We start from the raw sequence: 57671 nt of genomic DNA, 5'->3' as shown, positions 1-57671 counted from the left end.
TGTACCGTGACTCCCGTATCAACCGTATATTCGAAGGGACAAATGAAATCAATCGTTTATTAATTCCAACTATTGTGTTTAGAAAAGCGTTTAAGGGAGAAATTCCACTCCAAGAAATCATCCAAAAAGCTCTGTTAGAATTGGAGTCTACTTCTTCAAGTATGGAAGGAATTCTTGCAAGGGAGAAGGAAGCGGTAGCAACAGTGAGACGCATTTTTCTACTATGTGCAGGAATCACCTATGATCAGCTTGGTGAAAGGTTAGCAGAGGAACAAGAAATAGTCATGAGATTGTCAGATATGGCAATCGGTTTATATGCCTCAGAATCAGCATTATACAGAGCCATTAAAGCTGTAAGTAAAAACGGTGAAGCAAAAGAAGTGTTAAAGGTGAAGCTAGCCACTTCTTTTGTAGAGGATACAATCCTAGAAATAGAAGCCTTAGCTAGAAGGATTGTTTGCGGTTTAACTAGCGGTTCCAAACAACGCTCTATATTAGCAGTGATCCAAGAAGTGTGTGGGCGATTCCAGCCAGAAGGGTACATTAAGCGCAATCGCGAAATTGCTGACGTTTTATATGAAGAGAAGCACTATACCTGCTAAAGAAATGAATCCAATCCTTAAAAAGGAGGTTCTCGCTTTGAGATTTATCGATATGATTTCCGTTGTAACAGGTGCTGGCAGTGGAATTGGAGAAGCAACAGCGAAACAACTAGCAAGAGAAGGCTCCAAGGTGATTCTTGTTGGACGAACAAAGTCAAAGCTTGAGAGTGTAGCAAAAGAAATCAATTCCTCCCAAACGATTCCAACTGCTGAGGTCTTTGTAACAGATGTAACTGATGAAGAGGATGTTCAAGAACTGAGCACTTATGTTAGAGAAACATATGGTGACCTACATGTTTTAGTGAACAATGCTGGGGGTTCGACTTCTAATAAAATAGTAAATTTATCCACCGAAGATTGGGATTTTGCACAATCCGTCAATTTAAAAAGTGTGTTCCTCGTATCTAAACTATTGGGGAAGGTAATGGTGGAAGCAAGTCAATCGGGTGCTTCGGCTAAACAAAATCGTTCAATTGTCAATGTTGCTTCTCTTTCAGGTTATAAAGCAGGGGCTCATATTCCTCATTATAGTGCAGCAAAAGCAGGAGTGATCAATTTTACTCGTGCACTAGCCTTTGAATTATCCTCTTATGGGATTCGCGTGAATTCTGTATCACCTGGATTTATAGAAACACCTTTAACAGAGCAGGGATTACAAAACGAACAATTTGTTGAAGCCATTAAGAGAAGTACTGCACTTAAGCGTGTGGGCAAACCTGAAGAGATTAGTAGCATCATTTGCTTTGCAGCCTCAGCAGAAGCTTCCTATATGACTGGATCCGATCTATTAGCAGATGGTGGATGGTTAATTGTGTGAGATTGAAAAAAAAGGAAGTGAGACCATGTCAATAGAACACTTAGTAGTCTACCAAAATGGACCTATACTATCTTTAACATTAAATCGTCCAGAAAGTTTAAATGCGTTTAGTCCAGAAATGATCATTGGATTAACTAATGCCATACAGAATGCTCAGAAAAACGAGGAAGTTAAGGTGCTTGTTCTGTCCGGTGCAGGTCGTGCCTTTAGTGCAGGTGGAGATGTTAAAACTATGGGAGAGGCCACACCTAAACATGTTTATGATCACATCGGAAAACTCAATGAATGTATTTTGGCAATGAAGAATTTGGGTAAACCGATCATAGCGGCCGTTCATGGCTTTGCCGCTGGTGCAGGTTTTAACCTCGCATTAGCAGCAGACATAATCATTGCATCAGAGGACAGTAAATTCGTGTTGAGCTTTTCACAAGTTGGGTTAATTTCGGACGGTGGTGGACTTTATTTTCTACCTCGACTAATTGGACCAAATCGGTCTAAAGAATTATTTTTTAGTGGCGAACCATTACTAGCAAGTAAGGCATTAGAATATGGGATTGTTAACCACTTGTATCCACTTGAAAACCTACAAGAGCAAACAATGAATCTAGCACTCAGACTTTCAAAGGGACCGGGTGTAGCTTTTGGAATGATGAAGAAGCTTGTGAATCAATCTCAAAACTTAACACTGGAGGAAATGCTTGAACAAGAACGTTTGACTCAAGCCATGATGGTCACCACACAAGATCATCAAGAAGGTGTGCAAGCTTTTGTGGAAAAAAGGAAACCAGTATTTTTAGGGAGGTAATAGGATGAAAGCTATTCAATTTACTCAATATGGAGGCCCAGAGGTTCTACAGTTAGTTGAACTAGAAAGACCGACACCAGAGGCTCATGAAGTTGTTATTGAAATTAAAGCTATCGGTGTAAATTATGCCGACACAGCTAGAAGAGAGGGCCAATATGTGGTTCCAACTCCTTTACCCTTTGTTCCTGGTGCAGAAGTGGCAGGTATCGTGACAGAGGTAGGAGAATCGGTTACTACGGTAGAAGTTGGTTCACGTGTTGTTACTCTACTAGGATCAAAACGAGCAACAGGATATGCAGAATACACGATTGCAGATGAAATAGGACTCATACCAATACCGGAAAACGTTGATTTCCAGGAAGCTGTTGCTCTGCCACTTCAAGGACTAAGTGCCTATCACATTTTAAAAACGATGGGGCAGCTGAATAAAGGTGAAACCGTATTAATCCATGCTGCAGCAGGTGGAGTCGGTACCATTGCCATTCAGTTAGCTAAGCTTTTTGGAGCAGGAAAAGTGATTGCAACTGCCAGTTCAGCGGAAAAGCTAGAACTAGCAGCCGAGCTCGGTTCTGATGTACTCATTAACTACACAGAAGAAAACTGGGTAGAACAAGTGATGGAGGCTACAGGTGGTAAAGGGGTAGATGTGGCCTTAGAAATGGTTGGAGGAAAGATCTTTAACCAAACTCTTCAATGCTTAGCAACATATGGACGTTTAGTCGTTTACGGTGTGGCTAGTGGCGAGCAAAGTAAGCTAACGCCCTCACTCCTAATGGCAAGAAATCAATCGGTCATTGGCTTTTTCTTACCGCAAATCATGAGAAAGCCAAAGCTGTTGCAAGAAAGCTTAGTAGAATTACTGAGTTATCTACAAAGTGGTGAGCTTAAACTGATTGTTGGCGGAGTGTTCCCTCTTGAGGAAGCGGCTAATGTTCATCAAATCTTGCAATCTCGTAAAAGTCATGGAAAATTAGTGCTAATACCTTAAAAAATCAAATATTAAAGATTACAATGCAATTCTATGGAAAAAAATCAATAGTAAGTCATTATACCAATTAACGCATTAAAGGAGCTCATGAAACCTTAGTTCCTTTTTCGTGTTTAATTCCACTAAATGGAGTGGTACTTGGGAAATTCACTTTTTCTGTTAACGGTTTGATGTTGTGTTGTATAATCATACAAAATAGGACATGCCTCCTCTAGTTAGTCAAGAAATTTTTATTACCATGATCGTGGAAGGGAGTAAAAATTGCTTATATGAAAAGTAGTTCAGTGAATGATAAAGAACAGTATGTCACAAGTGTTTTTGTATCATGTAAGGTGAATGGGTTAATCTTATACAGTTCTTCTAATTGCTTTGATTTACTAAACTATGAGCAGCTAGATTGGATGGGAACAAAAATTCAAGATTATTTACATCCTGATGACTGTTATTTAGTAGAAAGCTATTTTCATGTACCACAAAACGAGCAGTGTAATTGCCGAATACATATGAAAAATGGGACCTATATTTGGGTGAAACTGCAAATCTCAAAAATATTAAATGAACATATGGAAGTTAAAGAAGTTATTTTAAATATAAATGAGTATCCTTCTCAGGAAAAACCATTAACAATTTTATCTCCTCAAGACAAAGGTTCTCCTTTTGATTTAAGTAAAGATGAAATTTCACTTTTTAATTTACTCGAAGAGGCACCATTTGGTGTAATGGTCAACAGTATGAGCAATATTTTATATATGAATAAAGAATGTGCGAGTATTCTCCGTATTCCAAGCAGACAAGAGTGGTTAGGGAGTTCAGCACTTGAGTTTGTACATGAAGATTACAAAGATATTGCAAGAAATCGGATTATTTCCATGCGAAATGGAGACCAAGTTGGGATTATTGAGCAAAAATGGAGAGCTGTAGATGGTGCGGATCTTTGTGTTGAAGTAAAATCATCCAAAGCATTGCTTCAAGATAAAACAGTTGAATACATCGTCATCAATGATATTTCTTCAAGAAAACAATTTCAACAAATCTTGCAAACGAGTCGTGAACGTTATCGAAGACTTGTGCAAAATTCGATTGATACCATCGCTGTCATACTAGATGAAGAATGGGTGTTTATTAATGATTCTGGTGTAAAATTATTTGGTGCCAAGGATTATTCCGAGATAATAGGGGGATCCATTTATGACCTTCTTCATCCGAATTATCACGAAGTTGTGAAGAAGAAATTACAATTTGTCTTGTCAGAAAAGGTTGAAGATGGTATCACGGATGGACAATGGTTTACATTAGACGGAAGGCTTATTCATTCTGAAATTGTTGCTATACCAGTTACATACCAGCAAAGAAAAGCCGTTCAAGTTATCATTCGAGATATTAGTGATCGAAAAGATGCAGAGAAGTTAATGCTAGAATCAGAGAAACTCTCCATTGCTGGTCAGCTTGCCGCTGGAATTGCCCATGAAATCCGAAATCCTCTTACTTCGATTAAAGGGTTCGTTCAGTTAATGAGATCTGGTATGGGTGAGAAAGCTCAATACTATGAAATTATCACATCTGAATTAGACCGCATTGAAATCATTTTAAGTGAATTGTTAATGCTAGCTAAACCACAAGATAGTTCATTTAAAGAAACAAATATCATTCATCTTTTAACAGATATTATATGCTTACTTGAAACACAAGCCATTTTACATAATATAAGAATTACTCTAACAAACCGACTTACCATACAAAACATCGTGTGTGATGAAAATCAATTAAAACAAGTTTTTATTAATCTAGTTAAAAATTCAATTGAAGCTATGCCAAAGGGTGGAATGATTACCATTTCGGTTGAAGACCTAAATAAAAGTACAATCAAACTATCATTTATTGATCAAGGCTGTGGTGTTCCAGTAGACTTAGTAGATAAGATTGGTCATCCATTTGTAACAACAAAGGAAAATGGAACCGGATTAGGTTTAATGGTCAGCTACCGAATTATTGAAAATCATAAAGGTACTGTTAATATTGATAGCATAGAAGGCGAAGGTACAACGTTTACGTTGACATTACCTAGATGTTAAAACTTGAAAATAGGGATAGATCAAGGAATATTCCTTGATCTATCTTTTTTTGTACTATAAAAATTAATAGGTTGACCCTATTTTGTGTTGACTATGTAGGGGTAGTAGGAGCTAGATTTTGGTAAAAATTGTATAATAATCGATAAAAGTGGTGTTTCGACTGATATATTTGAATTTCGGACGATATAATTGAAAAACGGCTGAAATATCTTGAATTCAGCCGATATATTCAGATTTTCGCCGATATATGAAATCTGGGTATCTTTAAACCGATCCTAGACCCTAACCATTTTAAGCTAGTGCTCTAAAGACGGATATAAAAGTCGTTTAACCTATTCTTATTCATAAAATAAAGGAATACGAACGAGATTGGAGAAAGTAGTACTAAATAACTCACGAATAGAGGTTAGAAAGCAGATGGATATTTTTAGAGATTTCCCAAAATTGAAAACAAAGAGATTGAATCTTAGCCGTGTAACGCTTGATCATGCTGAAGATGCCTATGAATTTTATAGTGACAATGAAGTCATGAAAGGACATGGAGAACAAGGATTAAAGACGATGCCAGAGGTTAAGGAGAGAATCCAAGATTGGTATGTGAATCCTTATGAAAATAAATCTGGCATTCGGTTTGGGATATTTCTTCAAGATACAGGGAAGCTAATTGGTTCGTGTGGCTTTTGGAGAATAGTGGATCAACATTTTAAAGGTGAAATTGGATACGAGCTTGCTTCAAACTACCATCGTACAGGGATCATGAAGGAAGCACTGCAACGATTAATTGTTTTTGGTTTCGAGAATTTGAATTTGAATAGAATCGAAGCGAAAACAGATGAATATAATATTGGTTCTCAAAGTACTCTTACTTCTTTGGGCTTCGTAAAGGAAGGTGTACAACGAGAATCTGAATATGAAGAGGGTAAATTTGTAGATATATATCATTATGCTTTACTTCGAAAAGAATGGGATTGAAAATGAAACCGAGTAATTTTAAAAAAATCCATATTATCGGCTCGGTTGGAAGTGGGAAGACTACGTTAGCCAGGAGGCTATCCTTCGAGCTGAATATTCCTTATTATGAAATTGATAATTTAGTTTGGAAAAGGTCTGGAAACGGAGATATACGAAATAGTGAAGATGATAGAAATGAACAACTACGAACAATTATTCAATCGGATAATTGGATTATTGAGGGTGTACATAGTGAAGAATGGGTAGAGCAAAGTTTTCAACATGCCGACGTGATTGTTTTTTTGGATCCGAAATATTCAGTAAGAACCAAAAGAATTATAAAGAGATTTATTTTGCAAAAGTTCGGCAAGGAAAAGGCGAACTATAAGCCAACTATTAAAATTTTTTATACGATGTTTAAGTGGAATAGAATGTTTGAGGATAGAAAACCTAGTATTTTAACAAAACTAGAAGTGTATAGTGATAAGCTAATAGTTTTGAAAGAGGATAAATATAAAACCAATGAGGTAATAAAATGAGAGACATCATAATTCCTAACAAATTAAAACCAGGTGATACAATTGGAATTATTTCACCTTCATCTGGTATTGCTTCACTTTGTCCAAAGCGACTTGAACGAGGCATACAAACTCTTCGTGAAATGAATTTCGAAGTTGTCTTAGGAAAGAACACGACTGCTCGTCAACACTATATGGCTGGAACCATTGAGCAGAGGTTGGAAGACTTACATGAAATGTTTAGTAATCCAGATGTAAAGGCCATTATTACGACTATTGGTGGGACTTGCTCTCACCAGCTTCTAGATGAAATTGATTATGAATTAATCGCTAGGAATCCTAAAGTCTTTATGGGGTACAGTGATATTACAGCCCTACATACGGCGATTCATAAAAAGACAGGTCTAGTAACCTATCTAGGTCCAGCAATCCTTCCGCAATTTGGTGAATTCAACGGTTTGATTGATTACACTAGAGAGTATTTTCAAAAGACATTACTTGAAAAAAATCATGTCTCCATTAAAAGTTCTCCATACCGCATTGTAGAGTCATTAATGTGGGATACAGAAGATACAAGAGTGAGGCAGAAAGAACAGAATTCAGGTTTAAAGATTTTGAAAACGGGTTCAGCAGAAGGCCATATTGTAGCTGGAAATGTATGCACTCTTCTCCTTCTCGCTGGTACACAATACTTTCCGGATATGACTGGAGCCATCCTTTGTATTGAAGGTTCTGAAGGTGAAAACCCTAGCACGATCGATCGGTACTTTACTCAATTAAGACATATGGGGGTCTATGATAAAATATCGGGACTACTAATAGGAAGATTTCACCCTAAGGTTGGTTTTGGAGATGACCATGATAATGGTTTACTACAAAATATTCTTCAGACCACAACTAGAGGATATACTTTTCCAATCGTCTATAATGCAGACTTTGGTCATACTGATCCTATGTTTATCCTTCCAAACGGAATTGAAGCTTTATTGAAAGCTAGTGAAGGCAGTACTTCTTTTGAATTTTTACAACCAGCTGTATTGTAAATTCATTGGTAAAATACGTCCTTTAAAAAATATAAAACATGGAGTTGCTTATTTTGGAAATCAGAATATTAACAGAACAAGATGCAGAGGCATATTGGGACTTAAGATTAGAGGCTCTTAAGGGACATCCTGAAGCCTTTGGCTCTAGTTATGAAGAAGCAATAGAACGCGTTGAACCAATTAAACAGGTGGCTGAAAGATTCGAGGACTCTTTCAATTATACATATGGAGCATTCATTGATGGAGAATTAGTTGGGATGATTACACTCCTTCTTGAAAGTAGCCTCAAAACCAAACATAAGGCAAATATCTATGCTTTTTATGTCACCCCACCTAAACGCGGATTAAAGGTAGGAAGGACATTAATGGTGTCAGCCATTGAAAAAGCTAGAGAGATAGAGGATATAGAACAAATTCAGCTAGCAGTAGTAACTGAAAATACTGGAGCTTTTGAATTATATCGTTCCCTTGGTTTTCAAGTGTTTGGTACAGAAGTACATGCTTTGAAATACAAGGGTACTTATTATGATGAGCATTTTATGGTGCTAAAGTTAAAATGGTAATTATAGAGTCTGCCCTAAGAAAGAGACCCCACAGGCGTTTACGCCGAGGAGGCTCACCGCCCACCCCGGGGAATGGTGCATCCTCTCGTTACAATCAACAGGTATTTTAGCACATTTTTTTTAAAAAAAAGGACTTTTTCAGCAGTCTCCTGAAATGCTAAATGGTTTTTTTGTTGATTGGCCAAATCCTCCTTCTCACGAAACTCAACTAAAGCTGTTGGAAAAAAGTAATAAAGCAATCCTTGAAATTGATGAGCAAACAAACAAGGTAGTAGGTTTCATAACGGCTATTAGTGATGGTGTGATGGTGTATTGTCAGCATATATTCCGTTTCTAGAAGTATTACCTGCTTATCAAAATAGAGGAATAGGCAATGAGTTATTCAAGCTGATGCTACAAGAATTAAATCAAATTTATATGGTTGATTTAATGTGTGATGAGGAGCTGCAGCCTTACTATCAGAAGTTCGGGTTGATGAAATCAAGAGGAATGATTGTTAGGAATTATGACTTTCAGTCGGGAAGAAAGGGAAGGTTTGCATAATGGAATTAAAAGAGAGATTAGAGAATTTAATAAAAATGGATCTATTGGAAATCGATTCCTCGGATATAGAGGTTCTTGTGAAAGAAATGGTAGATCATATTGGTTCTACAGATGCACATTTACGTGATAAGCTTATTTATTCTTTTTTTGCAAAACTCATTAATGGAAATCACCTCACTACTACACAAATGCATGATACTCTGTTGACATGTTTGGATGACGAGCATTTATTTTTCGGCATAGGGGAGAAAGATACGGATACTGTGTTTACTAGATCTTTTTCCACATTGGTATGGCATTAATCATTGAAAACGATGTTAAAAACAGATTCCTATCTCAAAATGTAGTTCTGGATGCTTACGAGAAGACTTTGAACTATTTGAGTAGAGAAGTAGATTACCGTGGTTTTGTTGAAGAAAAAGGCTGGGCTCATAGTGTAGCACATGGTGCAGATTTGTTAGATGCTTTCGTTAAGCATCCTTTTATAGTGGAGTTTGGAGTGGCGCTAGAGGCTATTGAACCGTTCATAATGAGGAAAGATGGAGTATATATTGATAATGAAGATGAGAGGCTGGCTTTCCCGTTGGTAGAAATGGTGAATAGGGGACTGAAAACAACTGAACTAAATAGATTAATAGAAAAATTAGTACAAATGGTTAGAGAAGAAAAGATCAACGTAAGTTATACACCTAGCTTTTTTCACCTAAGAACCAATGTATCCGACTTCTTAAAAACACTTTATTTCCGATTTAAGTTTAAGGGTATTTCTGCTCCGTTTGAAGAAGAAATTGAGGCTGCTTTAAAAACCATACATGAGGATATTTATGGTACATAATAAATAGTTTAAATTCATCGGACTATAGGAGGGTTTCACATGTTATTACATACAGAAATTTTTGGAGATGGAGAGCCAATTATATTTCTACATACTGGCTTACAAACGGGACTGACTGATTTTGAACATCAGAGAGAAATATTTCTTGAAAAGGAATTATAAAGTAATTGCTCCTGATTTAAGAGGCCATGGAAAAACGAATGAAAACGACTTTTCAAATTATTTTTGAGGACTGTGCGGTCGATTTAGTAGAAACACTTAATTATTATAAATTTCATACTGTGCATCTTGTTGGGTTGTTCATTAGGAGCATTAGTTGGTTTAAAATTCGCGAAAATATTTTCAGACCGAATCAAAACATTGACTATCTCAGGAGTTATGCCTGAAAAGCCGGGAAATTGGGGAGAAATCCACAAGGAACAAGTGGAACAACAAACTCAATTTTTACAAAATGAACAAGCTGTAGCCTTTTTTGATAATTTACATCTTGCTGATTATAAACAGTTTATTTATATGGGACGAAACGAAAATTGGTATCCATTTGGAGAAACAAAAGATATTGAGAGTTTGAACTTTCCTATTCTTTTTATGGTTGGTGAAGAAAATAAACATGAAACTAAGGGTGCGGTTATTTACCCTGAGTTAAAAACCGAATTCACGTTTCAATAATCCCGTTTGCATCTCGCTTAGTTCATTCACAACAACCTGAGATATATAATCAGATATTAGAAGAGTTTATAAAAAGAATAGTTAACCTATGGGGTAATTAAAGTAAATAGGAAAACTGTTTGGGATCTATTTTATCTCTATTGACGGTAAGGATTCGAATGATTAAACAGAAAGTCCTCTGAGTTAAAAGTCAGGGGACTTTCTGTTTAATTAAGTTTAGAAACAAACTCTTCCATTCGATCCAATGCCTCTTTTAAAATTTCCATGGAATAGGCATACGAAATTCGCACATATCCCTCGCCATATTCAGAGAATGCATCCCCTGGAACAACAGCAACACGAGCCTCTTTTAACAACCCAACTGAAAAATCATAAGATGACAGCCCGAATTTCTCAATCGATGGGAAGAAGTAAAAGGCCCCATTTGGCTTTACCGTTTTAATGCCCATTTGAAGCAAACGGTTATATATATATTCCATTCGTTCTTGGTAAATTTCTTTCATCATAATGGCATCATTTACTCCAGCAGTTAACGCTTCATAAGCAGCCTTTTGCGAAATCGTTGTCGCACATGAGACATTGTATTGATGTACCTTCAAGAGGTGCTGTGCAATATTTCCTGGGGCAAATAAGAACCCTACACGCCACCCTGTCATGGAGTGCGATTTTGATAAACCGTTAATGACAATTGTTTTTTCTCTCATACCAGGGAAAGTAGCGATTGATCTATGCTTACCTTCAAACACTAGTTCACTATAAATCTCATCAGAAAGAATGAATAGCTCCCGATCCTTAACTAACTCGGCAATCTCTCCTAATTCCTGTTCGGATAATGTGACTCCCGTTGGATTAGATGGGTAGGGTAATACAATACATCTTGTCTTATCAGTAAGATAAGGTTCAATTAGTTCTGCTGTCAGCTTAAATTCATTATGGCGAGTATCTACATGTATAGGTTTAGCTCCACATAAGCGAATTATTGGCTCATAGCCAGGATAAACGGGACCTGGTAGAATAACCTCACAATCCTGATCAAGAATGGTGCGGAAGGTACAATCGATGGCCTGACTGGCTCCGATTGTAACAATTACTTCATTTGCAGGATTATAGGTAAGGTCATACTTAGTTTTAACAAACTGGGTCGCTGCTTCACGAAGCTCAGTATACCCAGCATTGTGAGTATAGCTTGTAAAGTTATCCTTAATAGCTTCTATACCTGCTTGTTTCACATGTTCTGGTGTAGGGAAATCGGGTTGGCCTATTGAAAGGGAAATGACATTTTCATATTCTGACACCATATTAAAGAACCTACGGATTCCTGATATTCGTATATTTTTTACAATTGGATTAATTAGATGTTCCATTGTGGTCATCGCTCCTCATAAATACATGATTTCATTTTACCATTTTGGAGTAATTGTCACTAGGAACTTATTCCTTTCCAAGTGAGAATCCAGAGAATAAACGTCCACCATATGGAGCAAGAATGGATTCTGTAAGTACAACTAACGTGGTCTTATTATTTTCCAAATAAATATCCTCAAGAGCTAGGATAAACTGATCAGCGATATCATCATCCCATTTGCGGAGGGATCTATCAATCCATTTAGAAGAACCAATCCATTGCCTGTTAACTCTTAACACAAATTCATGCAGTTGTTCTACTAAGGCATTTGCAACATAAATCGTTTCAGACCTGACTACACTACCGATTAAATCGTCTAATAGATCCGTGATAAAATACCTTTTCATTCTAATTATTTCTTCTGTCAAAGCTGCAGGCCCGTTTTTTAACACTTCCACTGCTTCTGCCTTGATTTTAGCAAGTGTTTCATGGTCTTTTAAAATCAAACCTTCAGCTATCATTCTTGGCATACTTGGTCGTCCACGATCCACATTTTCATTCCAATGAAACTTATAGGACTCGAAATTATGAACAAACAGCTCAATCGGCCAGTCATAGTCGATTAATGATTCGCGGTAGGATTTCTGTATACTGTTATCGAATACAAGTATATCGAGATCTGATGTAGAAGTAGCTTCGCCTCGAACAACGCTACCTGCGAGTATAGCAGCATCACTGTTCGGGAAGTTATCCGTTATGTATTGCTTTGCAGCGTCAATTGGTTGTAGTTTCATCCTTTTCACTCCATATACGATGTACTATAAATAGTAATTCTACCATCAAAAATTGGCAACCCAATTAATTGATAGTAGAATGAAATAATTAACTTTACACAGGAGGTATTCATTATGAGAGAACACATTCTAACCGTCATTAAACAAATTGAAATAGATTATCATGTGAAAGTTTTATATGCCTGTGAGTCTGGAAGTCGCGCTTGGGGGTTTCCTTCTAAAGATAGTGACTATGATGTAAGATTTATTTATATTCATAATCCGGACTGGTATCTTTCAATTGATCAAAAGCGAGATGTAATCGAAATTCCAAAGCATGACTCACTTTCAATTCCCATACATGAGCTTTTAGATGTCAGTGGGTGGGAACTTACAAAGGCCTTAAAGCTATTCAGAAAATCAAACCCACCCCTTCTAGAGTGGATGTATTCCAGTATCGTATATTATCAATCATACTCAGGCGTTGATAAAATGAGAGAGTTAGATACAAATATCTTTGCTCCGAATTCTTGCATGTACCATTATCTTAATATGGCAAAAGGGAATTACCGGGACTATTTACAGGGCCAAAAGGTGAAAATTAAAAAATACTTCTACGTCCTTCGTCCAATCCTTGCTGCAAAATGGATTCAAAAATACAATACGATTCCACCGATTGAATTTCATAAGTTAGTCGAGGATATTGTGCCAATTGGCCAACTGAAGGAACAAATCACGATTTTATTGCAGCGTAAAATGTCAGGAGATGAACTGGATTTAGAACCAAGAATTGAAGTGTTAAACCAGTTCCTGAACGAAGAGATTGAAGAACTAGAAGCATTTGCAAAGAATCTAGAGGTTGAAATTCAGGACCCAACAGAGCAGTTAAATCAACTTTTTAGGGATACATTGGAAGAAGTTTGGAGAGGGTCTACTGAATTTCTTTAATCCATTAAGAATATATCTATTTGCACGTGGTTTTGTTTCATCCTTTTTATAGGCATTCGGTGGATAACGCAGAATCCTTTCATTGGAAAAGGGCTGCGGCATTGGCAGCCCATTTACTTTAAATCATAGTTGTAGTTTTACGAAAAAGACTATTGAACATTTTTACTATCTGGATGCTGAATAGATACATGTTTTGGTTGTTCTGGATATGTTAGCTTACCTTCGTCAGGACTAGTAAGATTATTTCTTTGATCGAGAACTTTTCCTGAATACTCAATAGGATTTCGATTTGTCACTTTTTCACCTTCAATTAATAAGATGGTTGAAAAATAAATTCAAATGACGCAATTAGAATATTTCTTTATTGAGCTTTAAATTAATTGGTTATTTATTTTTCTTTTCACTATTAAGTATCTTGTAGTTTTTATGACTAACAATTGTCCTAATGGGTTCACTTTTGTCTTTTAAATCGCCGTAATCAACAATAACGGAATTTTCCCTAATGCCAGAAACGACACCTTCATAGTTACTTCCTTCTCTTGAAAAGGAAATAACTTCACCAACTTTTGCAATGGTCATTCAATCACCTCCGATTTTATAATGTCCATAAAATCCGTAAAATACTTTAGATAATCGCTCCTTCATTTTTCTAACTTGATCCTTGTTACGAACGGGTTCTATATTCTAATAAGGATGGCTTATCCCTAACAATGTAAAGGAGAAAAAGCAGTGTGCTTCAAACTAGTATCACACTGCTTTTTTTGTTAGTAAAATTTTTATTAAAACTGAAGCTTTTCCTCAATATATGCTTTCAATTCATTAATGGAAATTCGTTGTTGTTCCATCGTATCACGGTCTCTTACTGTAACCGTTCCATCTTGTTCTGAATCAAAGTCGTACGTGATACAGAATGGTGTTCCAACTTCATCTTGGCGACGGTAGCGTTTACCAATCGATCCTGATTCGTCATAATCCACCATAAAGTGTTTCGCTAAATCTTCAAACACCTTTCTCGCACCATCAGATAGCTTCTTTGACAATGGTAAGATAGCTGCTTTGTAGGGTGCTAAGGCAGGGTGTAGTCTCATCACAGTTCTTGATGTACCATCTTCTAATGCTTCTTCCTCATACGCATCAATCATGAACGCAAGAGTTACACGATCAGCACCAAGAGAAGGTTCGATACAATAAGGTACATAACGCTCATTCGTCTCTTGATCGATATAATTAAAATCCTCACCTGAAAACTCAGCATGCTGTTTCAAATCAAAATCTGTACGTGAAGCAATACCCCAAAGCTCGCCCCAGCCAAATGGGAACTTGTATTCAAAGTCTGTTGTCGCATTACTATAATGTGATAGCTCATCCTCATCATGATCACGTAAACGGAAGTTTTCACCTGTCATTCCAAGAGACAATAGCCATTTTTCACAAGTTGTTTTCCAGTAAGAAAACCATTCTAATTCTTCACCGGGCTTACAGAAAAACTCCAATTCCATTTGTTCAAATTCTCTCGTACGGAACGTGAAGTTACCTGGAGTAATTTCATTGCGGAAGCTTTTACCGATTTGTGCAATACCAAACGGAAGCTTCTTTCTCATCGAGCGTTGTACATTTTTAAAATTAACGAAAATTCCTTGAGCTGTTTCAGGTCTTAGGAAAATCTCGTTTGTGCTAGACTCTGTTACACCTTGGAATGTTTTAAACATTAAGTTAAACTGACGGATTCCTGTGAAATCCTTGCTATTACATTCAGGACAAGCAATGTTGTGCTCCTTGATCAGTTCCTCCATTTTTTCAAACGGAAGTCCGTCGACAATCAGTTCAATCCCTTTAGCATCTAATGCATTTTCAATCAACTTGTCAGCACGATGTCTAGCTTTACAGCTTTTACAATCAATCATTGGATCGTTAAAGTTACCAATGTGTCCAGAAGCTTCCCAAGTTCGAGGATTCATTAGAATCGCAGCATCAAGTCCCACATTGTATGGAGATTCCTGAACAAACTTTCTCCACCAAGCTTTTTTAATATTGTTCTTCAGTTCTACTCCAAGAGGACCGTAATCCCAAGTGTTTGCAAGACCACCATAGATCTCAGATCCTGGAAACACGAACCCTCTATGTTTTGCATGGGAAACGACTTGTTCCATTGTTTTACTCATTTTAACTCTCTCCTTTTTCCCTAGTACGAAAACAAAAAAGCTCTCGTCTCTAGGCCTATTAAGCCTAGGGACGAGAGCGTATCTCCCGCGGTTCCACCCTAGTTGGTCTACACAAATGCAAACCCTCTTTTAAAATCGATTACTCTAGACCGCCTCTTCACTAACCATCATGTTCAGGCTTTCACTGTCCCTGACTCGCTTAACATGAGGTGATTAGCTACTATTTGTCTGTCATCGTAACTATCTAACTTGAACATAATAGTACCAAAAAACAAAAATATAAGTCAACACAAAGTCACTTATTTTAAATAAATCCGCACTTTTAACAGAGAATAATAAAAAAAGGAGTGACATTTATGAGTAGAGGAAGGAAAACACTTGTACCAGAGGCGAGAGATGGACTCAATAAATTAAAGGTTAAAGTTATGAATGAGAACGGCTTTTCGATACATGAGCATAACCAGGCAAAAATAGAAATGGCAAAGGAAGAAGGGATAACTCTGAAAGAGGGTTACAACGAGCAACTCACATCGAGAGAAGCTGGAAGAGTTGGAGGAGCTATTGGAGGTAAAATGGTATCAGAACTAGTTGAAATGGCAAAAAGTCAGTTAAAATAACAAAACACGAGGGACAAGGTACCTGTCCCCTTGTTCCTCTTAGTAATCCGAAAACATATACGTCTTGTAGTAATAACGAATACTAAAAATAAGTCCGATTGCGAACATATTCCCAATTAATGAGCTTCCGCCGTAACTAATAAAAGGTAAAGGAATTCCCGTTATGGGTAACAATCCAATTGTCATGCCAATGTTTTGGATTACATGGAAACCAATCATACAAATTACCCCGACACACAGGTAGGAACCAAAGTAGGAGTTAGATAAAAGTCCTACTTTAGTAATGTGATAGAGTAGAAGAAATAAAAGACAAATGACAATAGTTGCACCGATGAATCCATATTGTTCAGCGATGACGGTAAAAACAAAATCTGTATGATTTTCAGGAATATACACTTCATTTGAACCGAGCCCTTTACCTGCTAACATTCCAGAACCAATAGCTTTTAAAGAATTTATTAATTGGTAACCCGTGCTACTACTGTAGGTCATAGGGTCAAGCCAAGAATAAATCCTACCAAATTGATATTGCTTTACGTGCAAATATTTTTCAAGTAAGTGTGGTGCATTTAATACAAAATAAAAGATTGCTGATGTGACAACTGAAATCATCGTAAAAATAGGGAATAGTATTTTCCAAGATATCCCTGACATGAAAATCAGGCCAACTGTTATCGCCATCATGACTAGTGTTGTTCCTAAATCTGGCTGGAGTATGACCAATCCCATAGGGGCCGATGCGACCATTATTATTTTTACCAGTAACAGGAGATCGGATTGAAGTGTAGAATGGATTCTCACCTCATTATGTTTGGTTATCACATGACTTAATACGATTATTAAACATACCTTTGTGATTTCCGATGGCTGAAACGAACCAAAACCAGGTAGGATAAACCAACTCTTCGCTCCGTTGATTTTTGGGGCAAGTGAAGCGGGAGCAAGGTATAAGCCGATTAAAATCATGATGCTGAATCCGTATAAATACCAAGAAAGTTTCCTGATTTGGTCGGGCTCGAAGATCATGATGCCCCCTATGATGCACACCCCAACGACATACCAAACAATTTGCTTAAGTAAAAAATTCTCCTCATATTGGGTTGAGGTAGTTTGTGCACTATATATCGCGATACAGCTTGCGCAAAACAATAGAAATAATAAGAAGGCAAGCACATAGTCAAACTTCAACGGAGCATTTGTTGAACCCATAAGTAATCCCTTTCCTTTGAACCAAATTATCTTATCTTTATTTTCCCAAAGGACTCGAAAGAATGTAAAGGATTATTTGAATTTTTTAATAGAGATCTAAAAACAATGGATAGAACCACATACAACAAAACGACGACAGCTAATGTGATTACACGTTCTTGCATGGAACCATCTGCCATTAAGACAGGTCCAAGGCCAAAGAATGTAATAAGTAAGTAAAGAATGCTAAAGAAACCAATCATAAACCATTTCAAAAGGATCCCCCCCCCCAGGACAAATTGATAAAATGCCTCATTAAGTAAACGTAAATTTAGTAGCAAAGTTACAGCTTAAATAAGCTTTTTTTTGAAAAAAGGAAAGTTTCTAACTTTGTAGAATATAGTCTATGCTTAATGTATTTTTAAAAATCAGTCCATTTAAGTGAAACATTTAGATCGGTAAGTCGTAGGATTAGGAGAGAGGGGGAAAGTTTATGTTTTTAGAAGATTCTTTTGGTGGAGAACCACTTATTTTTCAAATCTTCTTCTTTGGTATTTTCTTTGTCATTTTTGGATTTATTATTTTCGCTATAGGAAGTGGAATTCTCATCTGGGTGAGAAACAATAATTCTCCAGTCTTAGTTGAGAGAGTTCGAGTTCTTTCTAAGAGAACTAAAGTGAGTGGCGGTAGAGAAACAAGTGCTAGAACTTCGTATTATGTTACATTTGGTTTAGAGGGAAGCGGGGAAAGAGTCGAGCTACAAGTGTCAGGTGAGGAATCCGGGATCATAATTGAAGGAGATAAAGGAGACCTAACCCACCAAGGAACACGCTACCAAGGGTTTCATCGGGTTAGTGAATAATGAATGATAAGGGAGCTGTAAATATGTCGAATCAAATTATTATTTATACACAAGAAACCTGTCCACCATGTCATGAACAAAAGCTGTGGTTTAAAGATAACAACATTACATTTGAAGAAAGAGATATTCGGAAAAATCCTAAATATGTAGATGAACTCATTGCGTTAGGTGCGGCTGCAACTCCAGTTACAGTTGTTAAAGGGAATTTAGGGGAAGAAGTGATATTTGGATTCGATCTTGAAAAGCTAACGAAATACAAGGGTGTTTAGTAACAAGGGAGGGATACTCTCTTGTTGTTTTTTTTACTAAAAGATGAAATCATGCTTTTCATTGTACATAAAACATGGTATGACTGAATTATCGAAAAATAACGGAGGGAATTATGAATACTACAATAGATTATGCGAGAGTGCTAGACCAAAAGGATCAGTTAGGCCATTTCCGTGATGAATTTTATTCGAAGGAGGATACCATCTATTTGGATGGGAATTCTCTTGGGTTGCTTTCAAAACGTTCGGAGGAGAGTGTTTATCATCTTCTAAACAGTTGGAAGGATTATGCCATAGAAGGCTGGATGAATGGTTTAACACCATGGTTTTATTTATCAGAAGAACTAGGATCAAAGATGGGGCAGTTAATTGGAGCAAATGAGAAGGAAGTAATCGTTACTGGATCCACAACTTCCAATCTTCATCAGTTACTTGCAACATTTTTCAACCCAACTCCTACTAGGAATAGAATACTAGCGGACGAGCTTACCTTTCCATCAGATATTTATGCGATGAAAAGCCAATTGAAATTAAAAGGGCTTTCACCATCAGAACACCTCATTCAAGTAGAGAGTAAAGATGGATACATTTTGGACGAGCAAGATATTATTGAAGCGATGGATAACAGCATTCAGATGGTCATTTTATCTTCTGTTTTATATCGAAGCGGTCAATTACTGGACATGAAAAGACTGATAACTGCTGCTCACGAGCGAGGTATTTTAATCGGGTTTGATTTAGCTCATTCAATTGGAGTGATTCCTCATGATTTCAATGAACTACAGCCTGATTTTGCATTCTGGTGCAATTATAAATATCTCAATAGTGGCCCTGGATCTGTCGGAGGACTTTATGTGAATGAGAGACACTTTGGAAAGGAGCCGGGTCTAGCTGGGTGGTTTAGCTCGAATAAGGAAAAGCAATTCGATATGGAACACGTTCTTCAATTCGAACACCATGCAGGAGCTTTTCAGGTTGGGACGCCACATATACTTAGCTTGGCACCTATAATTGGCTCACTTGAATTGTTTCAGGAGGCTGGTATGAAAAATGTGCACGAAAAGTCACTAGCTTTAACGAGCTATTTTATGGAGCTAATTGAACAAGAACTCACCCAATACTCTTTCAAGATTATTAATCCAAGAGAGGATAACAAAAGAGGAGGACATGTGTGCCTTCATCACCAAGAGGCTGCGAGTATTTGTAAGGCATTAAGATCTCATCAAGTAATTCCCGATTACCGTGAGCCAAACCTGTTACGTCTAGCTCCTATTGCCTTTTACAACAAGTACGAAGAGGTATGGAAGACGGTTGAAATTTTAAAAGAAATCATGGAAAAAGAAGAGTATAGACTTTATAAAAATGAACGTAATGTCATTGCTTGATAAGGGGTTTTCAGATGAACTGGATTGATATTTCTCAAACGTTGCATTCTAAAACGGCTGTCTGGCCGGGAGATACACCTTTTACCTTCTCACTAAATTGGTCAAAACAAGAAACCGGATCAGTAAATGTTGGGAAAATTGAAATGAGCACACACACTGGTACGCACATCGACGCTCCTTTTCATTTTGACAACGAAGGGAAAAAGGTTTTAGATTTAGACCTCACCCGTTACATCGGAAGAGCCATCTTGTTAGATGTTTCAAATCGTTCATGTATTAAGGTTGAGGATATTGAAAATGCTAGTTTAGAAGATTGTAAGATTGTTTTATTAAAGACCATGTCTTGGAAGGACCGAAGTTTATTTCCTGAAAACATCACTTATATTGAGATGGGAGTAGCAGAAAATTTATCCAAAAGAGGAGTAAAGCTTATTGGAGTAGACGTGCCATCCGTTGATCCACTTGACAGTAAGCAGTTAATCGCACACCATGAGCTTGCATTTCATGATATCCACATTCTTGAAGGACTTGTTTTAGATGAAGTTCAAGAGGGTCTTTACGAGCTTATTGCCTTACCTTTACCGATCAAAGACGCGGATGCAAGTCCAGTTCGTGCTGTGATTAGGGAAATTTGATTGAATAGGTCATTTAATAATATAATTCTTAAATATATAGTGCTTTGAACCGAAAAAATCCCGTCTTAAAATAGACGGGATTTTTCTATTACAATACAATTATATTTTAATCCAAGAATTAGTTCAAAAGGTTGCTATATTGTTTTGAAAGCTCCATAAAGGACTCTCTATCGCCTCGAATTAATGCTTCATCAATTTTGTTCATGAGTCTTCGTTGGTTATGCATGGTAAGGGATTCATCTAGAAACAGCTGTGCGGCAAGAGAATACTCTGTTAAATCTTCAGTTGAAGTTGTCAACAATACAAGTTCCTTTTTTGGCTTTTCATCATAGTGTTTCATCTTAATTCCTCCTCTGCCTTTTTACTATTATCGGTCGAATTCGTGATAATGTAAAGTTATTTTTAGAAAATTTAGAAAAATTTATATATAGTATATATTACCACGAACGAATGGACTTTAAACCTAAAGGTGAATAGTAAGGTTGAGGTGATTGGAAAATGTCAAAAAAGATTAATTACGTAGCAAGAAGTAAAGCAATTGGGATTTCAACAAAGATTGAGGCAAAGGGGCATAACTATTATTTAGATGAACCAACTTCTGTAGGTGGAGAAAATAAGGGGCCAACTCCGCTTCATGCTTTATTGGGAGCCCTAGCAAGCTGTGAAAGTATTACAGCTTTTGCGGCTGCTAAGGTCATGAATATTCAAGTGGATGAACTAACATTCGATATAAACGGAGAGCTTGATCCTAGAGGCATGAAAGGTGACAAAGAAGTAAAGACCTATTTTGAAAAGAGATTCTGCCTATATACAAATTAAAGAAAATGGAGGGTTAGCCTTTGGCCTATCAAAGGATCAAAATGGTATTTGGAGGATTAACTGGCTGCCGATGCAATAAGACTTGACCTTTTTACATCCATACCACCTTTGGAGCAAGCTCTATTTCATGAGTATCAACCGGCCTATTTTATAGCTGATTATCACGCTTTAACATAAATTCATCACGCAGAAGAATATAGACACCTTTCATATGGAGTTGCTGCGAGATGATTGGCTTTAGGGCTTAATCCTAATAAAGCAATCTTCTACGTTTAAAGGAGGTCTAGAGATGCCTGTCATTGTTCATCAAGTATATATAAAGGCTTCGATAAATAGATGCTTTAATTTTGCTAGGAACCTAGACATCCACACGAAAACAACAGCGAAGACGAAAGAGAAAGCAGTAGGTGGAGTGACTAGGGGATTGTTGGTTCTGAGTGATGTTGTTACTTGGGAAGCGGTTCATTTTGGTATCAAACAGAGACTAACAGCTGAAATTGCTGAGATGGACAATCCTAATAAATTCGTAGATGTTATGGTAAAAGGAGCATTTCATTCCTTTACCCATAAACATTCGTTTAGAGAAGAAAATCAAGGAACCCTTATGACAGAGGAATTCAATTTTCAGTCACCCTTCGGAATGATGAGAACTATTGCTTATACATTGTTTTTAGAAGAGTATATGAGGGGCTTTATTATTTCCCGTGCGAACGAATTGAAGAAAATAGCAGAGAATAGGAGTTAGTTGAAGTTTTTTCTTTTTCCTTCTCAATAGAATTACACGTATGAGTTGAGTTCACTGTTAACCCAGTGGGCTTTTTCTATTTTAGTAGCCTTTTGATAAAGAAAATCTCTAATTCTACAAACTGGTACAGAAAAATATGCAATAAAAAAGAGTCCTTGCACATAAGGTGTTAATGAAGATGAAAATAAACGGTCTTAATCCGAATAGGGGGTAATAAAATAGATGAATTATTCACCTCATACTTATACATCGACTCAAGGATATGAACAGCAGTCAACCTATTTTCCTGGTCAACAAGAATTTTTACATTTTTATCATCAAGCCTCGTCACGGGAACCAAATGATGAATTAAGACGAGTCTGGAATGCGAGTAAAGGTGAATTGAAAAGTTTGGCGGATACTCTATTGGAATTCAATGTAAACCGGGGCATCTCCAAATATCTATTTCAGTTAGTCATTGATTTTGTTCGTGCGAATGCTAACACTGTACAAGGATCAGTTAATCAAAAAACGAATCAATTATACCGGAAATTTAGTACTCAGTTCGTTTGGATAGTACCCTTTTTAGGGGCATATGGTGTGCCTGAAAATGTAGTGGAGCGAGTAATAAAGGGTGTTATTCGATTAACATTAGAAAATCTTGATTTTGAACCTGAACAGGAATGGAGTAATTGGGAGTCTCTGGGTGGGTATTTAACTAGTGGTCCAACGGCTGCATCATGGCAAAAAAATAGACTCGATTTATTTGCAAGAGGAAGAGGTCAAAGCCTTTATCATACGTATTGGGACGGATCGAATTGGAGTGACTGGGAAAGTTTAGGTGGTTCACTCACTTCATCCCCATCTGCCGTATCATGGGGACGAAATCGAATTGATGTATTTGGTAGAGGAGAAGACCAGGCTCTTTACCATAAATATTGGAATGGATCAAATTGGAGTGAGTGGGAGAACTTAGGTGGCCAACTAACTTCCTCACCAGCTGTAGCATCATGGGCAGAGAATCGACTGGATGTCTTTGCAAGAGGAGCCAATAGAAGACTGTATCATAAGTTTTGGAATGGACAGAGATGGAGCGGGTGGGAAGAATTAGGTGGAACATTAACTTCAGCGCCTGCTGCCATTTCATGGGGACCTAACCGGATTGATGTGTTTGCTAGAGGTGAAAACCGAACCTTAATCCATAAGTATTGGAACGGTAGCAACTGGAGTGAGTGGGAGAACTTAGGTGGGGCATTAACATCAAGTCCAACAGCAGCCTCTTGGGGACCAAATCGTATTGATGTATTCGCAAAAGGAGATAAGGATCAGCTCGTTTATAAATTTTGGGATGGATCCAGCTGGAGTGAGTGGGAGAACTTAGCCGGAACTCTTTCATCAGAACCAGCAGCTGTTTCTTGGAGCAAGGGAAGAATCGATGTGTTTGCAAAAGGACAAAATCAGCAATTAATTCATAGATGGAAAGAATAAATAGCTGAGGTCACCTTGAAGTGGTGGCCTTTTTTTCATTTTGGAAAAAAGAGGCTTGAATTATAATTCAGAAATATCGTATAATATATATAATTATTAAAAGGAGGTGTTGAGAGATGTTTAACAAGGTTGCGGTTCGTACACAATTGTTTAAATTAAATGACAGTTGTCGTGCAATTACATTTGCGATTTTTATCAAAGGGGGAAGTCTGTCTTTTTTTAACAATCGCATAGTAGCAACCAACATCTCTTAACCCGAGCGGATCCGAGTAATCATTGGGAAAGAGGTGCCCTAGGGCATCTTTTTTGTTGTCTTTTTTATGGCAAAACCAAGTAGTTACATAGCTTTTTTACCGTGGGGAAGAATTCCCTACGGTTTTTTATATGGAAAAATAATAATAACGGAGTGATATAGTTGATTATTTGTGCAGTTTCTTCAATTGAAAAAGGCTATGGAGGTACAAAGATTTTTGAATCTTTATCTTTTGACATACAGGTTGGGCAAAGAATTGGACTTGTTGGACCTAATGGAACGGGGAAGACAACGATTTTAAAGTTAATTTCAGGTGTTGAGGACTTGGACGGAGGAGCGATTCATCGGAAGAAGGGATTGGCAGTAGGTTATTTGTCTCAAATACCGAGCTATGAAAAGCAAGTAACAGGTCATGAAGTCCTTCTTCAAGCATTTGAGCCGTTAGTGTTAAAAGGGAGTAGGATGAAGATTTTAGAAGGTAAGATGACAGATTCATCAACAGAACCAGATGTATTGGATAAAGTTCTAGATGAATATGGACAAATTCAAGAGGAATTTACACGTCTTGGAGGGTATGAAATGGATTCTACGTTGATGAGTGTTGTCAATGGATTAGGAATTGAATTACTATTAGGACAGCCTTTTGACCTCATGAGTGGAGGAGAGAAGACAAAAATTTGTTTAGGTCTCATACTACTAAAAAAGCCTGATTTGCTTTTACTTGATGAACCTACAAATCACTTAGATGTAGACGCAATTGAGTGGCTAGAAGAGTATATTCAGACAGAGAGCTTGACAACATTAATTGTATCTCATGATCGATATTTTTTGGATCAAGTTGTAACACATATTTATGATTTAGATGATGGTGAAGTAGTAGGTTACAATTTTAATTATTCAGGGTTTGTAAAAGAAAAAGAGAAGAGGTTGTTAGACCAATTTGCAGCCTATCAGGAACAACAAAAAAAGATCAAGAAAATAAAAGAAGCCATTAGACGATTAAGGCAATGGGCAAATGAAGGCAATCCTCCAAATGAAAAATTTTATCGAAGAGCAAAAAGTATGGAGAAGGCGCTAAATAGAATGGAGAAAATCAAGCGGCCTATTTTAGAGAGAAGAAAGATGGGACTTGAACTAGATACTTCAGATCGGAGTGGAAAGGACGTCTTTGTTTACGAGCAAGTTTCTCAGTGCTTTGGTAGTAAAGATTTAATGAAGGATTTTTCATTTACCCTTCAACATAAAGAACGCGTTGCTATCGTTGGGAAAAATGGAACAGGAAAATCAACGCTACTAAAAATGGTTCTCGGAGAGCTACAGCCTTCATCAGGAAAAGTTAGAGTAGGAAGTAACGTCAAGATTGGCTATTTGTCGCAGCATATTTTTGAATCTGTGGATAATCAGTTGGTTATTGATGCTTTTCGAGATCAGGTGCCTGTAACAGAAGGGGACGCAAGACAAATTTTGGCTCGTTTTTTATTTTATGGTCCTGCAGTTTATAAAAAGATTACGAACCTTAGTGGTGGAGAGAGAATGAGGCTTCGTCTTGCTCAATTAATGCATCAGGATATTAATGTTCTAATCCTAGATGAGCCAACGAACCATTTAGATATTGATTCGAGAGAAGTGTTAGAGGAAACACTTCAGGATTTTGAAGGATCCATACTTTGTGTGTCACATGACCGTTATTTTTTGAATAAGTTATTTGTTAAAACTCTTTGGCTTGAAGATTTGATTATCACTACGTATTTAGGTAGCTACGATGAGGCAAAACAGAAACGAAGTCAGCATAAATTAAATGTGAGTAAAGAAAGGGATAAACAAAAGGAAAAAACAATTGACCAACCAAAAAAGAGTATTCATGTAGATAGAAAAACGGAGAAAGAGATGGATGAAATTGAAAAGAGACTTGAAGAATTGGAAAGTACTAAGTCTAATTTTGAACAGATGATGATGGAAGAACAAGAACTTAGTAAATTACAGCTTTTGCAAGTAGAATTTGAGGAAGTTCAACGAAAGATTGAAATCCTTTATGAAGAGTTAGAAGGACATCTAGAACTGGGATGATTAATAGAGTAGTGGAGATTTAATTTCTCCACTTTTTTTTGTATAAATTCTAATTCAGGTGGAAATTCTAATGTTATGGACTTGTAGCTCAATGGAAGAGCGGCTAGTAGTTACATGCTAATTGCTGTGCATGTAGTGGGTTCAATTCCCATCAAGTCCTCCCCTACCCATCCTCTTGCAAACATTCAGCCCTTTTCTCACTAATGATTTTTTGTGATTTTCCCAAACTGATCTATTTAGAATGGAACAACTCTAAATCTTATTTGAAGATCAAATATATGATGATAGAATAGGAATATTGAACTAAAAAGATAAGGTAGGCACCTCATGTTCTCGTTGATAAAACCATTAGTTGTCAATATTACGATTTTGTTTTCATTAACTTTTAATGCTAATTTATTTTTTCCATTCCGTGAAGGAATTCCATTCCGTTTAAAGCAGAAACTTATCTATGGACTTATCAGTTCGTTTGCGGGAATTTTATGTATGATGTATCCGATTGAAACATTAGGCGAAACGAATTTTGACTTGCGGATGATTATGATACTTATGGCAACGTTATACGGTGGATTAATACCCGGTTTAATTTGTACTTTATCCATCATATTAATAAGGGGATTTTTCATTGGCGGTAGCTACACATATATCGGCATTTTAGTATGTGTTCTCGCCTTTGTAATAGCCTACTTATTTAGGAATTTCTTTTTGAGATCGGATCGAAGGTTTTTTTACTCGCTTTTTATCTTATTTTTGTATTTACTTTCCTACATAGTTGTTATCTATGTTTCAGTTGATCATCTTAATATAAATTTTTACTTAATCTACTTCAGCTCGTTTTCAATTACATACTTAGCACTAGTCATTGTTATCGAGAGGATGATTTCATCCAATCACATTTTAGATGAAACTGTTTATTTAGATAAATTAGCTACAGTTAGTCAAATGGCAGCCTCATTTGCACACGAGGTTAGAAACCCACTCACAACGGTCCGTGGTTTCATTCAATTTTTGGTAAAAGATACGAAGGATGAAAAACTTAGGCAGTATTCTCCTTTAATTATAGAAGAGCTTGATCGAACAAATAAAATAATTACAAATTATTTAACGCTGGCCAAGCCAGACGCTTTTGAGCTTGAAGAGGTAGACTTAGAAACGGTGTTATTTGACACGGTTGACTTGCTTCGTCCATTAGCCTCCTACCAAGGTGTTAGTCTCTCTTTTTTTAATGAAGGTACCCATAGGGTATATGTGGATAAGAGTCATTTAAAGCAATCTATCAAGAATCTTGTGAAAAATGGTATAGAAGCAATTGACGAAGGAGGATTTGTCAAAGTTTCTAAACGGGATGGTGATAGAAGGAGGACTGTACAAATCATCATAGAGGACAATGGGAAAGGTATGACAACTGAGGAATTAGAGAAGGTTGGACTGCCCTATTATACAACAAAGACGAAGGGAACTGGCTTAGGCAGTATGATCTCAAATCGCCTGATCCGTGAAATGAATGGGACTTTACACTATTTCAGTGAAGTAAACACAGGAACAAAAGTAATGATTACCTTACCGATAAAAACGAAATAAACAGGGAAACGTTTACCTTTTGACAAATATAAGTAGTTATTCTCCAAGTTGAAAGGGTGAGTTTTTTTGAAATCGACTGATAAAATTATACAAGAGCATGTTGGATTTCTAAAGTGGGCCAAATCGCTACATAAGATGACAGAGGAAGAATGAGTAAAACCAATTGCAGACGGTAAATGGACATCAGGAGAAATACTTTCCTACTTGTTGAGCTGGGATTAATTTATCATTAGCTTGCAGACTCCAATTGTTCAAGGTGGTGATTTACTCAAGCCTTTTCCACCTATCGAAGAGGTAAATGAACGAGCTGCTCAATACGCTAGGGAATCAGTAACTAAAGAAGAGCTGATTTGAGAATTTGTTACTGTGAGAGAAGAATACATCAAACAGCTAGAATTAATCAATCAGGAAGATTTAACAATCTCCTTTAAGACTAGTGACCATCACTTCTCTAACCTGTCACTTCTCGAAGATTTCATGGGATATGATCGACATCACCTGAAACAAATACAGTTTGTTAAAGATAACACCTTAAAACCCCTCTAAAAATATAGAGGGTTTTATTTTTTTTGTCTTAGTATATTCTTAAATTTCTCGTCCTTGGGTTATCAGGAGTCTTCCCTTAATATGGATCCAAAGAATCTTCTTATGCGATAAAAAACGAGGTCATTACTTTATCGATTTAAAGCAATGGGGGCCTGGCCCCCGGTGCTTTAGAGTGGTATAGAGTAAAAACTTTGTAAATATGATGTAAATGAAGAGGTTTAGAGAGGGGAGAGTCGTATTTAATAAGGTGAGATTTGTTTAAGAAAGGTGTGAGACGAATGAGTCAGCAAAAGGATAATGTTGCGTATCCTTCGCAGCGAAGTACAATGGCATTATATTTATCTTTACCCGTTTTATCATGGGCGTTTTATGATTTTGCTAACACGATTTTTTCATCTAATATTACAACGATTTTTTTCCCGTTTTATTTACAGGAGGTAATAGGAAATAATGAGGTTTTAAACCAAATAGCTAGTACATTCATTACGTATGCCAATGCAATAGCCAGTTTTTTCCTGGTTCTATTCTCACCTTTATTTGGTGTATTAATTGATCGGACAAACCAAAAGAAAAGATTTCTTGTCCCTTTTGCCCTTATATCAATTGCAGCAACAATATTAATGGGTGTGTTCGCTTCAATCAACTCAGAACAAATGATTTTCGGCTTACCTTTAGGTCTTGTGCTCGTTCTTATATCATTTGTCGTGGCGAAATTTTTCTTTAATTCAAGTCTTGTTTTCTACGACACGATGATAACTGATTTAGGAAAAGATCGGGAAATACCGTTAATTTCTGGTTTTGGGGTAGCGGTTGGATATTTAGGAACACTCGTCGGATTAGCTGTTTATCCTTTCGTTGGTGATAGCGGGTTTCACGAGGCGTTTATTCCAACAGGTATTCTTTATTTACTTTTCTCCTTACCTTTGTTTTTCCTACTTAAAGATACACCTCGAAAAGCGGTGGTTGAAAAGAAAAGTTTTTTAAGTGGTTATGGTGAAATCATTGCAACTTTTAAGGAAATGCGTGAGTATAAATCCATATTTCTATTTATGATCGCATATTTTTTCTTTAATGATGCGATTGCAACAGCTATTGCGGTAATGGCGATCTATGCTAAGGCAGTTGTTGGCTTTACGACTGCTATGTTTATATTGCTTTATTTAGTATCTACGGTTTCAAGTATTATTGGATCTTTCGCATTTGGATATATCACAAGAAGTATCGGTGCTAAGAAGGCAATAACAATTGTAGCATCTATACTAATCATCGCCTTAGTTATTGCGGCCGTTGCAACGTCTCAAGGGCTGTTTTGGATATCAGGTAGTTTATATGGTGTATCCATGGGAGCGATGTGGGTAACATCACGAACTCTCATTGTAGAATTGACACCAAAAGAGAAATTAGGTCAATTCTTTGGATTATTTGCTTTCTCAGGTAAGGTCTCATCTATCATTGGACCACTGATCTACGGAACAATTACTCTCGTATTAGCTGAACAGGGCAATCTAGCAAGTCGAATTGCCTTGTCATCTTTAATCATTCTTGTCATTATAGGTCTAATCTTTCACTTACGAGTTCCGTATAAAAAACCAGGTGCATAAAAAGAGGCCACTGAAAAAGTAGTTATTATCGAAAAATAGCTATTTTAGGGAGTATATGTTGATTGGAACGGATGTGCTAGTTTTCCTTTTTTCATGGGGAGAACTCTTATAGAGTCTGTTCAAAAAGGAGGACAAAAAGAGCAAAGAAGTTCGAGGAAGCGAAGTCTTGAGCACCGGAGCGTATGTTTTGTATACGTGAGGAGCGGAGAGACGAGCTGACGAAGAAATTTGAAGCTATTTTTGCCGGACTTTTTGAACACCCTCTTATATCAAATTATAAAACAATCATTATCCAAGCCTTCTCCTACATATACATGAACTAGTCTGTGAAGAAGGATGTGGAGGATAATGGCCCGAAAAGTATGGGGAGTTGATTCTGCGGCAAAAGTAACTGAAACTATATATTCATGTGTAGTATCTAATTACGGAAGCCCAAAGTATTGGGGGCGTTACTTAGCGGATGTTCCTAACGTATCAGATGGCTTAACAAAGGAAGAAATCTCGTTCATCCGATCTAAGGGTATGAAGGTCTTACCTATTTATAACGTGTTCTCTGAAGCTGTAGGATATGACAAAGGTCAAATTGCTGCGAGAAATGCTGTCTACCATGCAAAGAGATTAGGAATTCCAAAAGATATCGCTTTGTTTGCTAACGTGGAAAATTTTTTTACTGTTGATAGTGATTGGATTAGAGGTTGGGCTGAGAGCTTGCTTCCTACAGGATATCGCTCTGGAATATACCATGATCCGGTAAAAGGGAATTTCCAAGATGCATACTGTAAGGCCGTTCAAGAAAATAATCAAGTTGCTGTTCAAACGATTTTATGGAGTGCAGAACCCGAGATTGGTGTGACGAAAGAACGAACAGCTCCAAAATATAATCCTGTAAGTCCGGAGTGTCAGTCAAATGTTTGGTTATGGCAATATGGGCGTGATTCAACAATTTGCCCGATTGATACGAATTTAGCTGATGAGAGAGTCCTCAAATACTTATATTAGAAAATAAACCTGCGATTTTTTAGCAGGTTTATTTTCTTGAAAGGACCTCAAAAAGTACGAAACTAAATAAATGGAACAAATTTATAGTTCAAGCATGCAAGAACCCTTTAAAATGTCGATAAACATAGTGAGAAGGTTTTGAAAGGATGCGCTAAACTTATGGAAAATAAACACAAAGGAATTCTACTCGAAACAGGGACAAATGAACTAGAAATAGTTGAATTCACGATAGGTGAAAATCGATTTGGTATTAATGTGATAAAAGTTAAAGAAATAATTAATCCAGCAACAATTACAAAGATACCCGGGGCACACCCTTTTATTGAAGGAATCATTGAAATTAGAGGTGAAGTCTTACCTGTAGTTAGTATTGCTAAAGCATTAGGACTTCCCGATTCCACATCGCCTGCACAAGATCGATTTATCGTGGCTGAATTTAATAAATCAAAAATGATTTTCCATGTGCATACAGTAACGCAAATTCACAGAGTTTCATGGGATAAAATTGAAAAACCAAGTGAAATGTATCAAGGAATTGAAAGTAAAATTATAGGCGTTGTTAAGCGAGAAAATGGAATGATCCTATTACTAGACTTTGAAAGTATAGTAGTAGAAATCAATCCTTCCACTGGTATAACGAAAGATCAAATATTAAAGCTCGGACACCGTGAACGTTCAAATAAACGAGTTCTTATTGCTGAGGATTCTCCGCTTCTTCGAAAGCTAATACAAGATACGCTTGGTGCTGCTGGGTACACAAACTTAGAATTTTTCGAAAATGGGAAAGATGCGTTAACTTATTTTGAAAGTGTCATTGCAGATGGTAAATTGATACAAGATGAAGTGAAAATTCTCATTACTGATATTGAGATGCCACAAATGGACGGGCACTATTTAACAAAGCGTATAAAGGAAGACTCTCAATTATCCATCATTCCAGTCATTATTTTCTCTTCCCTTATCACAGAAGACCTCCGTCACAAAGGGCAAAAGGTTGGTGCAAATGCCCAAGTAAGTAAACCGGAAATTGCAGAATTAGTTCAACTAATCGACCAACTCATTCTGTAGGTGGCTAAAAGTAGGATTGACTTTAGTAGTCTGTGAGAGTTTTTGTAGAACCTGAATGTGGCCATTCAGGTGGGTAGAAGGTGGAGTTTATTCGAGGAAGGGCGGCCACAGCACGAAAACAAAAAAAACTGAAGACCCATAAACCCGAACTAAAAACCGGTAAAAATAAGGGATGAAAAAAAGAGCAACAAAAGGCTTACGACTTTTGTTGCTCTTTTTGCTGATTATTATTACAATTTAATCCTAATGAAGGCTCAAGTTTGGTGCTATCGGTAGCTTTCTCCTAGACGTTTGAAAACTGGTTTTTGGTATTTTCTATTTCCTGGTTTTTCTTGAGGTTTTTGTGTTGAAGGTAGCGCACCTACATAATTTTGGAGTACCTCTTTTGCTTGAGATAATGACATATTTGCTTTTGGATTACGATAAGTTTGATTTAAGGAACCTAAGTGTGGAAGATGTTCGAAGTCTTCTTTTGATGGAGGCAAATGAAAAAAATAATCGCCTGCTGAAACAAGGACATCGGACTGTTGTTTACTATTTTTAGGGTTTCTGGAGAAATGCAAACCAACCTTCTTTGCCTTTCCTTCTTGAACCAATTTTTCTAATGCTTTGCGCTTTAGCAAGTATAAAAATTTAGGATCTGGTGCTGTCTTAGCATGTCGATTTACTGAAAAGATCGCATGGGTAAGGTTGCAAATTGTTTGTTCGATTGGTGTTTTATTAGTATCGTCCATTGCATGTTCTCCTTTCTTTTATCCTATAATAGCTTATTTTTGCAAAATTGCCAAATTTTTTATTGGAAAGACCTATTTAAACGAGAAAACGGCTGAAGTAGCTACTTAGGATCATGGCCTAATGTATACCGCCGTTCCATTTGATACTGTATTGGCCAACTCGAGAACATCAAGGTTATACATACGAATACATCCTGCTGAGACAGCTTTTCCAACGGATCTAGGATTATTAGTACCGTGTATTCCATAATGTATTTTAGATAAACTTAACCACATAGATCCATAAGGACCACCTGGATTGGGTTCACGATTAACAATAACAAAATCACCAACAGGGGTTTGTCTTAGTATCTTCCCGACTGCAATCGGATAAACCTTTGTTAAATTGTAATTTTTGTAGAGGGATAAGGTTCTTTTTGATAAAGAAACCCAGATGGAGTAAGGGATGGTTTCAGGAGAAGGTATACCTGGTATCGTGATTGGCTGTCCTGTGTAAAGAAGGTTTGGATTTTGTAAATTATTTGCATTAATAAGGGTTGCAACAGAGGTACGGTAGTTTAAAGCTATAATGGCTAGTGTTTCACCTGTTTTTACAAAGTGAATCATATAAAATACCCCCTTAACATGTCATAAAATAAGGCACTTTTATAAAATATTGTTTATTTATAGGAATTTTGTAAAATACTCCCTTCGATAAATAAGTTCATTGGAACGGATATGCGAGACTTCTGCGAAGGTCAGCGGGACAGGTGAGACTCAACGTTTGGCGCTGTGCGCTGAGGATGATCACTGCCCGTCCCGGGGAATGGTGCATCTCCTCGCTGCAATCAACCACTTATCTATTGGGTAAATAGCAACAATGTTTAACGAAAACAGCTGAAAAAAAGAATGCTCTTATATTAAAATAAAACCTACTGTATTATAATGAAATTTAATGAAAAAGATGTGAAAAACTTTGATAAAAAAAGGATCGTGAATGAGATTGAATCAAAAAGTAGGAATTATTGACGTTGGATCAAACTCAATGCGCCTTGTTATTTATAAAAAAGATAAAGGATTACGATATAAGGAACTTGAAAATATTAAAACGGTGGCCCGGTTACGAAATTATCTTAATGAAGATAAAGTATTAGACGATGAAGGAATCAACAAGCTGATTGAAACACTTAAAAGCTTTCAACAAATCACCCAATACCATAGACTGGAGCAAATTAAATGTGTTGCGACTGCTACGATTCGTCAAGCCGTTAATCAGGACATTATTGTACAAAAGGTCAAAGAATCTACCGATTTTGACATGATTGTTTTGTCTGAGTATGAAGAATCCTTCTACGGATACTTAGCCGTAGTAAATTCTACTCCGATTGAACACGGAATTACCATTGATATCGGTGGAGGCAGTACGGAGGTTACATTGTTTAAAAATCGGCAGCTCCTCAAGTATCATAGCTTTCCATTTGGAATCATCTCTTTAAAGAAACAATTTATTAAAGGTGAGGTTCCGACACAAGAGGAACTTGATCAATTACGAAACTATCTATCGGAGCAATTTACGAGTTTACCATGGCTTTCTGAGCAAATAAATATCCCAATTATAGGGATCGGTGGTAGTGCAAGGAATGTTGTACAAATAGATCAATCGATGAAAAACTACCCCTTAGCAGGACTGCATCAGTATGAGCTTAAACGAGAGGATTTAGGACTCGTTAAACAGTTTTTGATTCCATTATCCTTTACAGAGCTTCAAAGAGTTGAAGGTTTATCAAAAGACCGTGCCGATGTAATCTTACCTGCCTTAGAAGTGTTTGACGTCCTATTGCAAATTTGTCATGCATCTTGCTTCATCCTTAGCAAAAAGGGACTCCGTGAAGGAGTATTTTATGAGGAGCTAATGAAACCATATGCAACACCTATTTTTCCAGATGTCGTAGAAGAAAGCTTTCATGACTTAGCCCTAGATTTTGAAATTAATCATGACCAAGTTACTCATTTAAATAAAACAGTAACCTTCCTTTATAAGGAATTAATACAACAAAAGTGTGAATTACTAAATGATGAAGACTTATTTTACTTAAAAAAAGCAGCCTATGTTTTTAATATTGGTGAATATATAGATTCAGAATCAAGTAGTCAACATACCTTCTATCTATTAACAAATCGTACGATTGATGGTTTAATGCATCGTGAAAGACTATTGATTGCTTTACTAGCTTCTTATAAATCTAAGGAGTCATTTAAACAATTTATTACTCCATTTACGAATTGGTTTTCGAAGGATGAGCAAAGGAAGCTTCGACTTCTTGGAACGCTCCTAAAGTTTAGTCATAGTTTAAATGGGACAAAACGAGGTATTGTTAAGAGAATCGAAATTAACCATGATGGCCTAATAACGGTAATCCATTTGTACTGTGATCAGGATTGGAAGTCTGAGCAGTATCAAGCTGAAAAGCAAAAACGACCTTTAGAAAAGATTCTTAAAAGAACAGTCATATTGCAGTTTCACAAGTTAGTATAGATAGAGAAGAGCGCTCAGTAATTTTACAAAACTTTTACATTATCTTTGTTTCTAACTCACCTAAGATTGATACGATGAATGAGAGAACAAGTAAAGGAAGTGTATTATGGTAGTAAAGAATGAAGAAAGGCTTCAGTTAGAGAATCCAAAGTTCTATAATAACCGTGAATTAAGCTGGCTAGCTTTTAACAAACGAGTTTTGGAAGAGGCTATAGATATAAACAATCCTTTATTTGAAAGGTTAAATTTTCTCTCGATCTTCAGCTCCAATTTGGACGAGTTTTTTATGGTACGAGTTGCTGGGTTAAAAGATCAAGTCAAGGTCGGTTTTAAAAAACCTGAGAATAAAGCTGGACTTACTCCTAAAAATCAATTAAACAGAATATCAATTAAAACTCATGAACTTGTCCATCTTCAATACCAGTGCTTTAATAACCTATTAATAAAGCCTTTAGAGGATGAAGGTATTACTTTCACAGACATCGACAGCTTATCAACTAGCCAAAAAAGATACTTAGAAGAATTGTTTGATGATCAAATTTTTCCTGTCTTAACTCCGCTGGCTGTTGATGCCTATCGTCCATTTCCAATGCTGTTAAATAAAAGTTTGAATATTGCCGTTTTTTTAGAGGACGAAGAAGAAGTGGAAGAGAATCGAAATAAACTTGCGATCGTTCAAGTTCCATCTGTAATTGATCGGTTCATTGTCCTCCCTGGAGAGCAAGAATCTCACCATATTGTTTTGCTTGAGAATCTTATAAGCTATTTCATACATAAGCTTTTTAGAGGGTACAAAGTAAATACTCTGACCCACTTCAGAATTACAAGAAATGCAGATATGACGATCCATGAAGAAGGCGCTAGAGATTTGTTGAAGGAGATAGAAAAAGAATTAAAGAAGAGAAAATGGGGAACGGCAGTACGTTTAGAAGTAACTAAAGAAGGTCTTGATGAGAATATTTTATCCTATCTTTTAGATGTCTTAGAAATCCATGAAAAGGATGTCTACAAAATAGAAGGTCCTTTGGATTTATCATTTATGTTTAGCTTCACTCGGCATTTTGGAGCGATAAAAGAGCATTTGACGTTTCCTACACTGATACCACAACCACCTAAAGATTTAAACTCTGATGAAGATATATTTGAAAAGGTACTTGATCAAGATGTATTTCTCCATCATCCATATGAGTCGTTTGAACCGGTCCTTGATCTTGTTGAAGAAGCCGCAGAAAACCCAAATGTTTTAGCAATTAAACAAACATTGTATCGAGTCAGTGGGGATTCTCCTGTTATTGATGCCCTTAAGCGTGCAGCTGGAAACGGGAAACAAGTTACTGTTTTAGTTGAGCTAAAGGCCAGATTTGATGAAGAAAACAATGTTCAATGGGCGAAGGAATTAGAAAAAGCCGGCTGTCATGTTATTTATGGAATGACACAGTTAAAAACCCATAGTAAAATCACTCTTATCGTGAGTCAGAAAAACGGAAGAATTGAACGTTTTGTTCATCTTGGTACAGGTAATTATAATGATCAAACAGCAAAGATTTATACGGATATGGGGTTAATCACTTCAAAGCGGAAGTTTGGAATAGATGCAACTAACTTTTTTAATTATTTAAGTGGATATACAGAAATACCCGATTTCCACCATCTTTCCATTTCACCCTTTGATATGAAGAAGAAGTTTATTGAGCTCATACAACAGGAAATTCATCTTCAACAAAAATTTAATAATGGAAGAATTATTGCGAAAATGAATTCATTAACTGACAAAGCTTTAATAATGAAGTTTTATGAGGCCTCCAAGGCTGGAGTCAAAATCGACTTAATTGTGAGAGGTATTTGCTGTTTGCGTCCTGGAATTCCGGGAGTTAGTGATAATATTCGTGTAAGAAGTATTGTTGGAAGATTTTTAGAACATAGTCGAATCTATTATTTTTATCATAACGGTGAAGAACGAACCTACTTATCTTCAGCAGATATGATGACTAGAAATATGGAGAAGAGAGTAGAAATTTTATTTCCCATCTTCGAGGATTCGATAAAAAAGCGAATAGCTCATATCTTAGAAATTCAGCTATCCGATAATGTAAAGGCAAGAGTACAAGATCCGTTTGGTGATTACAGCTATGTTCAAAGAAGTGAGAATGAACCTGATCTTCATAGTCAAATGGTACTTTACGAACAAGCTTACCGTGTTCTTGAGGATGAGGAATAGCTACTCGGATTTTTTATTCTTACCAAAAAGAAGCCTAACTCTGTAGGCTTCTTTTTGGTATTTTTTTGGTTTTTCGTTCATTCTAACTTACTATTAATACTTTGGTCCGTAATACCCGCCGTAAGGATACCCTCCATAATAGGGACGTGGACGATAAAATGGTCTTGGTCTATATCCATATGGTCCGTAATATGGTCTAGGTCCATAACCTCCATATAAAAAAGGGCTAACTGCAAGACCTGCTAAAAAAGGTAAGAATGGGAATCGTTGATCGTGTTGTTGTTCGTATGATCTGTATTGTGGATAAATCATTCAAATTGCCTCCTTAACTTGAATTCGTTATATAATATGGTGATATGACTATTTTTGAGCATGTACGTTCATTTAATAGGAAGGCGGCAAAGAAAGATGGCTGGTTTAAAGAGTTTATATATTTCGGTTGGAGGATTTATTGGAGCAGGAATGAGGTACGGAATTGGAACTCTTTTCCCGGAAATTTTTTCGATTGCCGGAACGTTCATTGTAAATTTGCTTGGGTGTTTCCTAATAGGGTTTGTGTTTCATTGGTTAAAGAATAAAGGGTTCAAGGAAGAGCTGTGGCTTCTTTTAGGCACAGGTCTATGTGGTGGATTCACAACAATGTCTACCTTATCAAGTGAACTAGTACTGTTATTGCAGACAGGTCACCACCTAATCTTTGGATTTTATCTAATCGCAACATGGATATTGGGTTTAGTCTTTACTCTAGTGGGGATAAATTTGGCTACTAAATCATCTGCAATGAGAGGGGCTATAGATAAATGATTTGGCTCTATATATGTATCGGTGGGGTGATTGGCTCCTTAGGACGATATTGGTTTGCAGCGTTCCTAGCAAAGCAATTTCCAACATTGGAAAGCTATATACCAACTCTTTTTATAAATGGAATAGGGTCTTTTTTACTAGGGTTGATTTTGAATGTTACAGTCGGAATGAATGATAGCTTCTCGAGCCTCATACTTGGTGCAACTGTTGGTGTCATTGGCTCATTTACAACGTACTCAACCTTTTCTTTGGATTGTGTAAAATTACTACTAGATAAAAAATGGTTTAGATTCTTTCAATATTCCATTAGTACTTTTAGTTTAAGTATTTTTAGTTTTCTTATAGGCTATTATTTTTCGAAGATTATCTAAACTACCAGTTTCGAAAATATTTCTATTGTATCAGTTATCATCAATGATAACTGTTATTTTTTCGCCAATTCAAACATTATTCAGATTGACATGACAATGTCCACTGTATTATAGTAATCACTATGAATAGTTCATAGTGTGAACTAAGTGGTGAGTATTGAAGGGAAGTCAATTATGGAACAAGAAAAACTACATCAATTCATTCGCCGTTATGAGGAAATTTATTTTTTTGCCACTAGAAGAATCTCGTCCATTATTTCTGAGCAGGTATTAGATGATATGACGAGTGAGCAGTACATCGTACTCCGTTATTTAAAGAATTTTGGACCATGCAAGGCCTCTGAGCTTGCTGATATTTGTGATGTGAATCGAAGTGCTATAACTGGCAAAATAGATCGTCTTGTTAACAAAGGCTATGTGAATCGCACAAAAAGAGAAGATGACAGAAGATCCGTTTATTTGGAAACAACTGAAAAAGGCGATGAGGTCTATCAAAAGGGTGAGATTCAAATTCAGGAGTTTGTCAAGTCTTATTTAAAAGAGCTTACGGAAGAAGAATTAGAGCAATTCATTGGGATTTACGAAAAAATTGCTACGATTATTGAGAAAAAACATGGGGGTGCTTAAGGGTGCAATTAATTATGAAAGCAAGATGGTTTTTGTTAGTACTATGGGCAATTATTTTAGGATTGTTACTTGTTTATGCACCACCAATGGATGAACTTGTTCGTGATAAGGGTCAAATTTCAGTTCCTGAGGGGTACCGTTCTTCAATTGCTGATCAAATACTAGCAGAATCCTCTGATGGAAAAAATACTAGTACGGTAGCAGTCGTATTTCATGAAAAACAGTCGTTAACAACAGAACAAATTAGTGATATTAAGTCAACCATACAGGAATTAAATGACAAAAAAGTAGATCTGTCTATTTCAGAAATCACTACACATTTTAATAACGAGGAGCTAAGGGATCAACTCGTATCAGAAAACGGTCAAACTGTTCTCGCCTTATTAACGATACCACTTAATGGTGATTTAGAAATAGGCAAGATAAGAAGGGATTTACAAGAGACACTAGAATCGATAAGCTCAACTAACTTTTATATGACTAGCGGAGCATTTATTGATGAAGATGTTGTAGTTAGCTCACAAGAAGGATTACAGAAGACTGAGATTATAACGATTGTATTTATACTCGCGGTGCTTATTTTGGTTTTTAGATCAATTGTTACACCGCTAATTCCACTTGTAACGGTAGGGGTTACGTATGTTTCTAGTCAGGCAGTTGTAGCCTTTATGGTAGATATTTTTAATTTTCCTTTATCTAACTTCACGCAAATATTTCTAGTAGCCATATTATTTGGAATTGGAACCGATTATTGTATTTTACTACTTAGTCGATTTAAGGAAGAACTTTCTCATGGACATTCTGTTCATGACGCTGTTCAAATTACCTATAAAACAGCAGGTAGAACAGTCTTTTTTAGTGGATTAGCTGTTTTAATTGGCTTTGCATCAATTGGTTTTGCAACCTTTAAGCTCTATCAATCTGCTTCTGCGGTCGCAATCGGTGTAGCTGTACTTTTACTAGCATTATGGACAATTGTACCATTCTTTATGGTGACATTGGGAAAATATGTCTTTTGGCCATCCAAAGGTTCACTTCAGCATAAACAAAGTGTACTATGGGGAGCGGCAGGATCATTTTCGTTTAAACGTCCGCTTGTCAGCCTTTTACTTGTTGCAGCCATTATTCTACCTGCACTCGTGATGTATGATGGAAGCTTGTCGTTTAATGCCCTAGACGAAATGGGAGATGATTATGACTCAGTTAAAGCCTTCTCCATTATTTCAGAAAGCTTTGGTCCTGGTGAGTCATTACCAGCTAAGATCGTAATAAAATATGATAAATCAATGGATCATGAAAGTTTTATGCCTATATTTGAAAATATCTCACGCGAGGTAGCTGCATTACCTTCTGTGGCTAAGGTGAGAAGTATAACTAGACCATTAGGCGAAGAAATTCAAGAATTTTACGTATCCCATCAAGCTGAGCAGTTAGGTGAGGGCCTGGGTCAAGGAACAGATGGGGTTGATCAAATAAGTAGTGGCCTTCTTGAAGCGTCTGAGTCCTTAACCGAATCTAAGCCCCAGTTAGAGGATGCAACGAATGGTATTGATCAATTAGTACTTGGTACAAATGAGCTTAAACAAGGTGTAGGTGAGCTCCAGAATGGACTCATTCAAATCAATAATGGACTAAGGGAAGGTAGCGTCGGTATAGATGAGTTGAAAAAGGGACTAGATGAAGCTTTAAACTCGGCTACTTTGTTAACAGAAAATAGTGGAAATCTTTATAATGGCTATGTTCAACTTGAAAATGGATTAAAGCAGTTAAGCCCTAGTTATCAAAGAATTCAATCTTTAGTTGGTATTCAAGAAGATAAGTTAGAAGAAACAAGTGTCCTTTTTTCAAACATAGAAAGAAACTATGATATTGAAAACGATGAAGACTTTAACATACTTAAAGAACTAGTAGCAGGGGTGCAATCACATCTAGTTAGCATTAATCTAGATTTAATTGAATTAAACCGAAACCTTCTTGGTATCCAGACAAATTTGTTAGGGGTTAATGCAGGGTTTGCTCAAATAGTTCAAGGTCACTCACAGGTCAATGGAGGTCTTCAAGAGATTTTATTTGGAATTAATGAACTTCAAAAAGGTTTAGATCAGGCTGCAACAGGTCAGCAAAAGGTCATAAATGAACTACCTGGAGTGTCTTCTGGACTATCGAAGGTGGGAGATGGTCAAAGAGAGGTTGGCGAAGGTGTTCAGGCGCTTATCGACCAACTCGGAGTTCTATCTATGGGTCTTTCGGATGGTGCTAGCGGACTAGAAGAAGTATCTGGTGGTTTAGGAAGTGCTATTGAGTATTTAGGGGAATTAGGAAAAAGTCCCGATAAAGAAATTACTGGCTGGTATATGCCAGAAGAGGTACTAGAATCAGAAGATTTCGCCCAAGTACTAGATACGTATTTATCCAATGATCGGAAGGTAGCGACATTTGATGTCATCTTATCTTCCAATCCATACTCGAACGAAGCTCTAGAGCAAATGGATCTCATTGAATCCGCAGTAAAACGAGCAATATCAGGTACTCCATTAGAAAATTCTCGAATTGGTATTTCTGGTGTAACGAGTACGTATGCTGACCTTAATAATATTTCAAAAGCAGATTACTCAAGAACGGTGATTTTTATGCTGATTGGAATCGGGATTGTCTTAATCATTCTTTTACGTTCACTGATTATGCCAATCTATCTACTTGCTTCTCTAGTATTAACTTACTTTACAGCTTCGGGAATAAATGAAATCATTTTTGTCAATATCTTAGGATATCCAGGAATTAGCTGGGCAGTGCCGTTCTTCGGTTTTGTCATCTTAATGGCACTGGGTGTGGATTATTCCATTTTCTTAATGGATCGATTTAACGAGTATAAGGAGTTAACGGTGAAGGATGCTATGATTGAGGCAATGAAGAACATGGGAACTGTCATCTTTTCAGCGGCGATTATATTAGCTGGAACCTTTGCTGCTATGTATCCGTCTGGAGTGCTATCCTTATTGCAAATTGCTACTCTAGTATTAAGTGGACTAATCTTGTACGCACTTGTGTTTTTGCCGTTTTTCGTTCCTGTGATGGTAAAGGTTTTTGGAAAAGGAAATTGGTGGCCCTTTAATCGACAAGCCCATTTAGAAACTACAAAAGAATTGGATATGTAGCAAATCGACTACCCTTATAAAGGTAGTCTTCTTTTTTTTAATTATTTCTGTTAAAGTAAATATGTAAGTTATTTGTCGAAAAAGAAGGAACTCCATTACTTGAAGTGGAATATATATACATTAATAATAGGCATTCTTTTTTATTAGGTCTTTGTTAGTATAGAAGATAACGGTTAATTTCACTTAAGGATGGATATATAATGAGTCGAATCAAACAACAATTACATATAGATGTTCAGGATAAAGGATATTCCAATAAAATGGAAAATATTATAAATGAGATTATTCTAAATGCAGTAAATGATTTGGTCTATTTGATGAGGGTGGATAAAGGTACACTCTTTACTTATATTTATGCAAATAAAGCGGCATATAAGCATGCTAAAATCTCTAAATCAAGCTTAGGTCTTACATTACAAGAGGTGCTACCGAGTAATATTGCTATACGTTTACAAGAAAAGTATGAAAAAGCAGCCCAAAACATTGTACCCATTACCTTTTTAGATACCATTCAAATTGATGACGAAGAGGTTATTGGGGAGTCAATATTAACACCTATTCTAGATGATGATGGACAATGTATCTTTGTAGTTTGTGTTACTAGAAACATTACTGAAAAAATGCTGGAAAAGCTAAGATTAATAGAAAGTCAGCAGAAATACCGATCCCTTATGGACCATAACAATGATGCCGTTTGCTCTTTGAATAAAAGTGGTGTAATCCTTCAGACTAATCCGTCAACATATACCATTACAGGCTATACAGAGAGAGAACTTACTCACCTTTATCTTACAGACTTGCTTCTACCTGAGGATGTTAAACTAGTAGATTCACTTCTGCAAGGGACACTTAAAGGAAAGACTAAGGATCATGTTACATGCAAGATGCTGAATAAATCTGGTTCAACTATACATGTGCAATTAAAAATGGTACCCATTGTTGTCAACCAGGAAATAACAGGTGTATATAGCATTATTAGAAATATATCAGAACAAGTTCGAAATGATGAAGTGATGAAGTTCATTGCTTACCATGATCATTTAACGGGCTTACCAAATCGGAGCTCTTTAAAAGAAGATTTACAAGAATTAGTACAACATGCGACTCAAAAAAATCAAACTCTCAGTTTAATGTATGTCGATTTAGACCGATTTAAGTTTTTAAATGATAGCATGGGACATAACATTGGTGACCTCCTTTTAAAAGAAGTCGCACAGCGTCTTCTTTCGATTAAGGGAGAAGGAATTACTGTCTACCGTCAAGGTGGAGATGAATTTATTCTTATTATCGAAAATATATCTAGATGTGAAACCCACAAGCTTGCTGAAGAAGTAATTGAATTATTCAAATTACCATTCTTGCTTACTACCCATGAATTTTTTGTGTCTCCTAGCGTCGGAATCAGTTTGTTTCCCAATGATGGGATAGATGGTGAGACGTTAATTAAAAGTGCTGATACAGCCTTGTATCGTGTAAAAGAACGTGGAAGAGGTCATTTCCAATTTTACTCTACCGATATGCGAAGAGGAGATTCGCAAACAATGCTAATTGAAACCTGTCTGCGAAAAGCCATTGAAAAAAATGAACTTGTACTCTACTATCAGCCACAAGTAGATTTATATACGGGAGACATTAATAGTTTTGAAGCATTGCTAAGGTGGAACTGTGGATTACTTGGGTTTATCTCTCCATCTGATTTCATTCCTTTAGCAGAGGAAACAGGGTTGATTATTCCAATAGGTGAATGGGTGATTGAGGAAGTTTGCTCTCAACTTAGGAAATGGAAGCTAAAAGGGTTTACAAACATTTCAATTGCTGTGAATTTATCGGCAAGACAATTTCAACAACCAAATCTTGTTGAAGTAATCAACCACTCAATAATAAAAAACAGTATTCATCCTTCTCAATTAGAAATCGAAATAACAGAAGGTGCTATGCAGGATACAAAAGAAACAATTTTAATTCTAAATAGATTAAAAGAAATTGGAGTTCAAATATCAGTGGATGATTTTGGAACCGGGTATTCTTCTTTAAGTTATCTGAAGAGGTTTCCTTTAAACACATTAAAGATCGATCAATCCTTCGTACGAGATGTATTAACCGATGATAAGGATGCTGCTATTACAACAACGATTATACATTTGGCGCATAGTCTTGGTTTTAATGTCATTGCTGAAGGTGTTGAACTTGAGGAACAGGCAGAATTTTTAAGAAGAGCAGAGTGCCAAAAAGCACAAGGATACTTATTTAGTAGACCAATTCCAGCACAAGAAATTGAGGATGGATTTCTGAGATAAAAAGCGTGAAGAGCTTATCTTCACGCTTTTTTTTCTTATCAAAATTTATTTCAAACTCAAGGAGATGAGTGTTTACAATATTGTGGTAATAAATGTCTTATCGCCGATATATCAATAAAACCACTGATAAAATCGAATTAACGCTGATAAAATATGATTAATCGTCGAAATAAGCAAATATTTGCTGATATAGTAAAATAAAACCCAATTAGTCTTAAGAAATAGCTGACATGATTTGCATTAACGTCGAAAAAGATGTAACCAGTTAACTTAACGAAAGATATCTTTCATATTTTATGTGAATATAAGGGTAATTTCATAGTTTATCTTAGTTAGAACTATCGATTTAAATGCACATCAGCTAATTCAATGAGTAAACACAAAAATAGTCTACTTTATAAGTTGAAATGTCGTTTTTCATATGGTATTCAATAGTTTAGTGTCTAGTTCACGCACAAAAATAGAGTTTCCTTTTCCTTTATCTTCGTCAGAGGCTAATCGGGAGGAATACGCCTAGTTCGAGGAAAATTACTCTTTTCTCAATGTGAAAAGAGTAATTTCCGGCTTTGACAAAAATCGAAAGGGAACACGAGTTGTCCCAAGGCCACGATTTACATAAAGGGTCAGTGGCTCCTGGCCGATTTTATAAAATCCTTCGATATATTCTGTAGCAAACGGAGGAGTGACTAATGGGCCGTAAAAGGGTAGCTGGATTTGTCCGCCATGACTATGTCCTGAAAGTTGCACTTGGATTGGATAGGAATGACTTATTTTAGCAACATCAGGTTCATGTGCAAGGAAAATTGTAAATATGCCTTTTTCAATGTCTCCTAATGTTTGTTCAAAATCAGGTCTACCTAACATGTAATCATCTAAACCAGCTACAACGATTTGTTCATCTAGTATAGTTACGGATTCAAAAGAATTCATCAGAAGTTTAAAGCCAGAATGATCCATAATGTGCTTATAAGTTTCAGTTCCATATCCGCCGTGATCATGATTTCCGTAAATGGAGAATTTTCCAAGTGGTGCATTAATACTTACTAACAATGGCACTAGCTCGTTTGCTCCTTGATAAGTATGAGGTGCATCAATTAAGTCACCTGTAAAAAGAACCAGGTCTGGTTCTAGTTCGTTTATTTTCTGAATGAGCTTTGTAAATTGCTTTTTATCGTAATAGTGCCCAATATGAGTGTCACTAAATTGCAGTATTCTAATTCCGTCAAAATTCTTAGGTATTTTAGGGGATAATAGATCGAGATGATTGATTTCCATTTGTTTAGGCTCTATATACCGAGAATAAGTGTAACCAAAAGTAGAAGCTAAAATGGCTCCTATCGTTAAACGGTATGCTTTTTTTAAGAAACCCCTGCGTGTGTATTGATCAGTCATTTTTTTGTCCAATCTGTCAATTTTTTATTATATAAAATTATAACATGGATTGATAAAAAACACTTTAAGAGAGGGTATGTATAATTAATTTGTTTAGTTTATTTAAAGCCCCCCTCCCTACCTGAATTTTCATTCAGGTAGGGAGGGGGAGAAGCATATTGGGGGGGAGGGTAGTCTCGGCTCGAAGTCCAAAAACACAACCCAAAGACCGCCCCCTTTAAAACCATCATAGTACAATAGTAGAGTTCTTTATTAATGAAGGGTCCTTCCAGCATTGGATTGCATTCTTTTAGTGTGAAAATATAAAAAATTATAAATTTTTTATCCTAAACTATTTTTCTAGCCATAACAGTAGTGATAAGATAGATTTGAAAATGTTACTAAAAAGGGGTTGAATGTATGAAAGAAAAAGTTGCAATTGTAACAGGTGGATCTAGTGGTATGGGGATGTATATGGCAAAGCGTTTTGCTAAAGATGGTGCATTCGTGGTTATTACAGGTCGTACCATTGAGAAGCTAGAGGAAGCAAAAAAGGAAATTGAAACATTTGATGGTCAAGTGTTGACCATTCAAATGGATGTTAGAGTGCCAGAGCATGTTGAACATATGGTAGAAAAAACAAATGAAGTATTCGGTCGAATTGATTTTTTAGTAAATAATGCGGCAGGAAACTTTATCTGCCCAGCTGAAAAGCTAACAGCAAATGGCTGGAAGTCTGTCATTGATATTGTATTAAATGGGACCTTTTACTGTAGTTCAACTGTTGGGCAATATTGGATTGAAAAGGGAATTAAAGGAAGCATCATCAACATGGTGGCTACATATGCGTGGGATGCCGGAGCTGGTGTAATTCACTCTGCTAGTGCAAAGGCAGGGGTACTCTCGATGACTAGAACGTTAGCTGTCGAATGGGGAAGAAAGTATGGAATTCGTGTGAATGCCATTGCACCCGGACCTATCGAACGAACGGGTGGTGCAGAGAAGCTTTGGGAATCAGAGGAAGCAGCCAAGCGAACGATTCAAAGTGTCCCTCTTGGAAGATTAGGAACACCAGAAGAAATCGCAGGACTTGCTGCTTACATTTTCTCTGATGAAGCTGGATATATTAATGGAGAATGCATAACGATGGACGGCGGACAATGGCTAAATCAGTTTCCGTTTTAGTACTTTAAAGCATCGGGGGACAGGCCCCCGGTGCTTTAAAGTGGTAAAGGGATGTTTGCAGGTTAGATGTTTGCGTTTTTCATGATATAATACATAAAAAATATATAAGTTGGGAGCTGGGGGAATGGATCCGTTAGACATCTTAAGTAATTTATCTATGGTGACCCCACATTTTCAAGCTATCTTTACAGCTGATGAGCGAAAAGTGCTCGGGTATGAGGTTTTAGGAAGGTATAAATCTGATCAAGGCATTATTAGCCTTGGCCCTTTTTTTCAAGACAGAGCAATTCCTGATGAATATCGCCTTGAAGTAGATGATATAGTGGTAAAAAATGCACTTGATTATTGGCTCATGCACGATTCATCCCCATTTTTATTTATTAACAGAAACCCGAACCTACTAATGAGAGATCAAGGTATGGCGTTGCTCGAGCTGCTTTTGACGTATCAAGAAAAGGGGTTCCCATTAAATCATCTTGTTCTAGAAATAACAGAGCATGATTTTCTGGGAGATATTGAACAGTTAAATCATTTACTTATGTATTATCGAACATATGGGATCAAAATAGCTGTGGATAATGTCGGAAATGGAACAGGCAGTATTGATCGAATTGGTCTGATTGCACCTGATATATTAAAAGTTGACCTACATATGCTTAGAAAGACCAACGTTCTGACTTCCTACCAAGATATTTTATTCTCTCTTTCATTACTTGCTCGTAAAATTGGAGCTGCACTTCTATATGAAGACATAGAGACACTTTATCAGCTTCAATATGCATGGAGTAACGGAGGACGATATTATCAAGGCTTCTATTTACAAGAACCGAGTGACTCTTTTATCAATGAAAACTTACTAAAAGAAAAGCTTAAGAATGAAATAAGTCACTTTATAGAACATGAAAAAAGAAAAATTCAAAACATTCATCAGCTTTCAGAGCGATTCCAGCAAATTGTCCATGGATTATTACTAAGAAATAAAAAAGAATATCAAGGTGATGCACTCATTAAGTCCATCTCGAATGACTTATCTACTTATAGCTTTCGAATTTATATTTGTGACGAAGATGGATTTCAACAATCTGCAAACCATCTTAAAACAAAGAATGGCTGGGAGCTCCATTCCTCATATTATGAAAAAAACTGGAGCTGGAGACCCTACTTTCTTGAAAATATTATGAGAATGAGGCTCGAACAGAGAGGGATTCTTTCCGATTCATATAGCGATATTGAGTCAGGAGAAACAATCCGAACCTTCTCGTATCCGATTAATCGGGATCAATTCCTGTTCATTGATTTAACCTATGAATACTTATATGAGCAAAGTGCTCTCTTTTAAAACCTGAATAACGGTAACTCTTTTGTGTAACTATATAGTATATATACTTACACAACTAGGGGGATTTCCATGACGATGCTTACTGCAGTATTATCTGTCCTAGCACTTCTCATATTAGTCATTGGCTTCTTTTACACGATGAAAATAGCTAAAAATACAAAGTACCAAACAGGTGGTTATGATACGGAAATCAATGAAAAAGTTCAAGATCATCCTTTTATTAGGAATCCTATTTTCTTAGCCTACCTGGTTGCGGCATCGCTCATTATTGCGTTTATTGCCTACTACGCTTTATCATCAAAATGGTAAGACTACAATTTTTGCTGTAGTCTTACCATTTTTGTTTTTCTGTTGATTATTGTTTATTCTTGCAAAAGGTAGGGAAAATCTGCAATAAGATATAGAATAAAGTGTCAAAACATGCCATTATTTTACGAACGAAACAAACTCTAATACATCGTGAACATTGTTACAATTCAAAGTAGGACAAGTATCGATAATACATAGAGGAGGAGATCATTTGTTAAAGTTCAGTTTAGGCCTCTTGATGACAACAATTTTGTTAATTTTACCGTTAAATCAAGAGGTTGAAGCAACCACTGGTAACACTTTGAACAAGCAAGCTGTTCAAGAACTTTTAGAGCAGGCCAATGAAGTTCAATTCACCTTAACTGAACACCACCATTCATGGGAAGAAGCAGCAAACAAATTGTCAGCATATATGACTGCTCAATTTGCCAATGAATTTATGCAAGAGCATCTGGTTTTAGAAGAAAAAGGATATATTTTTTATGGAACTGATTTCTCCATTTATATTGTCCCACATTATTCGTTCAATGATGATACTAAAATGGTTATGGACATGAACTCGCAAAAGATCTATGTGTCTGAAAAATTTAAAGGAACAGGCCCAGTTTTTTTTGATTCTCAATATGAGATTGTTACTTTGGAACAGGATAAAACAGGTTGGAAAATTGCTGCTATTTCTTTTTTAAATGAACTTCCCAATCATATAGAAGAAGGGGAAAAATTAGAAGAAGTAACCGAACAGCAACGAGTGAGCCATATAAACACGGAGGACAATCCAAAAACGGCTTTTCAATCTGGAATTTACCATACATCTATTGATGGAACGCTCGTCAATCTTGGCGTTACATTTAACCAACCTCCACATGCATATGGTCCCAATAAATCTAAAAGCATGACTATGAGTCGATTTATAGGGGGCAATCTTTATGGATCGTTATATCAAACTTTACCTATTACTACAGAAGTAGTAAAACAAGAATACTCACTACTCACTTTACTTTCAATATTATGGAACAAGTAGATGTGATTCCTCGGAATCTCTTCTGTTTATTTTGTGCTTTCTTTGAAGTTTCATCACCAAGGTAATTTTTCCCCTCAATATGGATAAAAATGAAATCATAGTCTATCCTATCAATAAGGGTAAAATTTAAACAAGAAACATGCTTTTAGGAAACTTTTGTGATAGGGTATATATTGGAGATTATGTTCATTACTTATAGGGGGAATATAGATGTCGAAGCTTCAAGGGATACTTCAACGTTTAACGAGTTTAACTGAGTCACAGGATAGTGGAGATCCGGCACAACGATATTTTGAAGTTGATGGGGAAAGAAGATGTAGCGTAACATATTTTCAAAAAACAGAAACATTTGAGATTGAAGTATATCAGCAAGGTGAGAAACCAAAAAAATATCAATTTGATAACATTGATATGGCTGCGATTGAAATTTTTGACTTAATTCATTAATCGAGGTGCAGATTGATTGGAAACACCATTAGTTATTTGCCCAAAATGTGAGGCAAATAGTCTTCTTGAAGAAGTACTAATTGCTCAGTCTAATCAAAATGTTATTTTTACTTGTCCTGCTTGTTCATACACTCTCAAAAATATTAAAACAAGTAAAGGGTAAAAAATTATAACAAGCTGACAAGCCTTCCTGTATAAAATAAGATGAAGACAATTCTTTTAAAAGAAATGACTTACGGACGATCCACTGATGAAACCTTCACGAAAAGCTGCTTAGTAAGTTTGCATAAGGAGTGGAAACATGAGTGATCCAATGTTGTTTCAAAATTTAACAGAGAACAACATGACATTTGAGCGAGTATTTTTTAGAATATTAAGGTTTATTGAAGTTGATCCTTGTGCATCCTATCATCTGTCGATTGGAACGGACTCCCATGTCCACCATAATGAAACCAGATTTATTTCTGCCATTCATGTTCATCGACTAGGTAAGGGTGCATGGGGTTGCCTCAGGCAAATGCTCATTCCGAGAGAAATAAGGAGTGTCCGTGAAAAAATATCAATGGAAACTGGTTATTCTCAAGAACTTGCATGGATGTTTTCGAATGATCATTTTAATGAAATGACAGAAATCTTATTGCCCTATGCAGATGAAGGTGCAGATTTGCGGTTTGAAATTCATTTAGACATTGGAAAAAGAGGAATCACAAAAGACTTAATTCAGGAAATGACAGGTAGAATTAATTCTATGGGATTAGAAGCCAAAATAAAACCTGATTCCTATACAGCTTCAAGTTATGCCAATCGTTATACGAAATAGTTTTTACATAAGAAACCAATTTTGGTTTCTTTTTTTCATTCCAAGAATTTATATAAAGTTTTTTCTCTTATATCTTCATAAAAAAATGTGATAAAATGAAGATTGGGTTTCACTATGGCAACTATTTGTTGAATAAAATATATATAAAGTATTTAGTGATAAACAAACATAAGGGGAATAAGCCATGATTAGTCTTCAAAGTGGAGAGTTTGTAGAGACAACAATAAAGGATCTTATTATATCTTCTGAAAAGGTAGCACATGTTCAAATGAAAAACAGCTTGGAGCATGCTTTGTTAGTTCTTGTTAAGTCAGGTTACTCAGCTATTCCGGTTTTGGATCCGACGTACAGATTACACGGGCTTATTAGCACAGCCATGATACTAGATACAACATTAGGTCTTGAAAGAATAGAATTTGAACGATTAGAGACGATGAAGGTCGAAGAAGTAATGAATCGTGATATTCCACGTCTACACATACAAGACTCTTTTTTAAAGGGATTGCAACTGGTTATTGATCATCCTTTTGTATGCGTTCAAAACGAAGATGCAGTGTTCGAAGGAATTCTTACAAGAAGGGTCATCTTAAAACAGCTTAATCAACATATTCGAAAGCTCAATAAGTAAATGGCGTTGACCTTTTTGGTCAACCCTTTTTTCGGGTGAAGAAGGGAAGTCAGAATCATGGGTGAAGCAGTAAAAATATTTGTACATAATGCAAAACAGAAACAAACGCACCGCCCTTTTGTTCTAGCAGCTGTGATGCTAGCAATGTTTATGGCAGCAATAGAAGCAACAATTGTATCAACAGCCATGCCAGCCATTGCTTCAGATTTAGGGAACTTTTCTCTTTATAGCTGGGTCTTTTCGTCCTATCTTTTGATGAATGCTGTTACAGTCCTTATTTATGGAAAGCTTTCTGATTTATTTGGGCGTAAGCCCGTATTAATTGTTGGAATTATCATTTTTATGGTCGGCTCTATACTTTGTGGCTTTGCCAACTCAATGGAAATGCTCATTGTCTTCCGATTTATTCAAGGCTTCGGGGCAGGGGCAGTGATGCCGATTGCTTCAACGATTGTAGGTGACTTATATACAAAAGAAGAGCGGGCTAAAATCCAAGGTTACTTATCAAGTGTTTGGGGTATCTCTGCTATATTAGGACCAGCTATAGGAGGTATCCTTGTTCAATATGTTAGCTGGAAATATGTATTCTGGCTAAATCTCCCATTAGGAATACTAGCTATTGCTGTATTGACATTCTTTTTACATGAGGGAATAGAAAAGAAGAAGCACAGCATTGATTACTGGGGAGCAGGATTGTTATTTATTGGAGTTAGTACATTAATGATTGTTCTCGTTGAGGGCGGTGTTAGGTGGGAATGGGCTTCAGTACCAGTTTTGACCTTACTAAGTTTATCTGTTTTCGTTTTGATTTTATTTTATTGGCAGGAAAAAAGAGCAAAGGAGCCAATGATGCCCTTCTCGATATGGGGTGAGCGTTCCATCTTAATTGCCAATCTCGCATCCTTAACAACAGGGGTCATGTTAATTGGTGTTTCTAGCTTTCTACCCGCATTTGTGCAGGGGGTTATGGAACAATCACCAATAGTAGCAGGTTTCACCTTAACAACAATGTCAATCGGTTGGCCAATAGCAGCAACGATTGCGGGAAGATCACTATTGAAGATAGGATTTCGAACAACGTCTATAATCGGTGGTTTGTCACTCATCCACGGTTCACTTATCTTTATCACGATGACACCAGAGTCTGGTCCACTTTGGGCAGCATTTGGATCCTTTTTACTTGGAATAGGGATGGGCTTTACGACAACTTCCTTTATCGTTTCCATTCAAAGTACTGTTCAATGGGAACAAAGAGGGGTGGCTACGGCCGCAAATATGTTTATGAGAACCTTAGGCAGTTCAATTGGAGCTGCGCTTTTAGGTGGGATATTAAATTCACGTCTCTTAGCTTATATCCAATCACAAGGCCTTCAAGACCAAGTGGATTTAGATACAACCAATGTCTTACTTAATGAAGAGCAACGGAGTCAATTATCGGAATCGGTCCGTAGTGTTCTTCAAGAAGGTCTTACCGTTTCCCTCCAGACTGTTTATTGGGTGGTCCTCTTATTTGCAATCGTAAGCTTTGTATTAGTATTATTTTTACCTAAAGACGATCAAAAATAAGACTAGTCACTACGACAAGTCTTATTTTCTTTCTAAAAATTCAATTCTGTTTCCGAACGGATCGTAAAAGGTGAATCGGTCCACATTCGGGATTGGTTTTTCATCTAAGGTTCTAACTAGATTTTCCTCTAAATACTGTCTAGCTTCATTCAAACAAGTAACTTCAAAGGCAGGATGTCTCTTACTTTTGAAATCTCCCATATCTTCCACACCAATATGAAGCTCAATATCTCCTACTTTGTACCACAAACCACCGTTTCCCTTTAAGGAATCAGGCTTTTCAATTTCTGTAAAACCTAATAATTCGCTATAAAACCTTCTAGCAAGATCATCTTGCATATACGAGCCTGTTCAAAAAGGAGGACAAAAAGAGCAAAGAAGTTCAAGGAAGCGAAGTCTTGAGCACCGGAGCGTATGTTTTGTATACGTGAGGAGCGGAAAGACGAGCTGACGAAGAAATTCGAAGCTATTTTTGCCGGACTTTTTGAACATCCTCTATATGGAATACAAATTTGAACATGATCTAATCGTTTAATGGAAATCTTCACCCGGGTTACCTCCTCTAGTTTAGTAAGTTCCACATTAATTGAACAAGTAATAGAACGGTCAATGCTCTTAATATGAATTGAAGATGCTTACTTGAAAGCTTTCCGGCAACTCGTACTGATAGCTGTGCTCCTATAAAAGAGCCCACTGCCAAGCTTGGCGCCACCCTCCAATTCAGATGCCCTGTAAGAAAATACGTACTAAATGCTCCTAAACAGCTTGAAAAAGTTAGAAAGCGAGTTAGTGCAATAGCTGATAAATAGGAAAAGCCATTATGAAGGTACGTATACATCTGCAGTGTAGCTTGACCTGGACCGAACATTCCATCATAAATACCAATGCCATAAAGCAGGGGATATACCTTACGTGAAACTTTAGTAGTTGAATGTCCGTCCCCCTTCGGTTTCCTTATAAAGCTTAGAACTAAGGCAAAACTTAGTAAAAAAACCGCAGCAGTTGTCATTGCTTTTTCAGAAATTGAAGTGGCGATCAACCCGCCAGTAATTCCACCAGAAATACCAAGAGGTGCTAAGAAAATAGCAGTCTTTAAATCAATTTTCTTTTGCCTAAATAAGACATAAAAACTAGAAAAAGAGCTCAATGTATTTGAAAATTTTGTTGCAGCAATCGCTGAATGAATAGGAACCCCCATTAAAAGCATACTGGGCATACTAATCAAACCACCACCACCAGCTAATGTGCCAATAAACGTACCAATCAATCCAATTAAAATTAATAATAAAATGTCTACATCACTCACCAGCTCACTAACTATTTTTTGAAAACCTTCTACCAATCTTTTCTAATTACTTGTAATCGATTTATTATGATAATGATATTTCGAAAAAATTAACCTATACTATAATAAAAACTTATCACTTGAAAGGGGGTTAAGTATGCAAACGTCTGAATGCAAACTCCTTGTCACGTTAGCAGCTGAAATGAATATGAGAAAGGCAGCCGAAAAGTTGTTTGTTTCTCAGCCAGCCCTTAGCCAAAGACTCCAATCCATTGAAAAGGCATGGGATACTCAAATTTTTGTGCGCTCCCAAAAAGGATTAACAGTAACTCCTGCCGGGGAGAAAATCATTGAATATGCGAATGAGGTTGTCTGGCAAGAGGAGCGAGTTCGTGAAGAGATTCATTCACTTAACTCACAAGTTCACGGAACATTAAAGCTTGCCGTCGCATCCATTATTGGTCAGCACTGGCTGCCTAATGTATTAAAACAGTTTGTTCAAAGATATCCACATGCAAAAATCTCCCTTATTACAGGGTGGAGCAGTGAGATTTTAAAGCATTTATATGAAGACCAGGTTCATATTGGTATTATCAGAGGAACACCAGATTGGAAAGGAAAAAAGCAGCACATTCTTACAGACTCTTTATATCTTGTTGATACCGAGATAAAGAATCTGGATGAGCTTCGATCAACAGAAAGACCATTCATTCAATTTAAAAGTGATTCAACCTATTATCAAGAAATACAAGATTGGTGGCATCGGAAATTTCAACACCCACCGAAACAAACCATCGTAGTTGATCAAATAGAGACGTGTAAGCAGATGGCCTTTCATGGTATCGGGTATGCGATCCTTCCATCGATCACATTTCATGAAAACGACCCTGCCGTCTTTAAGATTCCACTGTTTGATGAGGTGGGGTTACCTGTTAAACGGGATACATGGCTACTTGGTTATGAGTCTGCACTCCAGCTAAAGCAGGTAGATGCCTTTTTACAAATAATTAAAGAGAATCTTGAGCCAAATAAATAACAATAGTATTCGCTTGTCATCTGAAATCCCGTCTGATAGAGTAAAGAAATGAAGCATTGAAAAGGAGACCATACATAATGAAAATGATGGATGCAAATGAGATTATTACTTTTATTCAAAAAAGCGAGAAGAAAACGCCCGTAAAGGTCTATGTTAAAGGAAACCTTGAAAGCATAAATTGGGGTGCAAATACAAAGACATTCATAACTGGTGATACAGGCGTTGTGTTTGGTGAATGGAAAGAAATCCAAGCTGTATTAGAAGAAAATAAAACTGATTTACAAGATTTTGTTGTTGAGAATGATCGCCGTAATTCGGCCATACCTCTTCTGGATACAAAGGGGATCAAAGCAAGAATTGAACCAGGTGCAGTTATCCGTGATCAGGTTGAAATTGGTGACAATGCCATTATCATGATGGGTGCAATGATTAATATTGGTGCTGTGATTGGTGAAGGAACTATGATTGATATGGGAGTTGTTCTTGGCGGGCGAGCTACAGTCGGGAAAAACTGTCATATTGGAGCTGGGGCAGTACTTGCAGGAGTCATTGAACCACCATCAGCCAAGCCTGTCGTTATAGAGGATGATGTAGTAGTCGGGGCAAATGCCGTTGTTTTAGAGGGTGTAACTGTAGGTAAAGGAGCGGTTGTAGCAGCAGGAGCGATTGTAATCGAAGATGTTCCTCCTTACACGGTCGTTGCTGGAACACCTGCAAGAGTCATCAAGGAAATCGATGAAAAGACTAAATCAAAAACAGAGATTAAACAAGAGTTACGTCAACTAAATGAAGAATAAGAGGAAAGCGTGGATGATTATCCACGCTTCATTTTTAATCTAAAAGGGGAAGAACAATATGAAGTCATACCAACCTTTTATTGAGATACGAAGAGACTTACATAAGATTCCTGAAGTTGGCTATAAGGAATTTAAAACACAAGCCTATTTACTAAACTACATTCATACTTTGCCATCAAATAGGATGGAAATTAGAACATGGAAGACTGGAATTTTCGTCAAAGTAAACGGTACAAATCCATCAAAAATGATTGGATACCGAGCGGATATAGATGCACTTCCAATTAATGAAGAGACCGAACTATCGTTTCAATCAGAACATGACGGATTTATGCATGCCTGTGGTCATGATTTTCATATGAGCATTGCCCTTGGGATTTTAACAAACGTTGTGAATGAACCGATAAACGATGATATGCTTTTCATGTTTCAACCAGCAGAAGAAGGACCTGGTGGAGCAGAGCCCATGATCAATAGTGACATTTTCAAGGAATGGAAACCTAGTTTGATTATCGGACTTCATATTGCTCCAGAGCACCCAGTTGGTACAATCGCAACAAAAGAGGGTCTCTTATTTGCCAATACGTCCGAATTATTTATTGATTTACATGGAAAGGGTGGACATGCCGCATTTCCACATCAAACAAATGATATGATTGTGGCCGCATGCACGCTTGTAACACAACTTCAGTCCATTGTTTCGAGAAATGTGGATCCCCTTGATAGTGCTGTTATTACGATAGGGAAAATCACAAGTGGGACGGTTCAAAATATTATTGCCAAACGAGCTCGTCTTGAAGGTACAATTAGAACTCTTTCTGTAGCTTCGATGACAAAAGTAAAAGAGAGAATTCAAGCAATGGTTCGAGGGATCGAAGTGGGTTATGGATGTAATGTAGATATTGATTACGGTGCGATGTATCATCAGGTGTATAATCACCATGAAATGACTAGAGAATTTATGCTATATATTAAAGAGCACCCGGATGCCCAACTCATTGAATGTACGGAGGCGATGACGGGCGAGGATTTTGGGTATATGATTAAGGATATTCCAGGGTTCATGTTTTGGCTTGGTGTTGACACTGAATACGGACTACATCATTCAAAGCTTTCACCTAAGGAAGAGGCTATTGGTGTTGCTATTGAGATCGTTACTGATTATTTGAGATGGAAGAGCGTTTAAGAACCTTATATGGTTCTTTTTTTGATTCACAGGCACGCATTCGTTACAGTTATCCCTTTTTTTTGGATTCGCAGTCCTGATTAGTAGCTAATCGAGACAGAGATTCCTTGTTTTGGGGTGTCGCAGTCCCGAATAGTCGTTAATCGAGACAGTTATCCTTTATTTATGGTTCTCGCAGTCCCGAATAGTCGTTAATCGAGACAGTTATCGCTTATTTATGGTTC

61 protein-coding genes, 1 tRNA gene and 1 pseudogene (1 of these 63 running past the window's edge) are annotated in these 57671 nt (G+C 36.8%); 49 read left to right on the top strand and 14 right to left on the bottom strand.

All coding sequences use genetic code 11. The features are described from left to right. The 14 genes and pseudogenes from ACOI1C_RS09540 to ACOI1C_RS09475 form a co-directional block, all read left to right on the top strand. Positions 1 to 602, top strand: partial view of an acyl-CoA dehydrogenase family protein gene (locus ACOI1C_RS09540; RefSeq protein WP_422510391.1) — the final stretch only. The gene continues 1171 nt to the left of window position 1, outside the view; only the last 602 of its 1773 coding nucleotides appear in the window; its start codon lies beyond the left edge, outside the window; its stop codon occupies positions 600 to 602. A 37-nt stretch (positions 603 to 639) separates the two neighbouring features. Next, positions 640 to 1419, top strand: coding sequence for an SDR family NAD(P)-dependent oxidoreductase (locus ACOI1C_RS09535; RefSeq protein WP_422510275.1), 780 nt, complete (start codon positions 640 to 642; stop codon positions 1417 to 1419). Between the two features lie 25 nt (positions 1420 to 1444). Continuing rightward, on the top strand, positions 1445 to 2224 hold the full coding sequence (locus tag ACOI1C_RS09530; protein ID WP_422510273.1) for an enoyl-CoA hydratase/isomerase family protein: 780 nt from the start codon (positions 1445 to 1447) through the stop codon (positions 2222 to 2224). A 4-nt stretch (positions 2225 to 2228) separates the two neighbouring features. Further along, on the top strand, positions 2229 to 3212 hold the full coding sequence (locus ACOI1C_RS09525) for a quinone oxidoreductase family protein (RefSeq protein ID WP_422510271.1): 984 nt from the start codon (positions 2229 to 2231) through the stop codon (positions 3210 to 3212). A 269-nt stretch (positions 3213 to 3481) separates the two neighbouring features. Continuing rightward, positions 3482 to 5284: a PAS domain-containing protein gene (locus ACOI1C_RS09520; protein ID WP_422510269.1), complete on the top strand. Its 1803-nt coding sequence runs from the start codon at positions 3482 to 3484 to the stop codon at positions 5282 to 5284. A gap of 369 nt (positions 5285 to 5653) precedes the next feature. Then, complete coding sequence (locus tag ACOI1C_RS09515; RefSeq protein ID WP_422510267.1) at positions 5654 to 6256, top strand: GNAT family N-acetyltransferase; 603 nt, start codon at positions 5654 to 5656, stop codon at positions 6254 to 6256. A 2-nt stretch (positions 6257 to 6258) separates the two neighbouring features. Beyond that, on the top strand, positions 6259 to 6774 hold the full coding sequence (locus ACOI1C_RS09510) for an AAA family ATPase (RefSeq protein WP_422510265.1): 516 nt from the start codon (positions 6259 to 6261) through the stop codon (positions 6772 to 6774). Next, on the top strand, positions 6771 to 7796 hold the full coding sequence (locus tag ACOI1C_RS09505; RefSeq protein WP_422510263.1) for a S66 family peptidase: 1026 nt from the start codon (positions 6771 to 6773) through the stop codon (positions 7794 to 7796). Before ACOI1C_RS09510 ends, ACOI1C_RS09505 begins: the two co-directional genes overlap by 4 nt. Before the next feature lie 53 nt (positions 7797 to 7849). Next, the gene (locus ACOI1C_RS09500) at positions 7850 to 8359 is read left to right on the top strand and encodes a GNAT family N-acetyltransferase (protein ID WP_422510261.1); all 510 of its coding nucleotides are present in this window, start codon (positions 7850 to 7852) and stop codon (positions 8357 to 8359) included. Positions 8360 to 8513: 154 nt separating this feature from the next. Then, a pseudogene (locus ACOI1C_RS09495) lies at positions 8514 to 8902 on the top strand (GNAT family N-acetyltransferase). Continuing rightward, on the top strand, positions 8902 to 9204 hold the full coding sequence (locus ACOI1C_RS09490; protein WP_422510259.1) for a hypothetical protein: 303 nt from the start codon (positions 8902 to 8904) through the stop codon (positions 9202 to 9204). Before ACOI1C_RS09495 ends, ACOI1C_RS09490 begins: the two are co-directional and overlap by 1 nt. Next, positions 9195 to 9737 carry a DUF2785 domain-containing protein gene (locus ACOI1C_RS09485; protein ID WP_422510257.1) on the top strand — a complete coding sequence of 181 codons (543 nt, stop codon included), beginning with the start codon at positions 9195 to 9197 and terminating at the stop codon, positions 9735 to 9737. Before ACOI1C_RS09490 ends, ACOI1C_RS09485 begins: the two co-directional genes overlap by 10 nt. Before the next feature lie 39 nt (positions 9738 to 9776). Next, entirely contained in the window at positions 9777 to 9899 is a 123-nt protein-coding gene (locus ACOI1C_RS09480; protein WP_422510255.1) for a hypothetical protein, read from the top strand. A 216-nt stretch (positions 9900 to 10115) separates the two neighbouring features. Next, on the top strand, positions 10116 to 10406 hold the full coding sequence (locus ACOI1C_RS09475) for a hypothetical protein (RefSeq protein WP_422510253.1): 291 nt from the start codon (positions 10116 to 10118) through the stop codon (positions 10404 to 10406). 206 nt (positions 10407 to 10612) lie between these two features. On the opposite strand, the gene ACOI1C_RS09470 is transcribed toward ACOI1C_RS09475, so the two are convergent. Both ACOI1C_RS09470 and ACOI1C_RS09465 read right to left on the bottom strand, forming a co-directional pair. Beyond that, positions 10613 to 11770 (bottom strand): aminotransferase A, encoded by a 1158-nt coding sequence (locus ACOI1C_RS09470; RefSeq protein WP_422510251.1) that lies wholly within the window; start codon positions 11768 to 11770, stop codon positions 10613 to 10615. Positions 11771 to 11837: 67 nt separating this feature from the next. Beyond that, positions 11838 to 12545 carry a nucleotidyltransferase domain-containing protein gene (locus tag ACOI1C_RS09465; protein WP_422510249.1) on the bottom strand — a complete coding sequence of 236 codons (708 nt, stop codon included), beginning with the start codon at positions 12543 to 12545 and terminating at the stop codon, positions 11838 to 11840. A gap of 114 nt (positions 12546 to 12659) precedes the next feature. Here ACOI1C_RS09465 and ACOI1C_RS09460 point away from each other — a divergent pair, with 114 nt between their 5' ends. Further along, a complete protein-coding gene (locus ACOI1C_RS09460) occupies positions 12660 to 13472 on the top strand; it encodes a nucleotidyltransferase domain-containing protein (protein WP_422510247.1) in 813 nt (270 codons plus the stop codon). A 149-nt stretch (positions 13473 to 13621) separates the two neighbouring features. On the opposite strand, the gene ACOI1C_RS09455 is transcribed toward ACOI1C_RS09460, so the two are convergent. The 3 genes from ACOI1C_RS09455 to ACOI1C_RS09445 form a co-directional block, all read right to left on the bottom strand. Next, positions 13622 to 13768: a hypothetical protein gene (locus tag ACOI1C_RS09455; protein ID WP_422510246.1), complete on the bottom strand. Its 147-nt coding sequence runs from the start codon at positions 13766 to 13768 to the stop codon at positions 13622 to 13624. A gap of 88 nt (positions 13769 to 13856) precedes the next feature. Then, positions 13857 to 14051, bottom strand: a complete 195-nt coding sequence (locus ACOI1C_RS09450) for a DUF2187 family protein (protein WP_422510244.1) — start codon at positions 14049 to 14051, stop codon at positions 13857 to 13859. Positions 14052 to 14251: 200 nt separating this feature from the next. Then, entirely contained in the window at positions 14252 to 15634 is a 1383-nt protein-coding gene (locus ACOI1C_RS09445) for a glycine--tRNA ligase (protein WP_422510242.1), read from the bottom strand. A 356-nt stretch (positions 15635 to 15990) separates the two neighbouring features. Between ACOI1C_RS09445 and ACOI1C_RS09440 the strand changes: the two genes are divergently transcribed. Further along, entirely contained in the window at positions 15991 to 16251 is a 261-nt protein-coding gene (locus ACOI1C_RS09440; RefSeq protein WP_422510240.1) for a small, acid-soluble spore protein, alpha/beta type, read from the top strand. Between the two features lie 39 nt (positions 16252 to 16290). On the opposite strand, the gene ACOI1C_RS09435 is transcribed toward ACOI1C_RS09440, so the two are convergent. Then, a complete protein-coding gene (locus ACOI1C_RS09435) occupies positions 16291 to 17460 on the bottom strand; it encodes an FtsW/RodA/SpoVE family cell cycle protein (RefSeq protein WP_422510238.1) in 1170 nt (389 codons plus the stop codon). A gap of 26 nt (positions 17461 to 17486) precedes the next feature. Beyond that, a complete protein-coding gene (locus ACOI1C_RS09430) occupies positions 17487 to 17714 on the bottom strand; it encodes a DUF6954 family protein (protein WP_422510236.1) in 228 nt (75 codons plus the stop codon). A 218-nt stretch (positions 17715 to 17932) separates the two neighbouring features. Here ACOI1C_RS09430 and ACOI1C_RS09425 point away from each other — a divergent pair, with 218 nt between their 5' ends. From ACOI1C_RS09425 to kynB, 4 genes are all read left to right on the top strand, one after another. Further along, positions 17933 to 18301 carry a DUF2500 domain-containing protein gene (locus ACOI1C_RS09425; protein WP_422510235.1) on the top strand — a complete coding sequence of 123 codons (369 nt, stop codon included), beginning with the start codon at positions 17933 to 17935 and terminating at the stop codon, positions 18299 to 18301. A 23-nt stretch (positions 18302 to 18324) separates the two neighbouring features. Next, positions 18325 to 18570 carry a glutaredoxin family protein gene (locus ACOI1C_RS09420; protein ID WP_422510233.1) on the top strand — a complete coding sequence of 82 codons (246 nt, stop codon included), beginning with the start codon at positions 18325 to 18327 and terminating at the stop codon, positions 18568 to 18570. Between the two features lie 113 nt (positions 18571 to 18683). Further along, on the top strand, positions 18684 to 19955 hold the full coding sequence (gene kynU, locus ACOI1C_RS09415) for a kynureninase (protein ID WP_422510231.1): 1272 nt from the start codon (positions 18684 to 18686) through the stop codon (positions 19953 to 19955). Between the two features lie 14 nt (positions 19956 to 19969). Continuing rightward, entirely contained in the window at positions 19970 to 20590 is a 621-nt protein-coding gene (gene kynB / locus ACOI1C_RS09410) for an arylformamidase (protein ID WP_422510229.1), read from the top strand. 118 nt (positions 20591 to 20708) lie between these two features. On the opposite strand, the gene ACOI1C_RS09405 is transcribed toward kynB, so the two are convergent. Further along, positions 20709 to 20930: an IDEAL domain-containing protein gene (locus ACOI1C_RS09405; RefSeq protein ID WP_422510227.1), complete on the bottom strand. Its 222-nt coding sequence runs from the start codon at positions 20928 to 20930 to the stop codon at positions 20709 to 20711. A gap of 158 nt (positions 20931 to 21088) precedes the next feature. Here ACOI1C_RS09405 and ACOI1C_RS09400 point away from each other — a divergent pair, with 158 nt between their 5' ends. The 11 genes from ACOI1C_RS09400 to ACOI1C_RS09350 all read left to right on the top strand — a co-directional run bounded on the left by ACOI1C_RS09400 (position 21089) and on the right by ACOI1C_RS09350 (position 31736). Continuing rightward, a complete protein-coding gene (locus ACOI1C_RS09400) occupies positions 21089 to 21409 on the top strand; it encodes an OsmC family protein (protein WP_422510225.1) in 321 nt (106 codons plus the stop codon). Positions 21410 to 21698: 289 nt separating this feature from the next. Continuing rightward, the gene (locus tag ACOI1C_RS09395; protein ID WP_422510223.1) at positions 21699 to 22154 is read left to right on the top strand and encodes an SRPBCC family protein; all 456 of its coding nucleotides are present in this window, start codon (positions 21699 to 21701) and stop codon (positions 22152 to 22154) included. A gap of 222 nt (positions 22155 to 22376) precedes the next feature. Further along, complete coding sequence (locus tag ACOI1C_RS09390; protein WP_422510221.1) at positions 22377 to 23621, top strand: sialidase; 1245 nt, start codon at positions 22377 to 22379, stop codon at positions 23619 to 23621. 116 nt (positions 23622 to 23737) lie between these two features. After that, positions 23738 to 23875, top strand: coding sequence for an RAxF-45 family protein (locus ACOI1C_RS09385; protein WP_422510219.1), 138 nt, complete (start codon positions 23738 to 23740; stop codon positions 23873 to 23875). A 161-nt stretch (positions 23876 to 24036) separates the two neighbouring features. Further along, entirely contained in the window at positions 24037 to 25941 is a 1905-nt protein-coding gene (abc-f, locus tag ACOI1C_RS09380) for a ribosomal protection-like ABC-F family protein (protein ID WP_422510218.1), read from the top strand. 77 nt (positions 25942 to 26018) lie between these two features. Further along, positions 26019 to 26101, top strand: a tRNA-OTHER gene (locus ACOI1C_RS09375). Positions 26102 to 26268: 167 nt separating this feature from the next. Further along, the gene (locus ACOI1C_RS09370; protein WP_422510216.1) at positions 26269 to 27522 is read left to right on the top strand and encodes an ATP-binding protein; all 1254 of its coding nucleotides are present in this window, start codon (positions 26269 to 26271) and stop codon (positions 27520 to 27522) included. A gap of 824 nt (positions 27523 to 28346) precedes the next feature. Continuing rightward, positions 28347 to 29669, top strand: coding sequence for an MFS transporter (locus tag ACOI1C_RS09365; RefSeq protein ID WP_422510214.1), 1323 nt, complete (start codon positions 28347 to 28349; stop codon positions 29667 to 29669). A gap of 182 nt (positions 29670 to 29851) precedes the next feature. Beyond that, on the top strand, positions 29852 to 29992 hold the full coding sequence (locus tag ACOI1C_RS09360; RefSeq protein ID WP_422510212.1) for a hypothetical protein: 141 nt from the start codon (positions 29852 to 29854) through the stop codon (positions 29990 to 29992). A gap of 25 nt (positions 29993 to 30017) precedes the next feature. Beyond that, entirely contained in the window at positions 30018 to 30668 is a 651-nt protein-coding gene (locus tag ACOI1C_RS09355) for a glycoside hydrolase domain-containing protein (RefSeq protein WP_422510210.1), read from the top strand. Between the two features lie 159 nt (positions 30669 to 30827). Then, positions 30828 to 31736 (top strand): chemotaxis protein, encoded by a 909-nt coding sequence (locus ACOI1C_RS09350; RefSeq protein ID WP_422510208.1) that lies wholly within the window; start codon positions 30828 to 30830, stop codon positions 31734 to 31736. Between the two features lie 266 nt (positions 31737 to 32002). On the opposite strand, the gene ACOI1C_RS09345 is transcribed toward ACOI1C_RS09350, so the two are convergent. Together ACOI1C_RS09345 and ACOI1C_RS09340 are read right to left on the bottom strand one after the other, a co-directional pair. Next, positions 32003 to 32470: a YkyB family protein gene (locus ACOI1C_RS09345; protein ID WP_422510206.1), complete on the bottom strand. Its 468-nt coding sequence runs from the start codon at positions 32468 to 32470 to the stop codon at positions 32003 to 32005. Positions 32471 to 32581: 111 nt separating this feature from the next. After that, positions 32582 to 33076 (bottom strand): L,D-transpeptidase family protein, encoded by a 495-nt coding sequence (locus tag ACOI1C_RS09340; RefSeq protein WP_422510204.1) that lies wholly within the window; start codon positions 33074 to 33076, stop codon positions 32582 to 32584. Positions 33077 to 33446: 370 nt separating this feature from the next. Between ACOI1C_RS09340 and ACOI1C_RS09335 the strand changes: the two genes are divergently transcribed. Together ACOI1C_RS09335 and ACOI1C_RS09330 are read left to right on the top strand one after the other, a co-directional pair. After that, positions 33447 to 34985 carry an exopolyphosphatase gene (locus ACOI1C_RS09335; protein ID WP_422510202.1) on the top strand — a complete coding sequence of 513 codons (1539 nt, stop codon included), beginning with the start codon at positions 33447 to 33449 and terminating at the stop codon, positions 34983 to 34985. A gap of 106 nt (positions 34986 to 35091) precedes the next feature. Beyond that, the gene (locus ACOI1C_RS09330; RefSeq protein ID WP_422510200.1) at positions 35092 to 37203 is read left to right on the top strand and encodes an RNA degradosome polyphosphate kinase; all 2112 of its coding nucleotides are present in this window, start codon (positions 35092 to 35094) and stop codon (positions 37201 to 37203) included. Between the two features lie 93 nt (positions 37204 to 37296). Here ACOI1C_RS09330 and ACOI1C_RS09325 read toward each other — a convergent pair whose 3' ends face one another. Then, positions 37297 to 37515 carry a penicillin-binding protein gene (locus tag ACOI1C_RS09325; protein WP_422510198.1) on the bottom strand — a complete coding sequence of 73 codons (219 nt, stop codon included), beginning with the start codon at positions 37513 to 37515 and terminating at the stop codon, positions 37297 to 37299. 96 nt (positions 37516 to 37611) lie between these two features. Here ACOI1C_RS09325 and ACOI1C_RS09320 point away from each other — a divergent pair, with 96 nt between their 5' ends. From ACOI1C_RS09320 to ACOI1C_RS09300, 5 genes are all read left to right on the top strand, one after another. Continuing rightward, positions 37612 to 38007 (top strand): fluoride efflux transporter FluC, encoded by a 396-nt coding sequence (locus ACOI1C_RS09320; RefSeq protein WP_422510196.1) that lies wholly within the window; start codon positions 37612 to 37614, stop codon positions 38005 to 38007. Next, positions 38004 to 38378, top strand: coding sequence for a fluoride efflux transporter FluC (locus ACOI1C_RS09315; protein WP_422510194.1), 375 nt, complete (start codon positions 38004 to 38006; stop codon positions 38376 to 38378). The genes ACOI1C_RS09320 and ACOI1C_RS09315 overlap by 4 nt, the downstream gene beginning before the upstream one ends. A 174-nt stretch (positions 38379 to 38552) precedes the next feature. Next, complete coding sequence (locus tag ACOI1C_RS09310) at positions 38553 to 39005, top strand: MarR family winged helix-turn-helix transcriptional regulator (protein WP_422510192.1); 453 nt, start codon at positions 38553 to 38555, stop codon at positions 39003 to 39005. 2 nt (positions 39006 to 39007) lie between these two features. Next, positions 39008 to 42160, top strand: coding sequence for an MMPL family transporter (locus ACOI1C_RS09305; protein WP_422510190.1), 3153 nt, complete (start codon positions 39008 to 39010; stop codon positions 42158 to 42160). A 200-nt stretch (positions 42161 to 42360) separates the two neighbouring features. Further along, entirely contained in the window at positions 42361 to 44457 is a 2097-nt protein-coding gene (locus tag ACOI1C_RS09300) for a putative bifunctional diguanylate cyclase/phosphodiesterase (RefSeq protein WP_422510186.1), read from the top strand. A gap of 528 nt (positions 44458 to 44985) precedes the next feature. On the opposite strand, the gene ACOI1C_RS09295 is transcribed toward ACOI1C_RS09300, so the two are convergent. Beyond that, a complete protein-coding gene (locus ACOI1C_RS09295; protein WP_422510185.1) occupies positions 44986 to 45849 on the bottom strand; it encodes a metallophosphoesterase in 864 nt (287 codons plus the stop codon). A 399-nt stretch (positions 45850 to 46248) separates the two neighbouring features. Here ACOI1C_RS09295 and fadH point away from each other — a divergent pair, with 399 nt between their 5' ends. The 8 genes from fadH to ACOI1C_RS09255 all read left to right on the top strand — a co-directional run bounded on the left by fadH (position 46249) and on the right by ACOI1C_RS09255 (position 53143). Next, complete coding sequence (gene fadH / locus ACOI1C_RS09290; RefSeq protein WP_422510183.1) at positions 46249 to 47013, top strand: 2,4-dienoyl-CoA reductase; 765 nt, start codon at positions 46249 to 46251, stop codon at positions 47011 to 47013. 124 nt (positions 47014 to 47137) lie between these two features. Next, complete coding sequence (locus ACOI1C_RS09285; protein WP_422510181.1) at positions 47138 to 48352, top strand: EAL-associated domain-containing protein; 1215 nt, start codon at positions 47138 to 47140, stop codon at positions 48350 to 48352. 69 nt (positions 48353 to 48421) lie between these two features. Next, on the top strand, positions 48422 to 48661 hold the full coding sequence (locus tag ACOI1C_RS09280; RefSeq protein ID WP_422510179.1) for a hypothetical protein: 240 nt from the start codon (positions 48422 to 48424) through the stop codon (positions 48659 to 48661). A gap of 211 nt (positions 48662 to 48872) precedes the next feature. Beyond that, positions 48873 to 49682 (top strand): DUF3993 domain-containing protein, encoded by an 810-nt coding sequence (locus ACOI1C_RS09275; protein WP_422510177.1) that lies wholly within the window; start codon positions 48873 to 48875, stop codon positions 49680 to 49682. 210 nt (positions 49683 to 49892) lie between these two features. Then, positions 49893 to 50129 (top strand): YkuJ family protein, encoded by a 237-nt coding sequence (locus ACOI1C_RS09270; protein ID WP_422510175.1) that lies wholly within the window; start codon positions 49893 to 49895, stop codon positions 50127 to 50129. 301 nt (positions 50130 to 50430) lie between these two features. After that, a complete protein-coding gene (locus ACOI1C_RS09265) occupies positions 50431 to 50949 on the top strand; it encodes a ribonuclease H-like YkuK family protein (RefSeq protein WP_422510173.1) in 519 nt (172 codons plus the stop codon). Positions 50950 to 51133: 184 nt separating this feature from the next. Further along, positions 51134 to 51577, top strand: coding sequence for a cyclic-di-AMP-binding protein CbpB (gene cbpB / locus ACOI1C_RS09260; RefSeq protein ID WP_422510171.1), 444 nt, complete (start codon positions 51134 to 51136; stop codon positions 51575 to 51577). Between the two features lie 57 nt (positions 51578 to 51634). Next, positions 51635 to 53143, top strand: a complete 1509-nt coding sequence (locus ACOI1C_RS09255) for an MDR family MFS transporter (RefSeq protein WP_422510169.1) — start codon at positions 51635 to 51637, stop codon at positions 53141 to 53143. Between the two features lie 21 nt (positions 53144 to 53164). On the opposite strand, the gene ACOI1C_RS09250 is transcribed toward ACOI1C_RS09255, so the two are convergent. After that, on the bottom strand, positions 53165 to 53482 hold the full coding sequence (locus tag ACOI1C_RS09250; RefSeq protein ID WP_422510167.1) for a VOC family protein: 318 nt from the start codon (positions 53480 to 53482) through the stop codon (positions 53165 to 53167). Between the two features lie 223 nt (positions 53483 to 53705). Further along, entirely contained in the window at positions 53706 to 54449 is a 744-nt protein-coding gene (locus ACOI1C_RS09245) for a sulfite exporter TauE/SafE family protein (RefSeq protein ID WP_422510165.1), read from the bottom strand. Positions 54450 to 54585: 136 nt separating this feature from the next. Here ACOI1C_RS09245 and ACOI1C_RS09240 point away from each other — a divergent pair, with 136 nt between their 5' ends. The 3 genes from ACOI1C_RS09240 (at position 54586) to ACOI1C_RS09230 (ending at position 57447) form a co-directional block, all read left to right on the top strand. Beyond that, positions 54586 to 55464 carry a LysR family transcriptional regulator gene (locus ACOI1C_RS09240; protein ID WP_422510163.1) on the top strand — a complete coding sequence of 293 codons (879 nt, stop codon included), beginning with the start codon at positions 54586 to 54588 and terminating at the stop codon, positions 55462 to 55464. A 77-nt stretch (positions 55465 to 55541) separates the two neighbouring features. Continuing rightward, positions 55542 to 56261, top strand: coding sequence for a 2,3,4,5-tetrahydropyridine-2,6-dicarboxylate N-acetyltransferase (dapD, locus tag ACOI1C_RS09235; protein WP_422510161.1), 720 nt, complete (start codon positions 55542 to 55544; stop codon positions 56259 to 56261). 58 nt (positions 56262 to 56319) lie between these two features. Further along, positions 56320 to 57447 carry an N-acetyldiaminopimelate deacetylase gene (locus ACOI1C_RS09230; RefSeq protein ID WP_422510159.1) on the top strand — a complete coding sequence of 376 codons (1128 nt, stop codon included), beginning with the start codon at positions 56320 to 56322 and terminating at the stop codon, positions 57445 to 57447. The last annotated feature ends 224 nt before the right edge of the window (positions 57448 to 57671 follow it).

It is taken from the genome of Bacillus sp. DJP31, assembly GCF_049310945.1.
GTDB lineage: Bacteria > Bacillota > Bacilli > Bacillales > SA4 > Bacillus_BS.
The sequence above is the reverse complement of the archived record's forward strand: the minus strand, read 5'-3'. Positions and strand labels throughout refer to the sequence as shown.

Excerpts from the sequence above, each read along its gene's own strand:
- ACOI1C_RS09530 (WP_422510273.1), top strand. The coding sequence starts at position 1,445 with ATGTCAATAGAACACTTAGTAGTCTACCAAAATGGACCTATACTATCT.
- ACOI1C_RS09525 (WP_422510271.1), top strand. The coding sequence starts at position 2,229 with ATGAAAGCTATTCAATTTACTCAATATGGAGGCCCAGAGGTTCTACAG.
- ACOI1C_RS09520 (WP_422510269.1), top strand. The coding sequence starts at position 3,482 with ATGAAAAGTAGTTCAGTGAATGATAAAGAACAGTATGTCACAAGTGTT.
- ACOI1C_RS09510 (WP_422510265.1), top strand. The coding sequence starts at position 6,259 with ATGAAACCGAGTAATTTTAAAAAAATCCATATTATCGGCTCGGTTGGA.
- ACOI1C_RS09505 (WP_422510263.1), top strand. The coding sequence starts at position 6,771 with ATGAGAGACATCATAATTCCTAACAAATTAAAACCAGGTGATACAATT.
- ACOI1C_RS09490 (WP_422510259.1), top strand. The coding sequence starts at position 8,902 with ATGGAATTAAAAGAGAGATTAGAGAATTTAATAAAAATGGATCTATTG.
- ACOI1C_RS09485 (WP_422510257.1), top strand. The coding sequence starts at position 9,195 with ATGGCATTAATCATTGAAAACGATGTTAAAAACAGATTCCTATCTCAA.
- ACOI1C_RS09480 (WP_422510255.1), top strand. The coding sequence starts at position 9,777 with ATGTTATTACATACAGAAATTTTTGGAGATGGAGAGCCAATTATATTT.
- ACOI1C_RS09475 (WP_422510253.1), top strand. The coding sequence starts at position 10,116 with ATGCCTGAAAAGCCGGGAAATTGGGGAGAAATCCACAAGGAACAAGTG.
- ACOI1C_RS09470 (WP_422510251.1), bottom strand. The coding sequence starts at position 11,770 with ATGGAACATCTAATTAATCCAATTGTAAAAAATATACGAATATCAGGA.
- ACOI1C_RS09465 (WP_422510249.1), bottom strand. The coding sequence starts at position 12,545 with ATGAAACTACAACCAATTGACGCTGCAAAGCAATACATAACGGATAAC.
- ACOI1C_RS09460 (WP_422510247.1), top strand. The coding sequence starts at position 12,660 with ATGAGAGAACACATTCTAACCGTCATTAAACAAATTGAAATAGATTAT.
- ACOI1C_RS09450 (WP_422510244.1), bottom strand. The coding sequence starts at position 14,051 with ATGACCATTGCAAAAGTTGGTGAAGTTATTTCCTTTTCAAGAGAAGGA.
- ACOI1C_RS09445 (WP_422510242.1), bottom strand. The coding sequence starts at position 15,634 with ATGAGTAAAACAATGGAACAAGTCGTTTCCCATGCAAAACATAGAGGG.
- ACOI1C_RS09440 (WP_422510240.1), top strand. The coding sequence starts at position 15,991 with ATGAGTAGAGGAAGGAAAACACTTGTACCAGAGGCGAGAGATGGACTC.
- ACOI1C_RS09435 (WP_422510238.1), bottom strand. The coding sequence starts at position 17,460 with ATGGGTTCAACAAATGCTCCGTTGAAGTTTGACTATGTGCTTGCCTTC.
- ACOI1C_RS09425 (WP_422510235.1), top strand. The coding sequence starts at position 17,933 with ATGTTTTTAGAAGATTCTTTTGGTGGAGAACCACTTATTTTTCAAATC.
- ACOI1C_RS09420 (WP_422510233.1), top strand. The coding sequence starts at position 18,325 with ATGTCGAATCAAATTATTATTTATACACAAGAAACCTGTCCACCATGT.
- kynU (WP_422510231.1), top strand. The coding sequence starts at position 18,684 with ATGAATACTACAATAGATTATGCGAGAGTGCTAGACCAAAAGGATCAG.
- kynB (WP_422510229.1), top strand. The coding sequence starts at position 19,970 with ATGAACTGGATTGATATTTCTCAAACGTTGCATTCTAAAACGGCTGTC.
- ACOI1C_RS09405 (WP_422510227.1), bottom strand. The coding sequence starts at position 20,930 with ATGAAACACTATGATGAAAAGCCAAAAAAGGAACTTGTATTGTTGACA.
- ACOI1C_RS09400 (WP_422510225.1), top strand. The coding sequence starts at position 21,089 with ATGTCAAAAAAGATTAATTACGTAGCAAGAAGTAAAGCAATTGGGATT.
- ACOI1C_RS09395 (WP_422510223.1), top strand. The coding sequence starts at position 21,699 with ATGCCTGTCATTGTTCATCAAGTATATATAAAGGCTTCGATAAATAGA.
- ACOI1C_RS09390 (WP_422510221.1), top strand. The coding sequence starts at position 22,377 with ATGAATTATTCACCTCATACTTATACATCGACTCAAGGATATGAACAG.
- ACOI1C_RS09385 (WP_422510219.1), top strand. The coding sequence starts at position 23,738 with ATGTTTAACAAGGTTGCGGTTCGTACACAATTGTTTAAATTAAATGAC.
- ACOI1C_RS09370 (WP_422510216.1), top strand. The coding sequence starts at position 26,269 with ATGTTCTCGTTGATAAAACCATTAGTTGTCAATATTACGATTTTGTTT.
- ACOI1C_RS09365 (WP_422510214.1), top strand. The coding sequence starts at position 28,347 with ATGAGTCAGCAAAAGGATAATGTTGCGTATCCTTCGCAGCGAAGTACA.
- ACOI1C_RS09360 (WP_422510212.1), top strand. The coding sequence starts at position 29,852 with ATGTTTTGTATACGTGAGGAGCGGAGAGACGAGCTGACGAAGAAATTT.
- ACOI1C_RS09355 (WP_422510210.1), top strand. The coding sequence starts at position 30,018 with ATGGCCCGAAAAGTATGGGGAGTTGATTCTGCGGCAAAAGTAACTGAA.
- ACOI1C_RS09350 (WP_422510208.1), top strand. The coding sequence starts at position 30,828 with ATGGAAAATAAACACAAAGGAATTCTACTCGAAACAGGGACAAATGAA.
- ACOI1C_RS09345 (WP_422510206.1), bottom strand. The coding sequence starts at position 32,470 with ATGGACGATACTAATAAAACACCAATCGAACAAACAATTTGCAACCTT.
- ACOI1C_RS09340 (WP_422510204.1), bottom strand. The coding sequence starts at position 33,076 with ATGATTCACTTTGTAAAAACAGGTGAAACACTAGCCATTATAGCTTTA.
- ACOI1C_RS09335 (WP_422510202.1), top strand. The coding sequence starts at position 33,447 with ATGAGATTGAATCAAAAAGTAGGAATTATTGACGTTGGATCAAACTCA.
- ACOI1C_RS09330 (WP_422510200.1), top strand. The coding sequence starts at position 35,092 with ATGGTAGTAAAGAATGAAGAAAGGCTTCAGTTAGAGAATCCAAAGTTC.
- ACOI1C_RS09325 (WP_422510198.1), bottom strand. The coding sequence starts at position 37,515 with ATGATTTATCCACAATACAGATCATACGAACAACAACACGATCAACGA.
- ACOI1C_RS09320 (WP_422510196.1), top strand. The coding sequence starts at position 37,612 with ATGGCTGGTTTAAAGAGTTTATATATTTCGGTTGGAGGATTTATTGGA.
- ACOI1C_RS09315 (WP_422510194.1), top strand. The coding sequence starts at position 38,004 with ATGATTTGGCTCTATATATGTATCGGTGGGGTGATTGGCTCCTTAGGA.
- ACOI1C_RS09310 (WP_422510192.1), top strand. The coding sequence starts at position 38,553 with ATGGAACAAGAAAAACTACATCAATTCATTCGCCGTTATGAGGAAATT.
- ACOI1C_RS09300 (WP_422510186.1), top strand. The coding sequence starts at position 42,361 with ATGAGTCGAATCAAACAACAATTACATATAGATGTTCAGGATAAAGGA.
- ACOI1C_RS09295 (WP_422510185.1), bottom strand. The coding sequence starts at position 45,849 with ATGACTGATCAATACACACGCAGGGGTTTCTTAAAAAAAGCATACCGT.
- fadH (WP_422510183.1), top strand. The coding sequence starts at position 46,249 with ATGAAAGAAAAAGTTGCAATTGTAACAGGTGGATCTAGTGGTATGGGG.
- ACOI1C_RS09285 (WP_422510181.1), top strand. The coding sequence starts at position 47,138 with ATGGATCCGTTAGACATCTTAAGTAATTTATCTATGGTGACCCCACAT.
- ACOI1C_RS09280 (WP_422510179.1), top strand. The coding sequence starts at position 48,422 with ATGACGATGCTTACTGCAGTATTATCTGTCCTAGCACTTCTCATATTA.
- ACOI1C_RS09270 (WP_422510175.1), top strand. The coding sequence starts at position 49,893 with ATGTCGAAGCTTCAAGGGATACTTCAACGTTTAACGAGTTTAACTGAG.
- ACOI1C_RS09265 (WP_422510173.1), top strand. The coding sequence starts at position 50,431 with ATGAGTGATCCAATGTTGTTTCAAAATTTAACAGAGAACAACATGACA.
- cbpB (WP_422510171.1), top strand. The coding sequence starts at position 51,134 with ATGATTAGTCTTCAAAGTGGAGAGTTTGTAGAGACAACAATAAAGGAT.
- ACOI1C_RS09255 (WP_422510169.1), top strand. The coding sequence starts at position 51,635 with ATGGGTGAAGCAGTAAAAATATTTGTACATAATGCAAAACAGAAACAA.
- ACOI1C_RS09250 (WP_422510167.1), bottom strand. The coding sequence starts at position 53,482 with ATGCAAGATGATCTTGCTAGAAGGTTTTATAGCGAATTATTAGGTTTT.
- ACOI1C_RS09240 (WP_422510163.1), top strand. The coding sequence starts at position 54,586 with ATGCAAACGTCTGAATGCAAACTCCTTGTCACGTTAGCAGCTGAAATG.
- dapD (WP_422510161.1), top strand. The coding sequence starts at position 55,542 with ATGAAAATGATGGATGCAAATGAGATTATTACTTTTATTCAAAAAAGC.
- ACOI1C_RS09230 (WP_422510159.1), top strand. The coding sequence starts at position 56,320 with ATGAAGTCATACCAACCTTTTATTGAGATACGAAGAGACTTACATAAG.